Source organism: Hoeflea sp. (genome assembly GCF_039975035.1).
GTDB lineage: Bacteria > Pseudomonadota > Alphaproteobacteria > Rhizobiales > Rhizobiaceae > Hoeflea.
In genome coordinates this window covers 1-56,221 of the sequence record NZ_JBDWHW010000071.1, presented here as the reverse complement: position 1 = coordinate 56,221, position 56,221 = coordinate 1, and the positions used below count along the sequence as shown (strand labels likewise).

General features: G+C 60.4%; 55 protein-coding genes, 1 tRNA gene and 1 pseudogene. 36 read left to right on the top strand and 21 right to left on the bottom strand.

Annotated elements, in window-relative coordinates; genetic code table 11:
• The first annotated feature begins 185 nt into the window (after positions 1-185).
• Both ABJN75_RS06165 and ABJN75_RS06160 read left to right on the top strand, forming a co-directional pair.
• Positions 186-836: a histidine phosphotransferase family protein gene (locus tag ABJN75_RS06165; protein WP_348437817.1), complete on the top strand. Its 651-nt coding sequence runs from the start codon at positions 186-188 to the stop codon at positions 834-836.
• 139 nt (positions 837-975) lie between these two features.
• Positions 976-1,338 carry a response regulator gene (locus tag ABJN75_RS06160; RefSeq protein ID WP_348437815.1) on the top strand — a complete coding sequence of 121 codons (363 nt, stop codon included), beginning with the start codon at positions 976-978 and terminating at the stop codon, positions 1,336-1,338.
• A gap of 104 nt (positions 1,339-1,442) precedes the next feature.
• Here ABJN75_RS06160 and ctrA read toward each other — a convergent pair whose 3' ends face one another.
• Complete coding sequence (gene ctrA / locus ABJN75_RS06155) at positions 1,443-2,144, bottom strand: cell cycle two-component system response regulator CtrA (RefSeq protein WP_290896928.1); 702 nt, start codon at positions 2,142-2,144, stop codon at positions 1,443-1,445.
• A gap of 438 nt (positions 2,145-2,582) precedes the next feature.
• On the opposite strand from ctrA, the gene ABJN75_RS06150 reads away from it, so the two are divergent.
• Positions 2,583-2,939 carry a flagellar export protein FliJ gene (locus ABJN75_RS06150; protein WP_348437813.1) on the top strand — a complete coding sequence of 119 codons (357 nt, stop codon included), beginning with the start codon at positions 2,583-2,585 and terminating at the stop codon, positions 2,937-2,939.
• Positions 2,940-3,073: 134 nt separating this feature from the next.
• Here the strand turns inward: ABJN75_RS06150 and ABJN75_RS06145 are convergent, their stop codons facing one another.
• Positions 3,074-3,352 carry a GNAT family N-acetyltransferase gene (locus tag ABJN75_RS06145; RefSeq protein ID WP_348437811.1) on the bottom strand — a complete coding sequence of 93 codons (279 nt, stop codon included), beginning with the start codon at positions 3,350-3,352 and terminating at the stop codon, positions 3,074-3,076.
• A gap of 152 nt (positions 3,353-3,504) precedes the next feature.
• Here ABJN75_RS06145 and ABJN75_RS06140 point away from each other — a divergent pair, with 152 nt between their 5' ends.
• A complete protein-coding gene (locus ABJN75_RS06140; protein ID WP_348437809.1) occupies positions 3,505-3,963 on the top strand; it encodes a paraquat-inducible protein A in 459 nt (152 codons plus the stop codon).
• A 152-nt stretch (positions 3,964-4,115) separates the two neighbouring features.
• Here the strand turns inward: ABJN75_RS06140 and ABJN75_RS06135 are convergent, their stop codons facing one another.
• Positions 4,116-4,391 carry a DUF1153 domain-containing protein gene (locus ABJN75_RS06135; protein ID WP_007198764.1) on the bottom strand — a complete coding sequence of 92 codons (276 nt, stop codon included), beginning with the start codon at positions 4,389-4,391 and terminating at the stop codon, positions 4,116-4,118.
• A 250-nt stretch (positions 4,392-4,641) separates the two neighbouring features.
• On the opposite strand from ABJN75_RS06135, the gene mnmA reads away from it, so the two are divergent.
• On the top strand, positions 4,642-5,832 hold the full coding sequence (gene mnmA, locus ABJN75_RS06130; RefSeq protein ID WP_348437807.1) for a tRNA 2-thiouridine(34) synthase MnmA: 1,191 nt from the start codon (positions 4,642-4,644) through the stop codon (positions 5,830-5,832).
• Between the two features lie 175 nt (positions 5,833-6,007).
• Here the strand turns inward: mnmA and ABJN75_RS06125 are convergent, their stop codons facing one another.
• Entirely contained in the window at positions 6,008-6,985 is a 978-nt protein-coding gene (locus ABJN75_RS06125) for a Gfo/Idh/MocA family oxidoreductase (protein ID WP_348437805.1), read from the bottom strand.
• A gap of 231 nt (positions 6,986-7,216) precedes the next feature.
• Between ABJN75_RS06125 and ABJN75_RS06120 the strand changes: the two genes are divergently transcribed.
• Positions 7,217-7,293 (top strand) — tRNA-Met (locus ABJN75_RS06120).
• A 416-nt stretch (positions 7,294-7,709) separates the two neighbouring features.
• Here ABJN75_RS06120 and ABJN75_RS06115 read toward each other — a convergent pair.
• From ABJN75_RS06115 to ABJN75_RS06105, 3 genes are all read right to left on the bottom strand, one after another.
• The gene (locus ABJN75_RS06115; RefSeq protein WP_348437803.1) at positions 7,710-8,897 is read right to left on the bottom strand and encodes a Gfo/Idh/MocA family oxidoreductase; all 1,188 of its coding nucleotides are present in this window, start codon (positions 8,895-8,897) and stop codon (positions 7,710-7,712) included.
• A gap of 16 nt (positions 8,898-8,913) precedes the next feature.
• Positions 8,914-9,969, bottom strand: a complete 1,056-nt coding sequence (locus ABJN75_RS06110) for a sugar phosphate isomerase/epimerase (RefSeq protein ID WP_348437801.1) — start codon at positions 9,967-9,969, stop codon at positions 8,914-8,916.
• 172 nt (positions 9,970-10,141) lie between these two features.
• Positions 10,142-10,987, bottom strand: coding sequence for a sugar phosphate isomerase/epimerase (locus tag ABJN75_RS06105; RefSeq protein ID WP_348437799.1), 846 nt, complete (start codon positions 10,985-10,987; stop codon positions 10,142-10,144).
• Between the two features lie 247 nt (positions 10,988-11,234).
• Here ABJN75_RS06105 and ABJN75_RS06100 point away from each other — a divergent pair, with 247 nt between their 5' ends.
• The 4 genes from ABJN75_RS06100 to ABJN75_RS06085 are packed head-to-tail and all read left to right on the top strand — an operon-like array spanning position 11,235 to position 15,092.
• Positions 11,235-12,125 (top strand): sugar phosphate isomerase/epimerase, encoded by an 891-nt coding sequence (locus ABJN75_RS06100; RefSeq protein ID WP_348437797.1) that lies wholly within the window; start codon positions 11,235-11,237, stop codon positions 12,123-12,125.
• Positions 12,126-12,182: 57 nt separating this feature from the next.
• Positions 12,183-13,352: a mandelate racemase/muconate lactonizing enzyme family protein gene (locus tag ABJN75_RS06095; RefSeq protein ID WP_348437795.1), complete on the top strand. Its 1,170-nt coding sequence runs from the start codon at positions 12,183-12,185 to the stop codon at positions 13,350-13,352.
• Positions 13,349-14,080, top strand: coding sequence for a FadR/GntR family transcriptional regulator (locus ABJN75_RS06090; RefSeq protein WP_348437793.1), 732 nt, complete (start codon positions 13,349-13,351; stop codon positions 14,078-14,080). Before ABJN75_RS06095 ends, ABJN75_RS06090 begins: the two co-directional genes overlap by 4 nt.
• Positions 14,081-14,111: 31 nt before the next feature.
• Positions 14,112-15,092, top strand: coding sequence for an NAD(P)-dependent oxidoreductase (locus tag ABJN75_RS06085; protein WP_348437791.1), 981 nt, complete (start codon positions 14,112-14,114; stop codon positions 15,090-15,092).
• Between the two features lie 204 nt (positions 15,093-15,296).
• Here the strand turns inward: ABJN75_RS06085 and ABJN75_RS06080 are convergent, their stop codons facing one another.
• The 7 genes from ABJN75_RS06080 to ABJN75_RS06050 all read right to left on the bottom strand — a co-directional run bounded on the left by ABJN75_RS06080 (position 15,297) and on the right by ABJN75_RS06050 (position 21,945).
• On the bottom strand, positions 15,297-16,367 hold the full coding sequence (locus ABJN75_RS06080) for an ABC transporter ATP-binding protein (protein WP_348437790.1): 1,071 nt from the start codon (positions 16,365-16,367) through the stop codon (positions 15,297-15,299).
• On the bottom strand, positions 16,367-17,455 hold the full coding sequence (locus ABJN75_RS06075) for an ABC transporter ATP-binding protein (RefSeq protein WP_348437788.1): 1,089 nt from the start codon (positions 17,453-17,455) through the stop codon (positions 16,367-16,369). Before ABJN75_RS06075 ends, ABJN75_RS06080 begins: the two co-directional genes overlap by 1 nt.
• A complete protein-coding gene (locus ABJN75_RS06070; protein WP_348437787.1) occupies positions 17,455-17,727 on the bottom strand; it encodes a hypothetical protein in 273 nt (90 codons plus the stop codon). The genes ABJN75_RS06075 and ABJN75_RS06070 overlap by 1 nt, the downstream gene beginning before the upstream one ends.
• Positions 17,724-18,686 (bottom strand): carbohydrate ABC transporter permease, encoded by a 963-nt coding sequence (locus ABJN75_RS06065; RefSeq protein WP_348437785.1) that lies wholly within the window; start codon positions 18,684-18,686, stop codon positions 17,724-17,726. Before ABJN75_RS06065 ends, ABJN75_RS06070 begins: the two co-directional genes overlap by 4 nt.
• Before the next feature lies 1 nt (position 18,687).
• A complete protein-coding gene (locus tag ABJN75_RS06060) occupies positions 18,688-19,593 on the bottom strand; it encodes a sugar ABC transporter permease (protein WP_348437783.1) in 906 nt (301 codons plus the stop codon).
• An 84-nt stretch (positions 19,594-19,677) separates the two neighbouring features.
• Positions 19,678-20,988 carry an extracellular solute-binding protein gene (locus tag ABJN75_RS06055; protein WP_348437781.1) on the bottom strand — a complete coding sequence of 437 codons (1,311 nt, stop codon included), beginning with the start codon at positions 20,986-20,988 and terminating at the stop codon, positions 19,678-19,680.
• Between the two features lie 336 nt (positions 20,989-21,324).
• On the bottom strand, positions 21,325-21,945 hold the full coding sequence (locus ABJN75_RS06050) for a TetR/AcrR family transcriptional regulator (protein WP_348437779.1): 621 nt from the start codon (positions 21,943-21,945) through the stop codon (positions 21,325-21,327).
• A 140-nt stretch (positions 21,946-22,085) separates the two neighbouring features.
• On the opposite strand from ABJN75_RS06050, the gene ABJN75_RS06045 reads away from it, so the two are divergent.
• The 4 genes from ABJN75_RS06045 to ABJN75_RS06030 are packed head-to-tail and all read left to right on the top strand — an operon-like array spanning position 22,086 to position 25,757.
• Positions 22,086-23,276: a Tm-1-like ATP-binding domain-containing protein gene (locus ABJN75_RS06045; protein ID WP_348437777.1), complete on the top strand. Its 1,191-nt coding sequence runs from the start codon at positions 22,086-22,088 to the stop codon at positions 23,274-23,276.
• Between the two features lie 11 nt (positions 23,277-23,287).
• Positions 23,288-24,136 (top strand): phosphoenolpyruvate hydrolase family protein, encoded by an 849-nt coding sequence (locus ABJN75_RS06040; RefSeq protein ID WP_348437775.1) that lies wholly within the window; start codon positions 23,288-23,290, stop codon positions 24,134-24,136.
• Positions 24,133-24,546 carry a cupin domain-containing protein gene (locus tag ABJN75_RS06035; RefSeq protein ID WP_348437773.1) on the top strand — a complete coding sequence of 138 codons (414 nt, stop codon included), beginning with the start codon at positions 24,133-24,135 and terminating at the stop codon, positions 24,544-24,546. The genes ABJN75_RS06040 and ABJN75_RS06035 overlap by 4 nt, the downstream gene beginning before the upstream one ends.
• 17 nt (positions 24,547-24,563) lie before the next feature.
• Positions 24,564-25,757 (top strand): Xaa-Pro peptidase family protein, encoded by a 1,194-nt coding sequence (locus ABJN75_RS06030; RefSeq protein WP_348437771.1) that lies wholly within the window; start codon positions 24,564-24,566, stop codon positions 25,755-25,757.
• A 46-nt stretch (positions 25,758-25,803) separates the two neighbouring features.
• Here the strand turns inward: ABJN75_RS06030 and ABJN75_RS06025 are convergent, their stop codons facing one another.
• From ABJN75_RS06025 to ABJN75_RS06015, 3 genes are read right to left on the bottom strand one after another with little or no spacing between them, the layout of a single operon-like run.
• Positions 25,804-26,724: a U32 family peptidase gene (locus ABJN75_RS06025; protein WP_348437769.1), complete on the bottom strand. Its 921-nt coding sequence runs from the start codon at positions 26,722-26,724 to the stop codon at positions 25,804-25,806.
• A 19-nt stretch (positions 26,725-26,743) separates the two neighbouring features.
• Positions 26,744-27,721, bottom strand: a complete 978-nt coding sequence (locus tag ABJN75_RS06020) for a peptidase U32 family protein (protein ID WP_348437821.1) — start codon at positions 27,719-27,721, stop codon at positions 26,744-26,746.
• Entirely contained in the window at positions 27,721-28,257 is a 537-nt protein-coding gene (locus ABJN75_RS06015) for an SCP2 sterol-binding domain-containing protein (RefSeq protein ID WP_348437767.1), read from the bottom strand. The genes ABJN75_RS06020 and ABJN75_RS06015 overlap by 1 nt, the downstream gene beginning before the upstream one ends.
• Positions 28,258-28,389: 132 nt before the next feature.
• Here ABJN75_RS06015 and ABJN75_RS06010 point away from each other — a divergent pair, with 132 nt between their 5' ends.
• From ABJN75_RS06010 to hypF, 11 genes are all read left to right on the top strand, one after another.
• Entirely contained in the window at positions 28,390-29,898 is a 1,509-nt protein-coding gene (locus ABJN75_RS06010; protein WP_348437765.1) for a UbiD family decarboxylase, read from the top strand.
• A complete protein-coding gene (locus ABJN75_RS06005; RefSeq protein WP_348437763.1) occupies positions 29,895-30,461 on the top strand; it encodes a UbiX family flavin prenyltransferase in 567 nt (188 codons plus the stop codon). The genes ABJN75_RS06010 and ABJN75_RS06005 overlap by 4 nt, the downstream gene beginning before the upstream one ends.
• Before the next feature lie 226 nt (positions 30,462-30,687).
• A complete protein-coding gene (locus ABJN75_RS06000; protein WP_348437761.1) occupies positions 30,688-30,951 on the top strand; it encodes a nickel-dependent hydrogenase large subunit in 264 nt (87 codons plus the stop codon).
• Complete coding sequence (gene hypA, locus ABJN75_RS05995) at positions 30,951-31,292, top strand: hydrogenase maturation nickel metallochaperone HypA (RefSeq protein ID WP_348437759.1); 342 nt, start codon at positions 30,951-30,953, stop codon at positions 31,290-31,292. Before ABJN75_RS06000 ends, hypA begins: the two co-directional genes overlap by 1 nt.
• On the top strand, positions 31,292-32,152 hold the full coding sequence (gene hypB, locus ABJN75_RS05990) for a hydrogenase nickel incorporation protein HypB (RefSeq protein WP_348437757.1): 861 nt from the start codon (positions 31,292-31,294) through the stop codon (positions 32,150-32,152). Before hypA ends, hypB begins: the two co-directional genes overlap by 1 nt.
• Positions 32,153-32,163: 11 nt before the next feature.
• Positions 32,164-32,418, top strand: a complete 255-nt coding sequence (locus tag ABJN75_RS05985) for a HypC/HybG/HupF family hydrogenase formation chaperone (RefSeq protein WP_348437755.1) — start codon at positions 32,164-32,166, stop codon at positions 32,416-32,418.
• Positions 32,415-33,566: a hydrogenase formation protein HypD gene (gene hypD / locus ABJN75_RS05980; RefSeq protein ID WP_348437753.1), complete on the top strand. Its 1,152-nt coding sequence runs from the start codon at positions 32,415-32,417 to the stop codon at positions 33,564-33,566. Before ABJN75_RS05985 ends, hypD begins: the two co-directional genes overlap by 4 nt.
• Positions 33,563-34,600 carry a hydrogenase expression/formation protein HypE gene (hypE, locus tag ABJN75_RS05975; RefSeq protein WP_348437751.1) on the top strand — a complete coding sequence of 346 codons (1,038 nt, stop codon included), beginning with the start codon at positions 33,563-33,565 and terminating at the stop codon, positions 34,598-34,600. Before hypD ends, hypE begins: the two co-directional genes overlap by 4 nt.
• A 3-nt stretch (positions 34,601-34,603) precedes the next feature.
• Entirely contained in the window at positions 34,604-36,298 is a 1,695-nt protein-coding gene (locus ABJN75_RS05970; RefSeq protein WP_348437749.1) for a hydrogenase maturation protein, read from the top strand.
• Positions 36,295-36,738 (top strand): nickel-dependent hydrogenase large subunit, encoded by a 444-nt coding sequence (locus ABJN75_RS05965; protein WP_348437748.1) that lies wholly within the window; start codon positions 36,295-36,297, stop codon positions 36,736-36,738. The genes ABJN75_RS05970 and ABJN75_RS05965 overlap by 4 nt, the downstream gene beginning before the upstream one ends.
• Positions 36,738-39,059: a carbamoyltransferase HypF gene (gene hypF / locus ABJN75_RS05960; protein WP_348437746.1), complete on the top strand. Its 2,322-nt coding sequence runs from the start codon at positions 36,738-36,740 to the stop codon at positions 39,057-39,059. The genes ABJN75_RS05965 and hypF overlap by 1 nt, the downstream gene beginning before the upstream one ends.
• Before the next feature lie 91 nt (positions 39,060-39,150).
• Here hypF and ABJN75_RS05955 read toward each other — a convergent pair whose 3' ends face one another.
• Together ABJN75_RS05955 and ABJN75_RS05950 are read right to left on the bottom strand one after the other, a co-directional pair.
• A complete protein-coding gene (locus ABJN75_RS05955; RefSeq protein WP_348437744.1) occupies positions 39,151-40,044 on the bottom strand; it encodes a sugar kinase in 894 nt (297 codons plus the stop codon).
• Entirely contained in the window at positions 40,041-40,745 is a 705-nt protein-coding gene (locus ABJN75_RS05950; RefSeq protein ID WP_348437742.1) for a GntR family transcriptional regulator, read from the bottom strand. The genes ABJN75_RS05955 and ABJN75_RS05950 overlap by 4 nt, the downstream gene beginning before the upstream one ends.
• A 181-nt stretch (positions 40,746-40,926) precedes the next feature.
• Between ABJN75_RS05950 and ABJN75_RS05945 the strand changes: the two are divergent.
• The 3 genes and pseudogenes from ABJN75_RS05945 to uxuA form a co-directional block, all read left to right on the top strand.
• Positions 40,927-41,146: pseudogene (locus tag ABJN75_RS05945) on the top strand (mannitol dehydrogenase family protein); the annotation flags it as partial.
• On the top strand, positions 41,135-41,320 hold the full coding sequence (locus ABJN75_RS05940; RefSeq protein ID WP_348437823.1) for a hypothetical protein: 186 nt from the start codon (positions 41,135-41,137) through the stop codon (positions 41,318-41,320). The pseudogene ABJN75_RS05945 and the gene ABJN75_RS05940, both read left to right, overlap by 12 nt.
• Positions 41,317-42,504, top strand: a complete 1,188-nt coding sequence (uxuA, locus tag ABJN75_RS05935) for a mannonate dehydratase (RefSeq protein WP_348437740.1) — start codon at positions 41,317-41,319, stop codon at positions 42,502-42,504. Before ABJN75_RS05940 ends, uxuA begins: the two co-directional genes overlap by 4 nt.
• A gap of 64 nt (positions 42,505-42,568) precedes the next feature.
• Here uxuA and ABJN75_RS05930 read toward each other — a convergent pair whose 3' ends face one another.
• Complete coding sequence (locus ABJN75_RS05930; RefSeq protein ID WP_348437738.1) at positions 42,569-43,039, bottom strand: Lrp/AsnC ligand binding domain-containing protein; 471 nt, start codon at positions 43,037-43,039, stop codon at positions 42,569-42,571.
• A gap of 212 nt (positions 43,040-43,251) precedes the next feature.
• Here ABJN75_RS05930 and ABJN75_RS05925 point away from each other — a divergent pair, with 212 nt between their 5' ends.
• From ABJN75_RS05925 to ABJN75_RS05915, 3 genes are all read left to right on the top strand, one after another.
• Positions 43,252-43,695 (top strand): universal stress protein, encoded by a 444-nt coding sequence (locus tag ABJN75_RS05925; RefSeq protein WP_348437736.1) that lies wholly within the window; start codon positions 43,252-43,254, stop codon positions 43,693-43,695.
• 10 nt (positions 43,696-43,705) lie between these two features.
• Positions 43,706-45,259, top strand: a complete 1,554-nt coding sequence (locus ABJN75_RS05920) for an alanine/glycine:cation symporter family protein (protein ID WP_348437734.1) — start codon at positions 43,706-43,708, stop codon at positions 45,257-45,259.
• A 285-nt stretch (positions 45,260-45,544) separates the two neighbouring features.
• Positions 45,545-46,705, top strand: coding sequence for an exo-alpha-sialidase (locus ABJN75_RS05915; protein WP_348437732.1), 1,161 nt, complete (start codon positions 45,545-45,547; stop codon positions 46,703-46,705).
• 44 nt (positions 46,706-46,749) lie between these two features.
• Here ABJN75_RS05915 and ABJN75_RS05910 read toward each other — a convergent pair whose 3' ends face one another.
• The gene (locus ABJN75_RS05910; RefSeq protein WP_348437730.1) at positions 46,750-47,601 is read right to left on the bottom strand and encodes a LysR family transcriptional regulator; all 852 of its coding nucleotides are present in this window, start codon (positions 47,599-47,601) and stop codon (positions 46,750-46,752) included.
• Between the two features lie 131 nt (positions 47,602-47,732).
• Between ABJN75_RS05910 and ABJN75_RS05905 the strand changes: the two genes are divergently transcribed.
• From ABJN75_RS05905 to ABJN75_RS05885, 5 genes are all read left to right on the top strand, one after another.
• A complete protein-coding gene (locus tag ABJN75_RS05905) occupies positions 47,733-50,180 on the top strand; it encodes an FAD-dependent oxidoreductase (protein WP_348437728.1) in 2,448 nt (815 codons plus the stop codon).
• Entirely contained in the window at positions 50,177-52,624 is a 2,448-nt protein-coding gene (locus tag ABJN75_RS05900; protein ID WP_348437726.1) for an FAD-dependent oxidoreductase, read from the top strand. Before ABJN75_RS05905 ends, ABJN75_RS05900 begins: the two co-directional genes overlap by 4 nt.
• A gap of 33 nt (positions 52,625-52,657) precedes the next feature.
• The gene (locus tag ABJN75_RS05895) at positions 52,658-54,238 is read left to right on the top strand and encodes a trimethylamine methyltransferase family protein (protein WP_348437725.1); all 1,581 of its coding nucleotides are present in this window, start codon (positions 52,658-52,660) and stop codon (positions 54,236-54,238) included.
• Positions 54,239-54,248: 10 nt separating this feature from the next.
• On the top strand, positions 54,249-55,685 hold the full coding sequence (locus ABJN75_RS05890) for an aldehyde dehydrogenase family protein (RefSeq protein ID WP_348437723.1): 1,437 nt from the start codon (positions 54,249-54,251) through the stop codon (positions 55,683-55,685).
• 43 nt (positions 55,686-55,728) lie between these two features.
• Positions 55,729-56,221 (top strand): NAD(P)-dependent oxidoreductase (locus ABJN75_RS05885; protein ID WP_348437721.1); only part of this gene is annotated, 493 nt, incomplete at its 3' end.

The following is a 56,221-nucleotide window of genomic DNA, read 5'->3' as shown; positions in this document are numbered from 1 at the left end:
CATTGTGGCGCTTCGATCTTAATAAGCAGTTTACCAAATGTGGTGTCTTTAGAGCGAAACAGTTTGTGCGTTAGTCGGCATTGCGCCATGACGCTGACTTCTGATCGAGAAAGCTTGCGGTCGACGAAACCCGGTGCGATTTTTCTACCGAGTTGATTCGGCCCGCGGGCAAAGAGGAGAATTCGATGTCGAAGAACCATAATTTGACCCTGGCGGGGCCGGATCTTGCTGCGCTTTTGTGCAGCCGGGTGTGCCACGACATTATTTCTCCGGTTGGGGCGATCAACAACGGACTGGAACTGCTCGATGAGGGCGGCGCCGACGCCGATGCGATGGATCTGATTCGCACCAGCGCGCTGAATGCTTCGGTACGGCTGAAATTCGCCCGTCTTGCCTTTGGTGCATCCGGGTCGGTTGGCGCTTCCATTGATACCGGGGAAGCCGAAAAGGCGGTCATTGACTATGTTTCCGCCGACAAGAAGACCGAAGTGCGGTGGAGCGGCCCGCGTGCCATCATTCCGAAAAACCAGGTCAAATTGCTGCTCAACCTGTTTCTTGTCGCCTATGGCGCGATTCCACGCGGGGGCGAGATCGACGTGACGCTGGAAACGCCGGAAACCGATCCGCGGTTTCGGCTGGTTTGCAAGGGGCGGATGGTCCGGGTGCCGCCCAAGTTCCTCGAAATCTATTCAGGTACGATCGATGAGGCCATCGATGCCCATTCCATCCAGCCCTACTACACAGTGCTTCTGGCCGAAGAAGCAGGGCTGACGCTGTCGTGCTCGGCAAATGCGGACGAAGTGGTATTCACGGCTCAACCCAAAACCGCGCAGTAACAGGCGGGAACCTGTTGTCGGAAACGCTCCGTTAAGCCTGTCTGATTACGGTTTGTTCGCTCCCTTGGAGTAGGCTTCTTTCCAACAACGGCGGATCCGCTTCCGGATTCGCCTGGAAGAAGCAAAAGGGAGAGCCGCCATGCGCCGCTTCATGATCGCCGATGATTCAGCCGTGATCTGCAAGGTTGCCAAACGCATCCTGACCGGTCTGGATTACCTTGTCATCGAGGCGTCCAATGCCGGCGAGGCCATGATCATGTGTGATGCGCAATTGCCCGATGTCCTGTGTGTCGATGCCGGCATGACCGGTGCCCTGGACCTGATTTCCTCGGTGCGTCAGATGGACGGCGGCAAGGATGTGCGTATCCACTACTTGATGATCGAGAAGGAATTCAAGCAGATGATGGCGGGCAAACGCGCAGGTGCGGACGAGTTCCTGCTCAAGCCGTTTGACCGGCGGAGCCTGACAGAAGCTTTTGCCCTCTATGCGGCTGCTGCCTGATACACCCTGAGCCTCAAGCTCAAATCTTGAAACGCTGACAGCAAAAACCCGCCGGTTCTGGCGGGTTTTTGCTGTTTAACCTGATTCGCAAAGGCCTGGATGATTCAGGCGCTTTCCAGAATTTCTCTCTCGTCCGGTTCGCGCAACACATATCCGCGGCCCCACACCGTTTCGATGTAGTTCTTGCCGCCGGCGGACGTTGCGAGTTTCTTGCGAAGCTTGCAGATGAAGACGTCGATGATCTTCAATTCCGGTTCATCCATCCCGCCATAGAGATGATTGAGGAACATTTCCTTGGTCAGGGTCGTGCCCTTGCGGAGCGAAAGCAGCTCCAGCATCTGGTATTCCTTGCCGGTCAGATGGACACGCTGTGAGCCAACTTCGACGGTTTTCGCATCGAGATTGACCACCAGGTCGCCGGTGGTGATGACCGATTGGGCGTGACCCTTGGAGCGGCGCACGATGGCGTGAATGCGCGCCACCAGTTCGTCCTTGTGGAACGGTTTGGTCATGTAATCGTCGGCGCCAAACCCAAGGCCGCGAACCTTGTCTTCAATTCCAGCCATGCCGGACAGAATCAGGATCGGGGTTTTGACCTTGGAGAGCCTCAGAGTCCGCAGAACCTCGTATCCGGACATGTCCGGCAAATTGAGATCCAGCAGTATGATGTCATAGTCGTAAAGTTTGCCGAGATCGACGCCCTCTTCACCCAGATCCGTGGTGTACACGTTGAAGCTTTCAGACTTCAGCATCAATTCGATGCTCTGCGCTGTAGCGCTGTCATCCTCGATCAGTAGAACCCGCATATTTATCCCCTTTTCCGCCGCCGCAAGGTTTTAAGATCCACTTACGCGATACGGATCCAGTCGTTGCCTGATTTGGAGGCTGCCATGGAATGGTTAACAAATTCTGATCAGGTTACGCAACCACTATCACAATGTTAATTATCACTGGCATACTCCTGATTTTATTCCCAAAAATTAGCTTGGATTTTTTAATGTACCACATCAAAAAACATGCCCAAGTGATTCAAAGGACTCCGGAATGACGGAAGGAAAAATCATGTTTCCTGTTTACCCCGCCTTAAACCATGACCGGTATTATTAATGATGCCCGTAAACGAAAGGTTACCACGGCGGGCAATAAAGTTAACGTCGTGGTCATTTTTCCTGAATCGGGACTGGCGAATGTGCCGGAGTAACGAGTTTCAGTAGCCGGGATCTCGCATCACGGGAGTATTGCGTATGAAGTCGCGTGAGAGCCATGTTCGCCTGAAGCAATTTCAGGTTAACGAAAAAACGCGTCAGCTTGGTCAGATCCAGCTGATGATGGCGGAAATGGAAAAAATGGCGGCGGAGCTGGAGTACCAGATCGCCGCCGAGGAGAAGAAGGCGGGTAATACCGACCCTTCCCATTACGCCTATCCAACCTTCGCCAAGGCAGCGCGCCAGCGATCCGACAATCTGCAGACTTCAATTCGCGAATTGAAGGTGCAGCTTGATGCGGCTGAACTGGCGCTTGAAGAGGCGCAGGCCGAGTTCGACAAGGCAACCGCGCTCGAAGAGCGCGATGCCGGGCATCGGTCAAACCGCGCGGTCTGAGCCAGGCTCGGACGGCCGTGCAAGCTCCTGGCTACAAGGCCGGGGGCTGCCAAATCATGTGCCGGCAACGGTTGCCATGATTGAAGGTATAACCGTAGCGCGCTCGATTGGAGACAATCGGGCGCGCTGCGCGTTCAATTCACAACATCCCGCCATTCCTGATGCCGTTGTGCCTGGGCCTTGAAAAAGGGGCAAAGCGGGATGATTTTCCATCCTCCCGCCCGCGCCGCCTCGACGGCATGAAGCGCCAATGCCTGACCGACGCCTTTGCCGCGCAGACTGTCGGGAACTCCGGTATGATCGATGATGATGAGCTGCGGCGAGGCGCGCGAATAGGTCATTTCGGCTTCCGCGCCTTCGACCCGGGCGATGAATCGGCCGCCACTTTGTCCAGTTTCCTCGGTGATCTGCATGACTGCCCCTGGTTTGCCAATTGCGGTGAAACTCGGATATGGAGGTCCGAAGTGTTGGATCAAGTAATCCAAGCCTCGTCAATCCTGAACTGGAATCAGTAGATCAGTCAGGCCGTTCTGATGCTTGCGCGATCTGTGCCGGGGAGAAATTAATGCGGTTTGTGCTCGCGGCGGCCCTGGTGCTGGCTCCGCTGTTTTTCGGACTGGGTATCGTGTTGCCGCTGGTGCGGTTCGAGACCATGTATTTTTTCGATCAGTCGCCATCGCTTCTGGGCGTGATCGCCGCGTTGTGGAGAGGTGACGATCCGGTTCTCGCTGTTGTGGTCGGGCTGGTGTCGGTGGCGTTTCCGGTGGTCAAGCTGATTGCCATCTGCGCCGAGGCGACGGGGATCGAGCGCAGGTCCGGTTTGGCGATGCGATTGCTGCCACATCTCAGCCGCTGGTCGCTGATGGATGTGGTTCTGGTGGCGCTGGTGATCGTGGCGGCAAAAACCGGCGGAATCGCACAGGCGTTTTCGCAACCTGGCCTGTGGTTTTATGCCGGCTCGGCGCTTACGGCGGCTCTTGCCCACGACCTTGCCGGCCGGCTCGGGCACTCCGCGCGGTCATGACGGCGCGCGCACTGCCGTCCGCCGAAATCCGCTCGGGACGCCGGACCGAGCAATACCGGGGCATTGCCGGACACGGACGTGCCGATTGATCCGAGCGGATTTTCGGTGACAAAAACGCAGGCGCTGGCTTTGATCTGTCAGATGATGCCGGTTTAATGCCGGTATTGCTGAATGCGCGTGGTGCGCAAGCCTGCTAGCCCGTGATCGCTGATTGACGATTGCCAGGAGAGAAACTCCTCGACCGTCAGGGTGTAGCGTTCACAAGCTTCTTCAAGGCTGAGCAAGCCGCCGCGAACAGCGGCTACCACTTCAGCCTTGCGCCTGATCACCCATCTACGGGTGTTGGCGGGGGGTAAATCTGCGATGGTCAACGGACTTCCGTCGGGGCCGATCACATATTTAACGCGGGGTCGTACCATATCGGTCATTGGACTCTCTTACACACTCAAGACCTATGACCTCACACTACAGACGCGGGTTTAAAAATTGCCTAAGGGCCCGGCAAGGTTTTGGTAAGTTTTGGCACAGGTGGCGGCAGCACCTGCGGCCAGTTGACTGTCTGACAACAGGCACCTTGTTGCGGATCGCCGCACACCCTATAAAGAGGCAGGTCCTGAACGGATTTTTTTGCAACCGCTTGATCAGCGCCTTGAACGCTTTTGAAGGCCGGGGAAGACAGTGAACAGTCTAGATTTTGACAAGGACCCGCGGGACACGCGGGTGGTGGTCGCCATGTCGGGCGGCGTTGACAGCTCCGTCGTTGCGGGAATTCTCGCACGCGAGGGCTATGATGTGCTCGGCGTGACGCTGCAGCTTTACGATCACGGCGCCGCCGTGCACCGGGCCGGCTCGTGTTGCGCCGGCCAGGATATCGATGATGCGCGGCGGGTGTGCGAAACCCTAGGTATCGCGCATTATGTGCTTGATTACGAAAAGCGCTTTCGCGAAGCGGTGATCAATCCGTTCGCCGAAAGCTATGTCGCGGGTGAAACGCCGATCCCCTGCGTGGCCTGCAATCAGACCGTCAAGTTCGCCGATCTTCTAGCGACCGCGCGCGATCTCGGGGCCGATGCGCTGGCGACGGGCCATTACATCCGCTCGCGCGCCAATCCTTCACCGGACAATCCGGGGCGGCGGGCGCTGTTTCGTCCGGTGGACGCGGATCGCGACCAGAGTTACTTCCTGTTTGCCACCACGCAGGACCAGCTGGATTACCTGCGGTTTCCCCTTGGCGAACTGCCCAAGGCGCGCACGCGTGAGTTGGCCGAGGAAATGGGGCTGGGTGTCGCCAAGAAGGCCGACAGCCAGGACATCTGCTTTGTGCCGCAGGGCAAATACGCCAATGTGATCGAAAAGCTCAAGCCGAATTCGGCGATTGCCGGCGAGATCGTTCACATCGACGGACGGGTGCTGGGCGAGCATCCGGGCATCGTGCACTTCACCATCGGGCAGCGCCGCGGCATTGGTGTGGCCACCGGTGATCCGTTGTACGTGGTGCATCTGGATGCCCGGTCGCGGCGTGTCATCGTCGGGCCGCGAGAAGCGCTGGAAACCCGGCGTCTGATCCTGCGCGATGTCAACTGGCTGGGCGATGCGCCGCTCGTCGATATCGGCCCGGAGGGACTTGAGTGTTTCGCCAAGGTGCGTTCGACCCGGCCACCGCGGCCGGCCATCCTGCGCGCTGCGGAAGGGGAGATCTCGGTGGAGCTGGTCGAGGGCGAGGCCGGTGTGGCGCCGGGCCAGGCCTGCGTGCTCTATTCCGCGGCCGGAGATGATGCGCGGGTGTTTGGCGGCGGCTTTATCGATCGCTCGGAGCGCTCGCCCGCGGCCGAGGCGATGCTGTCCACGCTGCTGCAGCCGGCCGCCTGAAGCCGGCCGCCTGAAACCGACCGCCGGCGGCGGCGCCCTGCCGAACCATCGGCTGTTGTATGCACCTCAATGCTTGTCGCGCAAAGCCGGGCAGCGGTTTTGCGATAATGACATGCAGCACCAATGGGCTCGCGCGCGTCACCTGAACCCAATTGAATGCGACGTGCGTTAGCGCTCAATCGTGGCGAACCGTGCCTTCCGACAGGATTTCGATCACCGCCAGGCCATCGGCCACCGGGGTGCGCGGTGCGGCGCGGCTCGAGATACAATCAAGGAAATGGGCGCATTCGCGGGTCAGCGGCATGCCGTCGGGAATGTCGATATAGTCGGGATCGACCATTTCCGATTGCCAGCCATTGTCGTCTTCCCACAGCTTGTGATGGTAGACGGCCAGCTTCTGGTTCCAGGGCGCGACATCGTCGAACACGGCCATGGCTTTCGACCCGATCACCGTCAGCTTGCGCTCGCGGTAGGGGTTGAGCCGCGAGGCGAAGACATGGCTGCGAACGCCGCCGGGGAACTGCAGGTGCAGATGGGCGAAATCCGACAGCCGGTTGAGCATGGCCGAGCCGACGCCACGGACATTGACCGGTTTTTGCCCGGTGATTGCAAGGATCAGCGACAAATCATGCGGGGCTATGTCCCACAGCGCATCGTTCTCGGCGTGAAACTTGCCAAGCCCGACGCGGTGCGAATGGATGTAACGCACATCGCCCAGTTCGCCGGCCGCGATCATCGCTTCCAGCGCCTCGAAGGCGGGGTGAAAGCGCAGCACGTGCCCGGTCATGGCCACCAGGCCGGTGCGCTCGGCCGCATCCACCACGCGCCGCGCGTCGGCGACCGACAGCGCGATCGGCTTTTCGACCAAAAGATGCTTGCCGGCCTCAAGCACTTCGATCGCCAGATCCGCGTGATATTGCGGCGGCAGGGCCAGAACCACGCCGTCAATGGCAGGGTCGGCGAGAACCTGTTCAAATTCCATCGCCGTCACGCCATGGCTGGCGGCAAGCTCGCCGGCCCGCTCCAGATGCCGGTCGGAGACGGCGTGAAGCGCACCGAGCCCGGAGAATGTGCGGGCGTGATTTGATCCCCAGTAGCCGCAGCCGACGACTGCGATTTTCGGGGCGGTTTTGCGGGGGAGGGCGCGTTCCATGACCTGGCCTGTCCTGTTGTTCTTATTGTTATGATCTCTGGATGAGGGGATTAGACCCGATGACGGATCAAGGCAAGGCGGGGTTCCGCACCGATGCCATGCAGGGACCGCGACATGGTGTCGTGCCGCGCCGGGGATTTCCGCATCAGGAAAAGCTCAAAGCACGCTTGACACCGGAGCAACCCGCACCTTATATGCCGCCCGTCCGGCCCGATCAATTCGGCGGCTGGCGGCGGGGTAGCTCAGCTGGTTAGAGCAGCGGAATCATAATCCGCGTGTCGGGGGTTCAAGTCCCTCTCCCGCTACCAAGATTTTCCGGCTAGAACAGGCTGCGACGCGCTAGTTTGTACACCGTGGCTTGCTTGCAGAGATTTCTTTCCGGTACGCCTCTCACGTCGGTTTGGTGGGGAGGCTTGAAGTTGACGAGGTTGGGGTGGCTGACACCAAGCCGGTCTTTTCTGGTCCCTGTCGCATGAGGATTGGGCGTGTGACGCCGGTCTTTCCCTAACCGGATCCGAGCTTTCCTTGCAGGTATCTTGTGCAAATGGATTTATCCGGATCAAAACATACATGCATGGTTTCAGAGCCTTATAACGCCGCGCATATGACGGGATACGCGGCGCTGAGGGCGCGTCGCACGAGCGCGTGCCATGGTTTTGCGGTAAAAATACGCAAGACCATGGCGTTGATACGCGGCACCTGAGGCTTTTCGCAGGCGGCGGGGTCAGGGGCGCAGGTAGTTGGAGAACTTGACCCAGGCCGCGCCGCGGCGCGAGGATTCGACGCATCCGGTGACGAAGGCAACGCCTGCCAGGCCTTCGCTGATGCCAGGGAAGGTCACCTCGGGCGGGATCGGCTGACCGGTGCGGAGCGCGCTGATTGCTTCGGCGGCTTCGGTGTAGATGTTGGCAAAGCCTTCGAGATAGCCCTCGGGATGACCGCCGGGAATGCGGCTGATGCGCTGGCCGCTTGCGGTTGCGCCCGCGCCATTGCGGGTCAGCAATCGCTTGGGCTGGCCCAGTGGCGTGTACCAGAGATAGTTCGGGTCCTCCTGGGCCCATTCCAGCCCGCCCTTTTCGCCGTAGATGCGCAGCTTGAGGGCGTTTTCGTTGCCCGGCGCCACCTGGCTGCACCACAGCATGCCCTTGGCGCCGCCGGTAAAGCGCATCAGCACGTGGCCATTGTCGTCAACCCTGCGGCCTTCGACGAAGGCATCGAGATCGGCGCAAAGCTCTTCGAGCTGAAGCCCGGAGACGAAGCTGGCCAGATTGAAGGCGTGGGTGCCGATATCGCCGGTCGAGCCGCCAAGGCCGGAGCGGGCCGGATCGGTGCGCCATCCGGCCTGCTTCTGGCCGGTGTCTTCCAGATTCTCGGACAGCCAGTCCTGGGCGTATTCAACCTGCACCAGCCGGATCTTGCCAAGTTCACCGCTGGCAACCATGTCGCGGGCCTGACGGATCATCGGATAACCGGTGTAATTGTGGGTCAGCACGAACAGCGCGCCGGATGCCGCGGCGGCCTTGGCCAGCTTGCGTGCATCAGCAAGCGTCGAGGTCAGGGGCTTGTCGCAGATGACATGGATGCCGCGCTTGAGAAACTCGCGGGCCACCGGATAGTGCATGTGATTCGGCGTGACGATCGCCACCGCCTCGATACCGTTTTTCAGCCGTGCTTCGCGCTTGGCCATCTCGACATAATCGCCATAGGCGCGGTCGGCGGCCACACCGAGATCGGCGGCCGGGGCCAGGGATTTTTCCGGTGTCGAGGAGAACGCTCCGGCGACCAGTTCATAGCGGTCGTCGATGCGCGAGGCGATGCGGTGCACGCCGCCGATGAATGCGTCGCGCCCGCCGCCGACCATGCCGAGGCGGATGCGGTGCGAAGCGGCTGATTTGCTGCCTTCGATAGCCATTGTCGTCCCCCCCCGTTCAGGAAATGCCGAGCATGCGGCGGTTGGCGGCCTCATCGGTGCCGCCATCGGCGAAATCGTCAAAGGCGCGCTCTGTCACACGGATAATGTGGTCGGAAACAAATTGCGCGCCTTCGCGGGCCCCGTCCTCCGGATGCTTGATGCAGCACTCCCATTCGACCACGGCCCAGCCATCGAAATCATTGGCCGCCATTTTCGAGAAGATCGCGCCGAAATCGACCTGGCCGTCGCCAAGTGAGCGGAACCGTCCGGCCCGGTCCACCCAGGGCTGGTAGCCCGAATAGACACCCTGCCGTCCGGTCGGGTTGAACTCCGCATCCTTGACGTGGAACATCTTGATCCGGTCCTTGTAGATGTCGATGTTGTCGATGTAATCGAGGCATTGCAGCAGGTAGTGCGACGGATCGTAGAGCATGTTGCAGCGGGCATGGTTGCCGACGCGCTCGAGGAACATCTCGAAGGTGACGCCATCATGCAGGTCTTCGCCCGGATGGATCTCGTAACAGATGTCGACGCCGCACTCCTCGGCATGGTCGAGAATCGGCCGCCAGCGCTTGGCAAGCTCGTCAAAGGCGGTTTCGACCAGGCCGGCGGGCCGCTGCGGCCAGGGGTAGATGTAGGGCCAGGCCAGCGCGCCCGAAAAGCTGGCCATCGCATTGATGCCCATGTGCTGCGAGGCTGACAGCGCCATCCGCACCTGCTTGACCGCCCATTCCTGCCGCGCCTTCGGATTGCCGCGCACTTCGGGCACGGCGAAGCCGTCAAAGGCTTCGTCGTAAGCCGGATGCACGGCGACAAGCTGACCCTGAAGGTGGGTCGACAGCTCGGTCACCTCGATGCCGTTGTCTCGCGCCACGCCCTTGAATTCGTCGCAGTAGTCCTTTGACTTCGAGGCCTTTTCGAGATCGAACAGGCGCCCGTCCCAGCTTGGTACCTGCACGCCCTTGTAGCCGCACTCGGCCGCCCATTTGGTGATCGAGTCCCAGGAATTGAACGGCGCGGCGTCACCCGCGAACTGTGCCAGAAACAGTGCAGGACCCTTGATGGTTTTCATTGATCGTCTCCTCCAGTAGTCATTTTGTTGGGCCGCTTGCGGCTTGTTGATTGGTCATGTCCCGGCCTTGGCGCGAGACGCAGTCTGGTTTGCGCCGGATCAAGCGAGCGCAAAAGCGCCTTGGTCTGTTTCCGGGCTCCGGTTTGATGTCAGGCGCCTGCGCCTCGCTTTCTCAGCGAACGCTCAGCGAATTGCTGATGTGATCATATCCCTCTCGATACACTGCTTCCGGGCTTTCGGCAAAATCCCTCCAGACCTTGGTGGCGGCCGCCAGATCGGGCAGTCCGCGGCCGAAACTCTCGATTGTCAGCCAGTCATCATAGCCGATGGCGCGGATTGCGGCATAGGTTTGCGCCCAGGGAATGTTGCCGCGCCCGGGCACGCCGCGGTCGTTTTCAGAAATATGGATATGGGCAATGCTGGCTGCGTGGCGGGTGAGCGCGCCGATCGGGTCGGTTTCCTCGATATTGGCGTGGAAGGTGTCATACATGGCGCGAATGTTCGGATGGTCAATTTCGGCAAGGTGACCTGCGAGACCATCCATGGTGTTGGCCAGGTAGCATTCGAACCGGTTCAGTGCTTCAAGGGCTACGGTAATGCCCAGGCCCGCGGCGTGGTCGCCGATGAGGCGTTGGGAGGCTGCGGACCGGGCGAATTCTTCCCTGGTTGGGCCTTCGCCGGAAAAATGCCCCAGCGTTGAATGCAGTGGCCCGCAAATCAGGCTGGCGCCCAGCGCGTGGGCCTTGTCGAGCGTGGCGCGCATGTAGTCGACGCCCTTGGCGCGTGCTGATGCGTCGCCGATCAGGTTCATCGCCGGATCGCCCATGGCCGTGACAGCCGTGCGCTCAAGTCCGATATCGTCGAGCATGGATGCAAGCTGCCTGTAATGGCTGAGGTCTCCCTCGAACACCGGTATTTCGACGCCATCGTATCCGCAGGTTTTCAGATCGCGCAGCAGCGCTTTGTGTTCGGGGCCCACATGGGTGGTCCACAGGAACATGTTCATCCCGATCTTCACAGCAACCCCCGTTTTCAGATACTACTGATTAGTTCAAACTGGTAATACCAAAAATCTCCTTTCGCTACGACACCATTTTTACAATCGATGCGCAAGTGGCAAAAATCTGCCGATAATGCAGGTTCTTTGAAGGAAATGACTAGATCAGGCTTGATTAGATCAAAATTTGAGATTAATTGGTCTAACCAGAATGGAAAAATGAAACGGGCGGCGGAGTGGTGGAGCTCTGCCGCAAGGGAGGATTATCATGCACCTGTCGACTCACAACTGGATGCGCGCCGAACCGCTGGATGTCACGCTTCGCCGGATCAAGAAATTCGGTTATGAAAGCATCGAGATTTCCGGCGAACCGACCCAGTACGACACCAAGGAAACCCGGGCGCTGCTCAAGGAGCATGGCATCCGTTGCTGGGGTGGGGTGACGCTGACGCTGGGCGAACGCAACCTGGCGGCCAAGGATGAAGGACAGCGCGCCCGCACGGTTGATTACGTCAAGAGTGTGCTGACCATGGTCAGCGAGCTCGAGGGCGAAGTCATCACGTTGGTGCCCGCAACCGTCGGCAAGGTGCAGCCCGATGCGACCGAGGAAGAGGAATGGGGCTGGCTGGTCGATGCCACCAAGGAATGTTTCGCGCATTCCCAGAAGGTCGGCGTGAAGATCGCCATTGAACCGCTCAACCGGTTTGAAACCTACATTTTCAACCGTGCGGCCCAGGCGCTGGCGCTTGCCGACGCGGTGCATCCCGATTGCGGTGTGTGCCTTGACGCTTACCATCTCAACATGGAAGAATCCAATATCTATGACGCCATCCGGCTGGCGGGCAAAAGGCTGTTCGATTTCCACGTCGCCGACAACAACCGGTTTGCGGCGGGTCTTGGTCACCTCAACTGGCCAAAGATTGTCGAAACGCTGAAGGAGGTTGGCTATGACGGCGCGCTGACCAACGAATTCGTGGCGCCTGTCGACCGCACCCCGGCTGCCATCTATCCCGATATGGTGGAGCGCAATCCGGTGGATATTTCGCCCGAGCAGCTCAAGTTCATTCAGGATCACGGGTCAAGCCTGCTGACGGAACAATTCTATTCGGACCAGATGCGCATAACGGCGGAAACGCTGTTGCCGCTGATCAAGCAATAAGTAGAGGCGTTCCCCCGGGGCGGAGTTTTCCGTCGCCGGGGTGCGAGGGTCCCTATCATGAAAATCAAGTCCGTCCATGCGCAATGGATACAGATACCAATCGAACAGGCGCGTCAGCATACGAGCGATTTCGGAACCTTGCGCACGTTTGACGCCGCGATCCTGCGTATCGAGACTGATGATGGTGTCGTCGGTTGGGGAGAAGGCAAGAACGCTGCGGGGAGTGCGGGAAGTTACGCCACGCTGGTTCGTCTCATAAACGAGGATTTCGGGCCGCGGATCATCGGCCGCGATCCATCGGACATTACCTTCATCTGGGAGGAACTCTACAATGGCGTTCGCGCGCAGAAGGCAGCGCTGGCGGGCCATGCCATGCCTGAAATGGCGCGGCGCGGACTGACCGTCGCCGCGATCAGCGCGATCGACATCGCGCTGTGGGATATTCTCGGCAAGGCCGACGGCAAACCGGTCTGGAAGCTTTTGGGTGGACGCAAGGCCGAGCGCATGCAGGCTTATGCTTCGGGGGGCTGGGCCAATGCCGACCAGATCGGCGAGCAATTGCAGTCCTATATCGACGCCGGCGGGTTTGGCACGGTCAAGATGCGCGTGGGCGCAATGGATTCCAACCCGCATGCCTCCGCCGCACGGGTCAAGGCGGCCCGCAAGGCGCTGGGACCTGACATAGAACTGGCGGTGGATGCGCATGGCAGCTTCACGGTCGCCACAGCGCGACGGTTCGCCCACCTTGTCGAGGATTGCGATCTTGCCTGGTTCGAAGAACCGGTTATTGCCGATGACAAGGCTGGCATCGCCGAAGTGCGCGCAACCATTCCAATCCCTGTTTCCACCGGCGAAAGCGAGGCGACCCGGTTCGCTTTCCGCGATCTTGCGCTCCTGCGCGCGGCCGACATCTTTCAGCCGGACCCGGCTTTTTGCGGCGGAATCACCGAAGCCATGCGCATCGGTACACTTGCCTCGGCGTTCAATCTACGTCTGGCGCCGCATTTATGGGCGGGCGCACCGTGTTTCTTCGCCGGGCTTCATGTGTGTGCTGCTTCGCCGGCGAGCTTCGCAGTCGAGTTTTCCCTTGGCGCGAATCCGATGATACATGATATCATTGAGGAAACCGTGGCTGCACGGGACGGGATGATTGAGTTTCCCGAAAAACCAGGCCTCGGGTTCACCATGAACGAAGCCGTTCTGCACAAATACGCAAGGGTCATATGACGAGTTCCGAAGGCGACTTTCTGTCCAATCTCGTGGCGCATATCGTGGCGGTGGCCAGCTCCAATGGAGGAAAAGCGCCCTCGGAGCGGGAACTTGCCGACCATTTCGAAGTCAGCCGTGGCCAGGTGCGGGAATCTCTCGCGATCCTGGAGGCGCTGCAACTGATCGAACGACGGGCCAAGTCGGGCATCTATCTGACAATGGAATCCGCCGGGCTGAGTTCGATGGCGCTGCTTGCCCGGGCGGGCGTGCAATTGCAGCCGCGTCAGATTTTCGAAGCTGTCGAGTTGCGCAAGATCCATGAAATCAAGGCGGCTGAACTGGCGGCCCAACGCGCCACGGAAGAAAATTTGGATCGGCTCCGCGACATACTGGCGCGGTCGGAACAGCAGATCGCCGACGGTCTCGGCCTGCACCGGCTCGATGGCGAATTCCACCTCGAAATTGTCCGCGCCACGCAGAACGAGATGTTTTACAAGATCTGCTCGAGTTTTTACGCGGCCAGCGAGCAGCGGTTGCCGATCTATTTCGGCAAGACCGAGCGCAACATCAAATCGCACAATGAGCATTTGCAGATTTTCGATGCGTTGTCGCGCCGCGACAGCATTCTGACCCAGGCCCTGATGAACACGCATCTGGGCCGTGCGCAAAGCTACTGGACCGAAATTCTCGATGCCAATGGCGAACAGGCCGCCGAGCGGGCAGAACGACCGCCCGCGCCGGTCTGATACTCTTCACCCCAACCCCCTGTGTGACCCGATGTCCGATCTGATTTTCTCCACTCATCCGCTTCATCCGGATGTCACGGCTGAACTGCGCACACTTGGAACACTGATGGTTGCCAGCCAACCCTCGCCGGCTGCAATCCTCGAGGAAAGCAAGGGAGCGTCGATCATTGTGGTGCGCGCGCCGATCCCGCCGGAAATCTTCCGGCGCGAAAAGGCGCTGAAAGCCACCGTCAGGCATGGAGCGGGGCTTGACATGATCCCGGTTGAGACCGCCACTCAAACCGGCGTGCTGGTCGCCAATGTGCCGGGCGTGAATGCGCTCACCGTGGCCGAGCATTGCATCTGGTCGGCTCTCGCGCTGCTGCGCAAATATCCGTCCGTCAGCGCCGATCTGAGGTCTTCGGGCTGGTCCGTGGCGCGGGCGCATTCCGACCATGGCCGGGAACTGAGTGGCCGGACAATCGGCATTGTCGGTATGGGAAATGTCGGCAACGCCGTGTTCCGGATCGCTCATGGAGGATTCTCCATGAAGGTGCTCGCACTCACCAGCAGGCCCGCGGCCTTGCCCGATGGAGCCGAGGCAGCGGACCTGAAGCAGCTTCTCGCCACCTGCGACGTCGTCGTGCTGTGTTGCCCGCTTACCGACACGACCCGCGGAATGATCGGGGCCGAACAACTGGCGCTGATGCGGCCCGGCGCCATCCTGGTCAATGTCGCGCGCGGCCCCGTGGTCGATGAGGCGGCGTTGATCGAAGCGCTTGGCCGCGGCGCACTGGGCGGCGCAGTGCTCGACGTGTTCGACCGGCAACCCTTGCCATCGGATCATCCGTTGATGTCGATGCGCAACGTCATCCTCACCCCGCACATGGCGGGCATCACCGAGGAAAGCATGCTGCGGATGGGGCAGGGAGTGGTGATGGAAACCAGACGTATCCTGGCCGGAGAAAAGCCTCTCAACTTCTGCAACCCGGAAGTTTGGGAGAGATATCGCGAACGGTTCGCCGGCAATTAGACCACGCTGTTCTAATGTCCCGTTTCAGGAATGAATCGGCCGCAGCCAGTGCTGACAAAGCAATGCAGTTCCGTCACCGCCCGTACCGCGTGACATAATCCACCACCCGGCCCAGCAAGAGCGGCTCACCTGGATCAAGTTCCAGACGAACCGCCCTTGCTCCGGGAGGCTCTGTGGAAGCCCTGGCTTGTCCTTGCGGCAACCTCAGCTCAGGCCAAGGTTGCGTCCGCTGGAGGGATCAAAGCACAGAACCTTTTCAGGCTTCCAACTGAATTGCACGGCATCGTCGATATGAATCTGGGTCTGGGCCGAGACTGTGGCGTGCAGATGCGTGCCGTTGATATCGAGTGTCAGGATCTTGATCACCCCGTGGTTCTCGATGTCGAAGACCCGAGCCGACGCGGGGCCGTTGTCGTCAAGCACCACATCTTCAGGGCGAATGCCAAAGCTGATCCGGACCCCGTCGTTGCCCTGCGGAGAGGCGACGGGGAGGCTGAATTTTCCGGCGTCCAGAACCGCCGTGTTGCCCTTCAGCATGCCTTCAAGAAGGTTCATCGGCGGGGTGCCGACCGAGCGGGCGACGAAGGTGTTGAGCGGCTTGGCATAGATTTCGGAAGGTGTGCCGACCTGCACCAGCTTGCCCTTGTTGAGCACGCCGATCTTGTCACCCATCGACATGGCCTCGACCTGGTCGTGGGTCACGAAAACAAAGGTTGCGCCGAGTTCGCTATGCAGCTTTTTCAGCTCAACGCGCAATACATCGCGCAGATTGGCGTCAAGCGCGGACAGGGGTTCATCCATCAGGAAGACGCGAGGTTGGCGTACAATGGCCCGGCCAATGGAGACACGCTGCATCTCGCCGCCGGAAAGGCGTTCCACCTTGCGGTCGAGCAACCGGGTGATCTGCAGGGTTTCGGCAACCCGGTCGACGCGCTCTTTGATCTCTGCGGCGGTAAAATTTTGCGTCCGGGATTTCAACGGGAATTCGAGGTTGCCACGTACGGTCATGCGCGGGTAGAGCGAGTATTGCTGCAGCACCAGAGCCACGTCACGCTCGGCTGCGTTCCATTTCGTGGCGTCATGCCCGTCGATGATGACCTTGCCGGAATTGGGAACCTCCAGGCCCGCGATCAGGCGGAGCGTGGTGGTCTTGCCCGCGCCGGTCTGGCCGAGAAGCACGAAAAATTCGCCGTCCTTGATGTCGAGATCGAGATCCCGCAATGCGGTGTTGGAGCCGAATTTCTTGGTGATGCCTTGCAAAGCGATATCAGCCATCAGTTTGCTCCCCGCAAATTGAGGCCTGTGGCCGTATCAAAGAAATGCGCCTGTGAGGGATCGAGCCTGACCCAGATCTTCTGGCCCTCGCCCGAGACGAACGCGCTCTCCGTGCGGGCGCGCAGCACCGTGCCGCCGAGGCGGACATCGACGATGTCGTGGCTGCCCAGCGGCTCGATGTTGGTTGTCACCACTTCGACAAAACCCTCGGAGTGCTGATGCGCAAGCATCACGGCTTCCGGCCTGATGCCCAGGGTCAGCTTGCCCGCGTTGCCACGGGCCTTGCTCAATGTCTCGTCGGGGAAATGAAATCCCTGCTGTTGGTCGTTCAGCATCACGCTGTTTCCCTGGATGCGGGCGTCGTTGACATTCATCACCGGTGAACCGACGAATTTCGCAACAAACAGATTGGTCGGGTGGAGATAGACTTCGTCCGGCGCGCCGACCTGCTGGAGAACGCCGTCATGCAGGATGACGATGCGGTCGGCCAGGCTCATCGCCTCGATCTGATCGTGGGTCACGTAAACCGAGGTTGAGCCGCGCGCGATGTGCAGACGCTTGATTTCGGCCCGCATCTGTTCGCGCAGCTTGGCATCGAGCACGCCCAGCGGTTCGTCCATCAGCAGCGCCTGCGGTCGCCGGACCAGAGCCCGGCCGATTGCCACACGCTGCATGTCGCCACCCGAAAGCGCCGATGGTTTCCGGTTCAGGTGTTGCGCAATCTGCAGTGTTTCCGCCACTTCGCTGACCGCCTTGTCGCGCTCGGTCGCGTTCATCCTGACGGCGCGCAGCGGAAAGGCGATGTTCTCGCGCACGGTCATGTGCGGATACAGCGAGAAGGACTGGAACACGAAGGCAATGTCCCGGTCGGCAGCCTTGCGGTCCTGCACCTCGGTTCCGTTGATCAGGATCTTGCCTGATGTCACGGTCTCGAGGCCGGCGATGGCGCGCAGCGCGGTGGTCTTGCCGCCGCCCGACTGCCCCAGCATGACGACGAATTCACCGTCCTCGATGGTCAGGTTCAGGTTCTTCAGCACCTGGTGATGGCCAAAGAACTTCTGCACGTTCTGGATGTCGATCTGGGCCATCAGGTGTTCCCTCCGCTCTTGGAGCCGGCCTGGCTGGCATTCTCGTTGATCTCGAGCGTGTCGAGGGATTCGTCGATGAAACCCTCGTCCTTGTCCGGATCGGGAGCGATCTTGGAGGTGACCATGAAGGCAATCAGTCCAACCAGAGTGAGCGTGACGCCGTACTGGTGCAGGAACAGGCTCCAGGGCTGGCACAGCGAGATAATGCCGAAGATCATCAGGCCTTGTGCAAAGGGGGCAAGAAAGCGCTGGTTTGTGCTGCGAAAACTCATTTGCGGATCGCTCCGAAGGACATGCCGCGCAGCAAATGGTTGCGCAGAAGGAAGGTGAAGATGGCGACCGGGATCAGGAACAGCAGTGTACCTGCGGCGATCACGGTCCAGTCCGGCAGGCCACTGCCGACCTGCGAGGGAATGTAGGGCGGCGCGGTCTGGGCGTTGCGGTTGGTCATGATCAACGCAAAGGCATATTCGTTCCACGCGGTGATGAAACAGAACACGGCCGTGGCCGCCATGCCGGTCAGCGCCTCGGGTAGCACCACCTTGAAAAACGCCTGCATCCGCGTGTAGCCGTCAACAAGTGCCGCCTCCTCGTATTCGCGCGGAATTTCGTCGATGAAGCCCTTCATGATCCACACCGCGAAACTCAGGTTGAAGGCGGTATAGAGGATAATCAGGCCCATATGGGTGTCGTTGAGCCCCACCACCCGGTACATCAGGAACATGGGGATCGCCACCACCACGGGCGGCAGCATTCGGGTCGACAGGATGAAGAACAGCCAGTCATCCTCGCCCTTCACCTTGAAGCGGCTGAACCCGTAGGCGGTCAGTGTGCCCATCGACACCGCGAGCACGGTGGATATGATCGAGATGATCAGCGAGTTCTTGAAACGGTCGCCATAGCCTGACGACTTGACCTCGCCGGTCTTGCCGTTGCGCACCACCTTTTCGCCGCCATCAAACACCATCTGTTCCCACCACGGCGCGGCGGCATACTCTTCGGGAGTTGGCTGGTCGCGCAGTTGCGAGCGCTTGGTGAACAGCTTGACGAATGGCGATACCGTCGGCTCGAAAATCACCGTGGGCGGGATCGTGGTCGCCAGGTTGCGGGGTTTGAACGAGGTTGCCGCGATCCAGTAGATCGGGGTGAGCATGATTGCGAGCGCGACGAATACCGCAACGATCGCCATCCGGTTTGTAAGGATTTCCCGGGGGGTGCGTACGCCAGCCATCTTAGCGCGCCTTCACTTTGTTGAGATATTTCACATAGATATTGGTGATTGCGACCACCATGATCAGCACGATGTAGGCCAGCGCCGAAGACATGCCGGTCTGCCATTCCTGAAACGCCATCTTGTAGAGCCGGATGGCGATCAGCTCGGTCGTTGGTTGTGACGACAGCACATATGCCAGGTCGAAGGTCTTGAACGCTTCCATCGTGCGAAAGATGATGGCGATCATCAGGATCGGTGCGACCAGCGGCAGCGTGATGCGGAAGAAGGTGTAGACACCCGACGCGCGGTCGATCTCGGCCGCCTCATAGAGGTGTTTTGGCACCGCGGAGAGACCGGCCAGCGACAGCAGCATGACAAACGGGGCCCACATCCAGATATCGACAATGGCGATGGCGTAAAGCGCCATATCCGGATCCGCCAGCCATTCGAACTTATCGAGTCCGAGGAAATAGTTGATGATGCCGAAATTCGGATCATAGAGCAGCTTCCAGAACAACCCGACGACCGCCATCGACAGCATCATCGGCAGCAGCAGCAACGTCGTGATCAGACCTTTGGCGGGGATCGAACGGTTGAGCAACATGGCAAGGCCGAAGCCGACGATCACCTGTCCGGTGACCGATATCAGCACGTATTTGGCCGTGATCGAGAAATTCTTCCAGATGAACGGATCACTGAGCAGGTCGCGGTAATTCTGCAGCCCGACAAAATTTGCCGGCGCATTGGTCGAGGCCCTGAAATCCGTGAAGGAATAGGCCAGCGAATAAAGCAGCGGGAAAATGTTGAAAATGATCAGGAACGCAATTGTCGGAATGATGAACAGGTTGCGGATGGTCAGGTCGCTCAGCCCTTTCGCGGCGGCGCGCGAATTCGGGTCCAGATTGGTCATGACTGGGGACGCCACGGGATATCTTCCTTGCGTTTCAGATTGTTCGGGAAGGAAGGGGCGCCGCAGCGCCCCTTGTTGGTTGATTCCGGCGGGAAGCGGTTACTGTGCCCGACCGTACTTCTTGAAGGTGGCTTCCCAATCCGATGCCAGTGCATCGAGAGTGTCCTTGGCCGTGCCTTCGTTGCCCACGATGAAGGGGTACAGACGCTGGTTGGCCGCCGTCAGCAGTTCCGCGAATTCCGGCACTGCCCAGAAGTCCTTGACCTTGAACATGGTCTGGTAGAACGCCTCATTGTAAGGCGTTGCCTTGCGGAATTCCTCGGACTGAAGCACGGCAGCACTTGCGGTATAGCCGCCAAGTTCGGCCCAGCGCTTCTGGGTTTCGTCCTTGATGAACCATTCCAGAAATTTCATCGCTTCTTCCTGGTTCTCGGAATACTTGACGATGGAGATGCCCTGGCCGCCAAGCGCCGCATACTGATCGCCATCAGGTCCTGCCGGGTTGGCGAAGAAGCCGGTGTTGGCGGCATGCGGGTTGGAAGCCTCGTTGAGCAGGGCCGGGAAAAAGGCGAAATAGTTCATCGACATGGCCACCAGGCCTTCGGTGATCGCCTGGTTGTTTTCCACGAAGAAGGTCTTGGCCCAGCCCGGAGGGGTGAAACCGTAAAGCTTCTTGTAGTTTTCCAGCGCGGCAACAGCCTTGTCGCTGTTTACATAACCGTCGACTTCATAGGTTTCGAAGTTGCCCAGATCCGCGCCATAGGAGAAGATCGCGTTTTCCACGCCCATGACCATCGCGTCATAGGAATTGTCGGTGTAAATGGCGATGCCGTAGCGGTTTTCGTCGGGACGATGGAAGAACTCGGCGATGTCGGTGAGCTGTTTCCAGTCCTTGGGCGGCGCCAGATCGTAGCCGTATTTCTCCTTGAAGGCGGTCATTTCAGCCGGATCTTCGAACCAGTCCTTGCGATAGGACCAGCCAACCGCATCGCCTTCGGCCGGAACCGCCCAGTACTTGCCCGAATTGCCCGGATACTCGGCATAATATTTCACGGTCGCGGGAGCCATGACTTCGCTGAGATTGTGCTCGTTGAAGAAGTCGGTCAGATCGACATAGTGGCCGCCTTCGGAGGCGGCACCAAGCCACTGGCTGTCACCAACGATCATGTCGTAGGCAGAGCCGCGGGCGTTGAATTCGGTAAAGGCCTTGGTCTGAAAGTCAGCCCATGGCGTCGTTTCGACAGTCACCGAAACGCCGGTTTCCGCCTCGTACTCATTGACGAGTTCCTGAAGATAGTTAGCTGGGTCCCATTCGGCCCAGAAGATTGTCAATTCCTGTGCATACGCCGAAGTGCCGCTTGCCAAGGCAAGTGCAAGTCCCCCTGCGATGCTGATCATTTTAGTGCGCATTCTGATCTCCTCCCATTGATAGCCATTCGATTTCAACCGGCCGGCAAATTCAGGCTTTTGACCTGCATTCGCTGTGCTGCGAGTGCTGGCCTTCGTTGATATGTTTTGCACCTCTCATGCTTGGGTGACCCTCCACAGTCACTTTCTGCAATATCAATTTGGTATTACCAAATTTGGTTTCGGTCAACCGCTTCAATTGGTCTTACAGAATGTCTTATTGCATAAATATGACATGGAAAATGCTAGAAGGATTGAAAAACAGGCTTTTGTAAAGAAAATTCTCCATTAGACTGATGGGATGAGAAAGTGGAAAATTCCATGATTGGTAAGACCAGATTAGATTCCTGTCGGTGTTCTACCCTCATTCACCGCATCGGCAATGGCGGATCGGACCAGTGCGCAAGCTGCCCATTTGGCAACCTGGGAAGACTGTGTGTCGGACAATTGCCAGATATCCTTGAGTACGGTGTAGAGCTCGACGCCGAAGATCAGCGAGATGGCCTGGGCAAGGCGGTCAAACTCGGCTTCCGTCAAATGGCCGCGCAGCGGCGACAGCGCATCGTTGAGAAGGTCGATGCGGTGACCTCGGGTGAAACGGGGCTGATCGCCTGGCGTGCCGTCCTGCGCCCATTGTTCAAGCGACAATCTCAGCGCCGCCTTGAAGGTCGCCTCAAACTCGGAGATGCGGGGCAGGGCCTTGTCGAACAAGTCAAGGATGCGCTGCTCGGCGTCCTGGGTCTTGCCCTTCCATTTCAGGATTGGGCCAAGCGCCTCGTCGACCACTGCATGGACCAGCGCCGCCTGGTTGGGGAAATACCGGTAGGCGGTGGCGCGCGAAACCTCGGCGGCCTCGGCGACTTCGCTCACCGATGGCGTCAGGCCCGATTGCATCAGGCGGCTGGCGGTCGTCACCATCAATTTGCGTGTGCGGGCGCGGGGGCCGTGTTCGGGTTTCATGACTGTACCGGTTGACTGTTGTGAGACGTTGATACCATTATGATACTCACGTCTCAAAAATGGGCAACCCCGGTTTTCGAGTTTGCTAAAAACAAGCGGCAGCGTCAGGGAGCGGACGCTGGTTGTGGAGGGAGGAAGGTTTGAAACACGTCTATGTGGTCGGCACCGCCGACACCAAGGGGCCTGAACTCGCCTATCTGGCGGAAGTGATCGCAGGGAGCGGCGTACCGGTGGTTCTGGTCGACGTCGGAACGCGCGAGCCTTCGATCAGGGTGGATATCGCGGCCAGCGAAGTCGCATCCTGTCATCCGGACGGCGCCGGCGCGGTCTTGTCTGGCGATGACCGTGGGGTTGCGGTTGCAGCCATGAGCGTCGCCTTTTCAATTTTCATCACCGGCCGCCAGGATATTGCCGGCATCATAGGTATTGGCGGCGGCGGCGGAACATCGATTGTCACCGCCGGGATGCGTGGTCTGCCCTACGGCCTGCCCAAGATCATGGTCTCGACGCTGGCCTCGGGCGATGTCGGTCCCTATGTCGATATTTCCGATATTGTGATGATGCCCTCGGTCACCGACTTTGCCGGTCTCAACCAACTCAGCCGCATGATTGTTCACAACGCGGCCCATGCAATCTCCGGGATGGTTGGCTCGGTCTACCAGGCGCGCGAAGAGCAAAGCTCGGTCGGCCTGACCATGTTCGGCGTGACCACGCAGTGCGTCACCTCGATGGTCGAGCAGCTCAAGTCCAGCCATGATTGCATGGTGTTCCATGCGACCGGTGTCGGCGGGCGAACCATGGAAAAGCTGGTCGATGACGGGGTCCTGTCGGGCGTGCTCGACATCACCACCACCGAAGTCTGCGACTTGCTCGTCGGTGGCGTGCTGCCGGCAACGCCAGCGCGGTTTGATGCAATCGCGCGCACTGGCGTTCCCTATGTCGGCTCCGTTGGGGCGCTCGATATGGTCAATTTCTGGGCGCCGGAAACCGTGCCTGCCGGTTTTGCGGGACGTCAATTCTATCATCACAACAGCAATGTCACACTGATGCGCACGAACCAGGAGGAATGCCGACGGATCGGCAACTGGATCGGACGCAAGCTCAGCGCCTGCAATGGCCCGCTGCGATTTCTCATTCCCGAACGCGGCGTATCGGCGCTGGATATCGAGGGCGGCGCATTTTTCGATCGGGAGGCGGATGAAGTTCTGTTCGCCGCGATCGAAGACGCCTTCGATGCCTCCGCCGACCGGCGGATCGAGCGTCTGCCGCTTCATATCAATGACCCGGCCTTTGCCAAGGCCGCGGTCGAGACTTTCCTGTCACTTACCTGAAAGAGCACCTTATGCCCGCAATACCCCGCAAGGACATTCTCGCCCGGCTCAACTCCATGGTTGCGCAAGGCCTTCCCATCATTGGCGGAGGTGCCGGAACCGGGCTTTCGGCCAAGGCGGAGGAAGCCGGAGGCATCGACCTGATCATCATCTACAATTCAGGGCGATACCGCATGGCCGGACGTGGCTCTGCTGCAGGGCTGCTGGCCTACGGAAACGCCAATGAAATCGTCAAGGAAATGGCAGTGGAGGTGTTGCCGGTGGTGCGCACCACGCCGGTACTTGCCGGCGTAAACGGCACCGACCCGTTTGTGCTGATGCCGCAATTCCTGGCGGAACTGAAATATATGGGTTTTTCCGGCGTGCAGAATTTCCCCACCATCGGCCTGTTTGACGGGGCGATGCGGCAGAGTTTCGAGGAAACCGGCATGGGCTTCGGTCTGGAAGTCGACATGATTGCCGCCGCCCACGAACTCGATCTGTTGACGACGCCTTATGTGTTCAACACCGGCGAAGCCGAAGCAATGGCGCGCGCCGGCGCCGACATCATCGTGGCGCATATGGGCGTGACCACCGGCGGCAGCATAGGTGCGACATCGGCAAAAAGTCTTGATGATTGCGTCGCCGAGATCGATGCCATAGCGGCTGCGGCGCGCGGCATCCGCGCCGACATCATCATTCTGTGTCACGGCGGGCCGATTTCGATGCCCGACGATGCTGCCTATGTGCTGTCGCGCTGCAACGGCTGTCACGGATTTTACGGAGCCAGTTCAGCAGAACGGCTGCCCGCCGAAACCGCCATCCGCGACCAGATCCGCAATTTCAAATCCCTGCCGAACCTGAAAGGAACCCAGTCATGAGCGAGACCTTGTTTGTCTATCCGGAAGCCGTCGACCGTTTTGCCTTCGATTGGGGTCACCTGACGGTGACTTGCGGGCCATCGGTCAACGGTGCCGGCCGGTTTTCCGCCGGTGTCGTGCATGTTCCGCCCGGCCAGGGCCATTCCCGGCACAATCATCCCGGCGCCGAGGAAATCATCTATGTGCTGGAAGGCAATGGCGAACAGATGGTCGAGGATACAAAGGGCAATCCGGTGACCGAACAGGTGCGCGCCGGCTGCACCATCTTCGTGCCGGAAAGCCGCTTTCATTCGACACTGAACACCGGCGACAAACCGATGAAGCTGTTCGTGGTCTACAGCCCGGCCGGCCCGGAGGAGCTCCTTAGGGAACTTCCCGATTTCCGTCTTGTCCCGCCGCCGCACGCTTGAACAGGGAGCTGACAAAGATGCACGATATTTCCCCCTTGCACGCCGCTTCGGCCGATGATCTGCCCTACCGCTTCGCGGATCTGGATGCAGCCATGGAGACAGCCGGGCTCGATGCCCTGGTCGCGACATCGAAACACAATGTCCGCTATCTCCTTGGCGGCTATCAGTTCATCTTCTTCTCGGCGATGGATGCCATCGGACAAAGCCGTTATCTGCCGGCCTTTGTCTATGTTCGCGGAAAGCCGGACTGCACCGGATACTTCGCCAACAAGATGGAGATCCATGAGCACAAGGTGTCGCCGTTCTGGGTTCCCGAGTTCCGTCCCGATCATTGGGGCTCGGTGGACACCATGAAAGCTGCCGCCGCGCACTTGCAGAAATGCGGGGTTGCGAGCGGCAGGATTGGGTTCGAGGCCGGGTTCATGCCCAAGGACGGGTTTGATGCGCTCACGCAAGCCTTGCCGCAGGCGACGCTGGTCGATGCCAGCATGGAACTCACCCGGCTGCGCATGATCAAGTCGAAGCCGGAACTCGATCTGTTGCGCGAGGCCACTGCGCGGATCAGCCAATCCATGCAGGCAACAATCCTTGCATCAGGCGAAGGCAGTTCGAAACACCAGATCATCGAACGTCTGCGTCAGGAAGAGACCAGACGCGAGCTGGCGTTCGAATATTGCCTGCTGACACTTGGCGACAGTCATGTCCGGGCCGGCTCGAACCAGAGCTGGAACAAGGGCGAGGTGATGTCCATCGATTCGGGTGGCAATCTTCATGGCTATATCGGCGACATCTGCCGGATGGGCGTGCTTGGCGAACCCGATGCCGAACTGGTCGATCTGCTGGCCGAGATCGAGGCCGTGCAGCAGGCAGCTTTCGCCTGTATCGCTCCGGGCCGGACCGGTGCGGAGATGATTGCCGCAGGCGAGGCTGAGCTCCGGCGCGGGCCCAATGCAAAGCACAATGATTTCTTCGCGCATGGCATGGGCCTGATCAGCCACGAAGCGCCGTTCCTGATGACAAACCACCCTGTGGCTTATGAAGGTGTCGATGCGGACAAACCGTTCCGTCCCGGCATGGTTCTTTCGGTGGAAACCACGCTGCAGCACCCGAAGCGTGGATACATCAAGCTCGAGGACACCATCATCGTCACCGATGACGGACATGAATTGTTCGGCGACGACAATCGCGGATGGATCGTCAGTTCGACGTAATCGATGTTGCGTTCAAACGGACAATTTGAACGTTAACGTACCTGCATCAGGCGCGGGCGATATGGTGCTGGGCCGTTGCCTGATCGCCGGACCAGTCAACGCCGGCGATTCCGGTCAGGAAACCGTCGGCATAGCGGCCGCCCGGCGCCTGCGGCAGGGCTTTCGCCGATAGGGTTTCGGCATCGATTTTCCCGTCAATCAGCTCGCGAAACAGTCCGCAGAGACTGACGAAACCTTCGGACTGGGGTGACAGGCGCAGCGATGCCACGCCGGCCTCACGCAGGCCGGGCACCTGATAGGCCGCGTTGGCGCAGCTTGCCGAGAGCGTCTGGACTCCGTTGACCGCCAGAAACGGCTGTCCGTCCAGGGTGTCGACCGCGCGGCCATCGGGATCGTCGCCGCAAACGAACTGGCAATTGTCCTTGGCCCGATCATGCAGACGCGCGTGATAGCAGCGCCCCGAGATCGCCAGCGGCAAGCGGCCCCATCCCCACACCTCGATCGGGATTGTCGCGGCCTTGGCCAGGGTGGCAATCGAGCTCAGCGGCAATTCCGGCGGCAGGCAGATCCGTGTTGCGCCGCGCGCGGCGAGCCAGCCCAGCGTGCCTTCATTGTAGACATTGACCAAGGGGCCGACCGAGAAGGCGGTGTCGGGGGCAAGATGTGCCATTGTCGAAAGGTCGTTGACCTCGACCTCAAGCCCCATGTCGGCCAGTTCGGCGGTCAGCTTGCGTTCGCGCTTGAGCGTGATCAATGCGAGGCTGGTCATGGCAACCGTCTTTCCCGCCGCCTGCAGACGCTCGACGACTTCGGGGAAATGAACCTGGTAAAACGGCAGCCGCTTGGAGCAGACCAGTTCGCCCAGCACCACGGTTTCGACCGGTGCCTCGTCGGCGAGCCGCAGATAAAAGTCACGCCAGATGGCAGCGTCCCAGAAAAACTGGTTCGGTCCGACAGTCAGTTCCATGTTCATGTATCCCTCTCGCCTATCTCCATGTCTTGCGATAGGCCCCGGTGGTGGCGGCCTGGCCTTCTGTCAGGCTGGCAAGTGTGCCAGGCGGCACCGGATTTCCCGCCGCCACCGCTTCAACCGCGCTGCGGAAACTGCGCACCACCTGCGCCACATAGGAGCGTGATCGCTGCCTGCCCTCGATCTTGAGGGCCGTCACGCCGGCTTTCGCCAGCGCCGGGATCAGATCCTTGGCGTCCAGGCTGCTGGGGTCTTCGAATACATAGCCGGTCTTGTCGCCTGAATGGAAACAGCCCTTGCACAGCGTCGGGTATGGCGCTGGCGCGTCCTTGGCGTTGCGGTGGATGGTGTAGCCGCCAAGTTTGGCTGCCAGTTCGCCTCTGGTTTCTTCATATTGCACATGCGAGGGCGGTGAGCAGACACCGTTCATGTTGGGTGATTTGCCGGTGATGTAGGACGACAGCGAACAGCGTCCCTCCGCCATCACGCAAAGCCCGCCAAACACGAAGACTTCGGTTTCCACTTCGATCTCGCGATTGATCGCGGCGATTTCGGCGACAGTGAGCACCCGTGGCAGCACAACGCGGCGTACTCCAAAGGCTGATGCGTAGAAGTTGATGGCGTCGGGATTGGCTGCCGCGGCCTGCACCGAAAGATGACGTCGCAGGCCAGGGTGATGCTCGCTGGCGTGGGCCAGAAGGCCCAGATCGGCCAGAATGACCGCATATGCGCCCGCGGTTTCAGCGTCGGCCACCGCGCGGTGCCAGAGCTGTTCTGCCCCGGCACGAGGAAAGGTGTTGATCGCCACCAGCACCTTGGCGTCGCGATGGCGGGCATAGGCAACGCCAGCAGCCAGTTCCTCACGACTGAAGTTCAGGCCGGGGAAATTGCGGGCATTGGTTTCATCGGCAAAGCCGCAATAGATGGTGTGGGCTCCGGCGTCGACTGCGGCGCGCAGGGCTGCCGGGGTGCCGGCAGGGCAGACGAGTTCCATCATTGCGGCATCTCCGCCCGGCGCAACGGCATGCCGGTCCTGCGTGCGACAAGATCGATGAACGGGTACAGAAGCGTGCTGAATGGTCCCGAAAAACCGGCTATTTCCGCGCCCAGATCAAGCTCGGAATCATCAATGGCGTTGCGCAGCGCCAAGGCGGCGGCGGTGTCGCCGTCAATCACCAGATCGCGCGAGAAAAACAGCGCGTCGCCATCCCAGGTGCCGTGCACCAGACCCAGCAGCGCAGCCAGCGGCCCGGCGATACGTGCGTCTGCCGCGGGCGGGTGGCGGTGCAGGGTGATGCGCATGGCTGTCGGGTGAGGGTGCAGCAGCAAGGTGACAGGCAGATCGGTGGGGACAATGGCAAACCGGCAACCAGCATGCGGCCCCAACCGGTCGATCAGTCCCGGGTGACGGATGACAAGCCGCCGCGCCAGCATTGTCAGCACCTGGGCCAAAGGTGTCAGCGGCGCCGCTCGCAGGACGCCGACCAGCAGCGCCGGGATGGTGGGAAATGACGTGTGAATATCGGACACATGAGCCTCGGTCGGAAGACGGCAGTTGTTATGCGAGTCTAATCGCGTGGCGGCGTGGAAGACTTGACATATGTCAAGTCGAAGCGCGAAGCGGGCTGTTAACACATCATGATCCCAGCCAAGGAAATCATCTTGGACGCCATCCACCGCCATCTTCCCGTCTTTGCAAACCTGCGCTCGTTTCTCGACTGGTCGGAGGGACAGGGGGATTTGTTGCGGGTTGCTCAACCCGTGGCAACCAGCCAGCAGATGACCGCGGTCCATATGAAGGTGTTGCGGGCGGGCGGGCAGGTGCTGCGGTTTGACCAGCCGGTGTTACCCGACGGCCGCACCTCTGACGTCCCGGTGGTGGCAAACCTCTTCGGCACACGCCGCCGCGTCGCCGCCGGTCTGGGATTGCTGCCCGAACAAATCGCCGATTTCGGAGGGTTTCTGGCCGAATTGCGCGCACCTGCCCCGGTTGACGGGATGCGCGATGCGCTGTCTCGCTGGCCGATGCTGAAGGCCGCGCTGAGCACCCGGCCCCGCATGTTGCGCAAGGCGCCGGTGCACAATGTGGTGACTGAAACCCCCGATCTGACGAGGCTGCCGGTGCAGACCTGCTGGCCCGGTGATGCCGGACCGCTGATCACCTGGCCGGTGGTGCTGACACGGCCCCGGGGCAGCGACGCGCAAGCTGTCGCAAATTATAATGCGGGCGTCTATCGCGCGCAGGTGCTGGGCCCTGACCGGCTGATCCTGCGCTGGCTGGCGCATCGCGGAGGTGCGGCGCATCATCGCAGCTGGGCGCGCGAGGGTGAACCGATGCCTGTGGCCATTGTGCTGGGGGCCGATCCGGCAACCTTGCTGGCCGCAGCGCTTCCCTTGCCCGAAACCGTGTCCGAACTGGCATTTTCAGGCGTTCTTCGCGGCACGCGCACGGAACTGGTGCCGGCACGAACGGTGCCGCTTCTGGTACCTGCCCATGCCGAAATGGTGCTGGAAGGCTGGGTTTCCGCGACCGAAACCGCGCCGGAGGGGCCGTTCGGGGATCACACTGGTTATTACAATGCGGTCGAGAGATTTCCGGTGATGCAGGTGACCGCGCTGACCCATCGATCCAATCCGCTTTACCTGTCAACCTCGACCGGACGCCCGCCGGATGAACCGTCGGTCATCGGCGAGGTGTTCAATGATCTGGTCCTGCCGGTGATACGCCAGCAAATTCCGGAAATACGCGATCTCTGGTTGCCGCCCGCAGCCTGTTCCTACCGGATAGCGGTGGTGGCAATCGATAAGCGCTATCCGGGGCAGGCGCGCCGCGTCATGATGGCGTTGTGGGGAATGTTGCCGCAGTTCAGCTATACCAAGATGGTGATCGTGGTGGATGCCGACATTGACGTGCGCAACTGGGATGACATCGCCTGGGCCATGGCCACAAGGATGGACCCGGGGCGCGATGTGCTGATGCTGGATCGCACGCCCATGGATTACCTCGATTTTGCCTCGCCGGTTGAGGGGCTTGCGGGCAAGATGGGCATTGACGCGACCACAAAGATCGGTACGGAAACCTCGCGCGAGTGGGGTCAGGTTATCGCGACCTCACCGGAGGCCGAGGCTTTCGCCGACAATCTGCTGGCTGAAATCGGAGGCGCGCGATGAGGGTTATTCTGGGTGTTTCGGGGGCTTCGGGCGCGGCCTTGTCGGTCGCGGCCGCAGGGCATCTGCGCGCGCTGGGCGCCAGCATAGATCTGGTGGTAAGTGCGGCGGCGGAACGGACGCTGGCTACGGAATGCGGCCCCGACGCCCTGGCGCAACTGACCGCCCTTTGCGATCGAAACCATAATCTGCGTGATGTGGGCGCAACCATTGCCTCGGGTTCTTCGCCGGTGGCGGGGATGCTGGTTGCTCCCTGTTCGATGCGCAGCCTGGCCGCGATCTCCATGGGGCTGGACGATAATCTGCTGACCCGCGCGGCGAGTGTGCAGTTGAAGGAGCGCCGGCCGCTGGTTCTGCTGGCGCGGGAAACACCCTTGACGCTCGCCCATCTGCGCAACATGACGGCGGTGACGGAAATGGGAGGCATCGTCATGCCACCGGTGCCGGCATTTTATATGTGTCCCCGGACAACTGACGAGATCGTGCAGCAGATCGCGGCTCGGGCGGTTGACCTGCTGCGTCTTGGTGCTCCGGTCGCGCAAGCCTGGGCGGGCGAGGCCCAATGACGAAATTTTCCGGGCATCCCGTCCTCTCTGAATCCTGAAGCAAGCCGCGAACCGGCCTTCAGATTGCGAGGGAAACATGCCTGTTCTCGCGGTGCTTGAGCGAAGGTCCGGTCGAAGGTCTCAACAGTTCGGGTCTGGCGCGCCGTTCATTGCGAGGAACGCCGAACTTGCGTGCCTTCCGACCGAAATGCGTTTATTGCTGGATGGCGATGGAGAGCCGAGGACAATGACCAAAACCGGGGATCGGACAGACATCGGCATGGTCGAGGCCGCACGCGGGCTGCTTGTCCGTACGGTCGAACTTCATGACGGGCACGTTAAAGCTTACCACATTGTCTCGCCAACAGACTGGAACATCATGGCGCACGGTATTGTGGCACGGTGCCTGGCCACACTCGACGGGCATGACGAGGCCGGCAGGATTTCGCCTGCCCATCCGGTGGGCAACGCCATCGATCCTTGCGTCGCCTGTGAAGCGAGGGCAGCCTGATGCACGAGATGTCGATCTGCGAAAGTATTCTGGGCGTTTTGAAGGATCAGGCGCGCGAGCAGAAATTCGACCGGGTCAAGCGGGTCTGCGTCGAGATCGGGCCGTTTTCAGGGGTCGAAATCGAGGCGCTGAAATTCGGCTTCAATGTCGTCATGCGCGGTTCCATTGCCGAAGACGCCATACTGGATATCATCGAGACACCGGCCAAAGCCTGGTGTTTTTCCTGCGGGAAGGACATCGTCATCGAACAACGGTATGATGCGTGTCCCGACTGCGGATCGCACCAGTTGCAGGTGACAGGTGGCGAGGAATTGCGGATCAAGCAACTGGAGGTCAACTGATGTGTACGGTTTGCGGATGTGGAGACGGTGAAGTCCGGGTCGAGGGCGCCGACAAGGCGCATGCCCATCACCACGGCCACCATCATGATCATCACCCCCACAGCCATGATCACCATGGTTCCCTCGATTATGACACAGGCCCCGCCGGTGCGAGCGTTGCCGGCATGAGCCAAGGTCGGATGATCCAGCTCGAACACGACATTCTCGCCAAGAACAACGGTTACGCGGCGGAAAACCGCAGTTTTTTCTCAAGCCACGGCATTCTGGCGCTCAATCTCGTCTCCAGTCCCGGGTCCGGCAAGACGGCTTTGCTGGTCAAGACCATCGAACTGCTTGGCGACCGGCTCAAGAGCTATGTGGTCGAGGGGGACCAGCAGACCTCCGCCGACGCCGAGCGCATCCGTGCAACCGGCGCGCCCGCGATCCAGATCAACACCGGCAAGGGCTGCCATCTCGATGGCCACATGGTCGGTCACGCTGTCGAGCATCTGGCGCCCGGGGACGGCTCCGTGCTGTTCATTGAAAATGTCGGCAATCTGGTCTGCCCGGCGGCTTTCGATCTGGGCGAGGCGCACAAGGTGGTGATCCTGTCGGTGACCGAAGGCGAGGACAAGCCGCTGAAGTACCCCGACATGTTCGCGGCTTCGGATCTGGTGTTGATCAACAAGACCGATCTGCTGCCCTATCTTGATTTCGATGTGGATGCGGCAATCGCCAACGCCCGCAAGGTCAATCCGGCGATCAAGATACTGCAGGTGTCAGCCCGCAGCGGTGAAGGCATGGAAGCCTGGATCGCCTGGCTGGCGGCGGCGCGGGCGATGGCGCTGGCGGGTCATCGGCTGGGCGCGGCGGCGGAATAGGAGAACGATCAATGTGTCTGGCAATCCCGGCGAAAGTAATTGCGCTCGAAGCAAATGACATGGCGGTGGTGGCGCTGGAAGGCATCAAGAAACGAATTTCGGTGGCGCTGCTCGATGAGGTCGCTGTCGATGACTACGTGCTGATCCATGTCGGCTATGCGTTGCACCGGGTCAGTCCCGAGGAAGCCGCGCGAACGCTGGCATTGATGGCGGAAGCCGGAATTCTGAAGGAAGAACTCGAAGAGATTGCGGGGAGCGAAGCATGAAATATGTCGACGAATTCCGCGATGGCGATCTGGCCGCAAACCTGGCAGCCAAGATCAGCGCCGAGGCGCGTCCTGATCGCAGCTATCATCTCATGGAGTTTTGCGGCGGGCACACACATGCGATCTTCCGTTATGGCGTGCAGGACCTGATGCCGGACAATGTCAAGTTCGTCCACGGCCCGGGATGTCCGGTCTGCGTGCTGCCGGTGCGCCGCCTCGATGACGCGGTGGAACTGGCCGAGCGCTATGACGTGATCCTGTGCTCTTACGGCGACATGATGCGTGTGCCGGGCACCAAACAGCGCTCGCTGATCCGCGCCAAAGCCGATGGCGCCGATATCCGAATGGTCTATTCGACCATCGACGCCTTGAAGATCGCCCGCGACAATCCGGACCGTCAGGTGGTGTTCTTCGGCATCGGTTTCGAGACGACAACGCCGCCAACGGCGGTGGCGATCCATCAGGCCCAAGCCGAAGGGCTCGAAAACTTCACGGTGTTCTGCAACCATGTGCTGACGCCTTCGGCGATTGGCCATATTCTGGAATCGCCGGAAGTGCGGGATCTCGGAACGGTGAAGATCGACGGCTTTCTCGGTCCGTCGCATGTCAGTTCGGTGATCGGTTCGGAGCCTTACGAGTTCTTCGCCGAGGAATTCGCCAAGCCGGTCGTCATTGCAGGCTTTGAACCGCTTGACGTGATGCTGTCGGTGCTGATGCTGATCCGCCAGATCAATGAGGGCAGGGCCGAAGTCGGGAACGAGTACACCCGCGTGGTCACCCGGGAAGGCAATCTGAAGGCCCAGAAACTGGTTTCCGAAATTTTCGAACTGCGCCAGAGTTTCGAGTGGCGCGGGCTTGGCGAAGTGCCCTACAGCGCTTTGCGCATCCGCGACGCCTATGCCGCATTCGATGCGGAGAAGCGCTTCGAGATTTCCGAGAAACAGTCGCGCGAGGTCAAATCCTGCGAATGCCCGGCGATCCTGCGCGGGGTGAAGAAGCCGACCGACTGCAAGCTGTTCGGAACGGTGTGCACACCGGACAATCCGATGGGATCGTGCATGGTGTCATCGGAAGGTGCTTGCGCGGCCTACTGGAGTTACGGCCGTTTCCGCGGTCCTGCCGGTGCCGACAAGGAAGTCGCCGCATGAACATGGCTGACACTCGGGCTTCGAAGAGAACCGGCGCCATCGACATGACCCATGGCGGCGGTGGACGGGCGATGGCCGAGCTGATCCGCGATCTGTTCCACCGGCACCTTGGCAATCCGATCCTCGCTCAGGGCAATGATGCGGCGCTGATTGAGGTGCCCCCGGGGCGTCTGGTGATGGCGACGGACGGCCATGTCATCTCGCCGCTGTTTTTCCCCGGTGGCGACATAGGCTCGCTGTCGGTGCATGGCACGCTCAACGACGTGGCCATGGCGGGCGCCAGGCCGCTTTACCTCACCGCCGGTTTCATACTCGAGGAAGGCTTTCCGCTGGCCGATCTGGAGCGGATCGTCATCTCGATGGCGCATGCGGCGCGCGAGGCTGGCGTGCCGGTGATCACGGGCGACACCAAGGTGGTTGAAAAAGGCAAGGGCGACGGGGTGTTCATCACCACCACCGGCCTTGGCGTGGTGCCGGAGGGTGTGCGGGTTTGCGCCGACCGGGCGAAAGCCGGACAGGCGATCTTGCTGTCGGGCCCGATCGGCGATCATGGCGTGGCGATCATGTCGAAACGCGAAAATCTCGAATTCGAAACGGAAATCCTTTCCGACAGCGCCGCCCTGCACGGATTGGTCGCGGAAATGATCGGGGCTGTTCCGCAGATCGCGGTGCTGCGCGATCCGACACGCGGCGGACTTGCCGCGACGCTGAACGAAATCGCCAGATCGGGCAATGTCGGCATGATGCTCGACGAGGCGGCGATTCCGCTCAGGCCGGATGTCGCCGCGGCCTGCGAGATGCTGGGGCTGGATCCGCTCTACGTTGCCAACGAGGGCAAGCTCGTCTGCCTGTGCGAGGCGGCGGATGCGGACAAGCTGATTGCGCTCATGCGCGCCAATCCGCTGGGCAAGGATGCTGCGCGCATCGGAACTGTCACCGACGACAATGCAAACCTTGTTCAGATGAAAACCGGCTTCGGCGGCACGCGGGTGGTCGACTGGCTTGCCGGTGAGCAATTGCCGAGGATCTGCTGAGCCATGCGCATCCTGTTCCTCTGCCACAGCTTCAATTCTCTCAGCCAGCGGCTGTTTGTGGAGCTGGGCGAGAGGGGACATGAGATTTCGGTCGAGTTCGATATCAATGATGCGGTGGCTGTCGAGGCGGTTGAGCTGTTTTCCCCCGACATCATCGTCGCGCCCTTCCTCAAGCGCGCCATCCCGCAGAGCATCTGGGAAAGCCGGATCTGCCTTGTGGTTCATCCCGGACCGGCAGGGGACGGCGGACCATCAGCGCTCGACTGGGCGATCCTGAATGGCCAGACCGAATGGGGCGTGACAGTGCTGCAGGCCGAGAGCGGTCTGGATGCGGGTCCGGTGTGGGCGCATCGCCGCTTTGTGATGCGCGATGCGCCGAAATCGAGCCTTTACCGGCATGAAGTGACAGAAGCCGCAACCCAGGCGGTACTCGAGGCGATTGACAGGATCACCCAAGGTGCGAAGCCGGTCAGCATGCAGTCGCTGGGGGCGGTGCCGATCTGGCGCGACGGCATGAAGCAGCACTCCCGCGCGATCGACTGGGCGCGTGACGACACCGAAACGGTGCTGCGCAAGATCGCTTCCGCGGATGGAATGCCGGGTGTGCGCGATGAAATGTTTGGCCATGAGGTTTATCTCTTCAATGCCCACTCCGCGAAAGATCTGCCGGAGAGCGAGCCGGGAGCTGCAATCGCACGCTCCGGCGGAGCCATCGCGAGGGCAACGCGTGACGGGGCTGTGTGGATCGGACATGTCCGCAAGGCCGGACCGAAAACCATCAAGCTGCCCGCGACACAGGTGTTTGCGGCTGAGGCGAGGAACCTCCCGGAAATGCCGGGCCTTGACGAGATCCGCTATGAGGAGGCGGATGCGGTCGGTTTTCTCGATTTTCGCTTCTACAATGGCGCGATGGGGACCGAGACCTGTCAACAATTGCTTGCAGCCTGGCACGAGGCCGTTGCCCGGCCGACGCGGCTGATCGTGCTTTCGGGCGGGCCGGATCACTGGTCAAATGGCCTCAACCTCAACATGATCGAGGCGGCAGACAGTCCGGCCGACGAGTCGTGGGCCAACATCAACGCCATGGATGATCTGGCCGAAGCCATCATCCGCACCACCGGCAAGATCGTCGTTTCGGCTGTCGGCGGCAATGCAGGCGCCGGCGGCGTGTTTCTGGCGCGTGCGGCCGATGCGGTCTGGCTGCGACAGGGTGTCATTCTCAATCCGCATTACAAGGATATGGGCAATCTCTACGGATCGGAATTCTGGACCTATCTGCTGCCGCGTCATGCCGGTGCCGACAACGCCATGCGCATAGCCGCTGCGCGCCTGCCGATGGGCGCCAGGGAAGCGCTTTCGCTCGGTCTGGCCGACAGGATTGTCGAAGCCGGATGGGCGGAATTTGACGAAACGGTGCGCGACATGGCGATCAGCCTCGCCAATTGCCCCGATATTCAAAGCCGGCTGGATGAAAAGGCCCGGCGGCGCGCAGCGGACGAGGCGGTCAAACCGCTTGCCGACTACCGCGCCGAGGAACTTGGCCGGTTGCGGCGCAACTTTTATGGTTTCGACCCGAGCTACCACGTCGCACGACATAATTTCGTTTACAAGGTCGCCAAGTCGCGCACGCCGATCACCATTGCTCGCCACCGGGCGACCGCTCAGATGATGCAGGCACGCAGGAAGGCTGCGTCATGACGGGGCTTCCGACAATCCCGGTGGTCGATGACCAGGTCCGTTCGCTGGAATTGCTGGAGCGTATTCTCAACGAGAATTTCGAGGTCAGCACCGCTGCAACCCGGAAGGGGAGATCTCGATCCGGGGTGAAAAGAGCCGCAATGGCAACGTCGTTCGGGTATCCGACAATGGACCGGGACCGGGCATTGCGCCTGACCGAGGCGGCTCGCGGGTCGCTGGGCCATTGGCTGAAAATCGATAACGGGCGGATGGCCAACTACCAGATCATCGGCCGACCACGTGGAATTTATAGCCGCGATCTGGACGGCACTCCGAGGCCGCCGGAGCAGGCGCTTGCGGGCGCATCGGTTCGTCCGGCGAGACCGAGCCGGTGGCGGTTCAGCATATTGTCCGTTCCTTCGATCCGTATCTCGTCTGCACGGTGCACTGAGGCTGTGTGATGGACGCAGCTTCAGACAGAATTGGTCGACGGTTCCGGATACGGGGTCTGGTGCAGGGTGTCGGATTTCGCCCGCATGTCTGGCGGCTGGCGACGGAGGAGGGGCTCGTCGGCCATGTGCTCAACGACGGAGCCGGTGTTGAGATCGAAGTCTGGGGCAGCATAGCGGCACAGAGCCGGTTTAAGGACAGGCTCTCGAACGAAGCCCCGCCGCTTGCCCGCATCGATTCCATCAGCTGGGAAGCGCTGGACCAAAACCCGGCAGCGGGCGGGTTCCGGATCATCAAGAGCGGCGGCGGCGAAATTTCGACGGGCGTGGTGCCGGATGCGGCGAGCTGTCCCGCCTGCCTGGCTGACATCAGCGATCCGTCCAACCGGCGGTTTGGCTACGCTTTCACCAATTGCACCCATTGCGGCCCGCGGCTTTCGATCGTGCATTCGATTCCCTACGACCGGGCGCGGACATCGATGAACGCCTTTCCGATGTGTCAGGAGTGTTCACGCGAGTATGAAGATCCTTCCGACCGGCGATTTCATGCGCAACCCAATGCCTGCGCGGTGTGCGGACCGCGGCTCTGGCTGGAAGACGGCAATGGCGAAATCGATTGCGACGATCTTCTCCTGAAGGTGGCGGGCCGGATCCGCGATGGCGAAATCGTTGCGATCAAGGGCATCGGCGGGTTTCATCTGGCCTGCGACGCAACCAGCCAGACGGCTGTCACAAAACTGAGGGAGCGCAAGCGCCGTGCCGCCAAGCCGCTGGCCGTCATGGCGCGAGACACCTCCCAGATCGGCCGGTTCTGTGCGGTCTCGGCGCAAGAGCAGGAACTGCTCCACTCCAGTGCCGCGCCTGTGGTGGTGCTGCGCAATGACGGCGAAGCTCTCGCTCCTGGCGTTGCTCCGGGGCAGATCCGGACCGGGTTCATGCTGCCCTACTCACCGTTGCACCACCTGCTCATGCAGGCGCTTGACCGGCCTATTGTTCTTACCTCCGGCAATCTCTGCGATGAACCGCAGGCGATCGACAACGAGGACGCGCGCCTGCGGCTCACCGGCGTTGCAGACCTGTGGCTGATGTATGATCGCGACATCATCAACCGTCTCGACGATTCGGTTGTCCGGCTTGACGCGCCCGGCCCGCACATCCTGAGACGGGCGAGAGGACTTGCGCCAGCGCCGCTTCCGCTCGCAGCCGGGTTTGCAGGCCACTCGCCGGTCCTTGCCATGGGAGGCGAACTCAAATCGACCTTCACGCTGCTTCAGGGCGGGCAGGCGATAGTCTCGCAGCATCTGGGGGATCTGGAGGAGGCGGCGAGCCATGCCGATTATCGCAAGGCGATTACGCTCTACCGGAATATCTTTCGCTTCGATGCGGAGGTGATCGCGATTGATCTGCATCCGGATTATCTCTCATCCCAATGGGGCGCGGCGCTGGCGGAAGAAACCGGGGCAAGGCTGGTGCGCGTCCAGCACCACCATGCTCATCTGGCCAGTTGCCTTGCCGAGCATGGGGTCGAGCCCGGAGATGACCTGACAGTTGGCGTGGTCATGGACGGTCTCGGGTTTGGGGCTGACGGCAGCATCTGGGGCGGTGAATTCCTCCTGGGCGGCTATGACGGCTTTGAACGAGCCGGACACTTTGCGCCGGTTCCGCTGCCGGGCGGTGCGCAGGCGATGCGCGAACCGTGGCGCAACACGGTCGCTCATCTCCATGCGGCTTTCGGCCCGGACTGGTTCGCGCAGGTATCCGGCACACAGCTTGATGCGGCGCTCGCGGTCCGGCCGCTCGGTGTCATCGGACAGATGATCACCCAAAAGCTCAACTCGCCGCTGTCGTCTTCGGCCGGTCGTCTGTTCGATGCGGTCGCAGGCACCCTTGGCCTGTGCGCGGATCGTCAGCAGTATGAAGGCCAGGCGGCGATGGAGATGGAAGCACTGGCCACCCCTTGTCTTGCGGGCACATCGGGATATCCGGTCGCCATCACGCGGGATAAAGGCGCCTATGTGCTGTCATGGACGCCGCTGTGGGAGGCGTTGATTGAAGACCTCTCCAGTGGAGCCAGCCCCGGGACGATTGCCGCGCGTTTCCACCTCGGGCTTGCGGACGCGCTGACTGACACTGCGATGCGCATCGCCGCGGATGCCGGTGTGCAACGGATCGTACTTTCAGGCGGGGTGATGCAGAACCGGATTCTGCTGGAAGCATTGCATGGCCGGCTTCAACGTGAAGGGTACACCGTTCTGGCCCATGTCCGTGTGCCTGCAAATGATGGCGGACTGTCGCTCGGCCAGGCCGTGATTGCTGCTGTGCAGACCAGATGATCCCGCTCACAGTGAATCCGACCGGCGTGTTACGACCGCGAACCGACACAGGATGATCGTCGTGCGTTATCAAACTCCGGGCAAGATCAAATCAGTCAACCAGGGCGCCGTGTTTTGAAATGACCTTGGCGGCAAGGTCGGCTCCGGCCTTGATCGCCGGTGCGAGGTCTTCTTTGTCCAGATAACCGGCAAGAAAGCCGGCATTGAAACTGTCGCCCGCGGCGGTGGTGTCGACGACGCTGTCGACCCGGACCGGGTCATGCCGGCCGATCCCGCCGCCGCTGAGGCTGACAATTTCGCCAGGGCCGTTCTTGACCACCACAAGCGATGCGCCAGCTTCGGCATAACGCGAGGCGGTGGCCTGCGGCATCGCGTCACCGAAGAAATGCGCCTCGTCTTCATGGGAGGGCAGAATGATGTCGCTGACAGCGGCGGCGGACATCACCGCCTGCCGCATCATTTCGGGCGTGTCCCAGAGGCGAGGCCGCAGATTCGGATCGAACGCCACCGTGACACCCTTCCGCCGTGCCGCCGAAATGGCGTTCAACAATTCTGTGCGTCCTTCTGGCTGCAGGATGGCCAGGGTAATCCCGGAAAAATAGGCCAGGCTGGCCGAGGTCAGCGCTGTCTCAAGCAGGCTCGGGTCATTTGCCAGTTTGCGTGCTGCCGAATTTGACCGCCAGTAGGAGAAACTGCGCTCGCCCTGATCAAGCTGGATCATGTACAGGCCGACGGTGCAACCGGGCAGGGGGCGGACAAAAACGGTGCGGATTCCGGAATTGCGGATGAAATCCGTCATCTGGGTGGAGATCGCGTCATCTCCGACCGCAGTGAAATAGGCGACATCCCAGGCCCCGCCGAGCAAGCGACGCATGTACCAGGCCGTGTTGAATGTGTCGCCGGCAAAGCCGAGCCGGTAGTTGCGGTCTGCGATCGATGCCATTTCGACCATGCATTCGCCGATCGACAGAAATGAACGTTTCATGTGTCGGCCTCATCGGCGAAATAGTGAATATGGGCGGCCCTGATCCGGACGATCTGTTGCTGGATCCGTGACAGGTGCAGCCGCATCTGCTGCATCGCCCGTTCTTCGTCGCGCGCCCGGATTGCTTCCATGATGTTCACGTGATCACCAAAGGCGTCTTGGGATGCGAAGGACAGGGAAAGAAAACGCACCCGGTCCATATGCGCCTTTTTCTCCCGGATGATGTCCCAGACGAATCCAAGTCCGGAGCGGTCACAGATTTCCTTGTGAAACTGGTCGTCCAGGGCATGGAAGCTGACCGGGTCGTTTGCGTCAACCGCCTGCTTCTGCTGGTCGATGATCTCGTCAAGAGCGCTGTGATCTTCCTTGGCCAGCACTCGGCAGGCCGTGCGCACGGTTTCCGCCTCGATGGCGTTTCTGATGAAGCGCGCCTGAAGCACTCCGGCTTCGGAAATCTGCGAAACCAGGGTCGCCCGCTGCGGCCGGATCGACAGGAAGCCGAGCTTGGACAGACGATAAAATGCATCCCTGACCGGCTGGCGGGAAACGCCCAATGCCTTGGCCACCTCGACCTCCGACATCTTTGTGCCGGGAGGCAATTCCAGCGACAGGATTTGACGGTTCAATTGGTCAAACACCGTGTCCGCCACTGATGGGCGGTTGAGCGGTTCAAGGGTCCTCAAACTGGACGTTGCGGACATGCAGTCACTCCGTTGACTAGGTATGCATACTAGCATATTACTATATCACATTGATTGGAAGGCCTAATGAAATCAGCCTTCGCGGGAGGGGTAAGTCAAACGGCTCTGGCGCGCCGAGACCATGCCATCCTTTTTTGCTCCGGACGGAGTCCATCTGGACGATCATGCCGAGGCGCGGTTCGAATGATTTTTCAACCCGGCGATCCGGCACCAAACCTGGCAGATTGCCATGGACGGCAGCCAAAAACTGCCACAGCGGTTGCTTGGAACAATCTCGGACAATCTGAAAGCAGGACGGGCGAGCGCCGGCTGATGCTCGCAGTCGCGGCCTGGATGCGTTACCTTGGCGGAACCGATGAACGGGTCTTCCCATCGAGGTCAAGGATCCGTTGTCGGAACGGTTCAGGAGCCTGCGAGGTGCCGGCGAGACGCCAGCGGAGAAGATCGCAGCCCGGTTGGGTGTTCGGGTGATTTTCAGTGCTGACCTGACTGCTCAACTGGCAGGTCAGGTGAGGCGTTCCTATGAGGTGGTGAGCCGTGGTGGCGCGCGGCAGGTGGTGGAGGAGATGCTGTGAAGGAAAGCTGGCGCTGGTACGGGCCGCTCGACAAGATTACGCTCAGTGAGATTATGCAGACCGGTGCATCCGGGATCGTGACCGCGTTGCATGAGATCCCCTATGGCGAAGTCTGGCCATGCGAAACAATTGCCAAACGGAAGGCCGATATTCTGGCCGCTGGGCTGGACTGGGTGGTTGTGGAAAGCCTGCCGATCCACGAGCGGATCAAGCGCGGCGACGGGGATCTCTCGGCCCTGTTCGCCAACTACCGGCAGTCGATGGCCAACCTGGCCGCCGAAGGTATCCGGACGATTTGCTACAATTTCATGCCGCTGCTGGACTGGACCAGGACCGACCTTGCCGCGCCTGTCGCAACAGGCGGCTCGTGCCTGCGGTTCTCGACACCCAAAATGGCGGCACTGGAAATCCATATGCTGGGCCGTGAGCAAGCGCGCTATGCGTATCCGGCAGAGGTCGTCACGGCTGCCGAAAGCTGGTTCCAGGCTTCATCGGACGAAGGTCGTGCACAATTGATGCATTCGGTGATGGCTGGTCTTCCCGGTGCTTTTGATCGCTACGACGCTGACGGCCTGAAGGCGGCGCTGAAGCTTTATGACGGGCTCGACCGGTCCGCGCTGCGCCGACATTACAAACGCTTTCTGGATGAAATTATCCCGGCAGCCGAGGATCTCGGAATGCGTTTGTGTGTTCATCCCGACGACCCGCCGCGTGACATTCTGGGCTTGCCGCGGATCGTTTCCGATGCCGGAGATATCGACTGGATTCTTGACGCTGTCGACAGTCCGGCAAACGGGTTGACACTGTGCGCAGGCTCACTGGGCGCCAATCCCGACAATGACGTGTCTGAACTCGCCCGAAGGTTTGCCTCAAGGACCTGGTTCGCCCATCTGCGCAATGTGCGCAAGGATGCCGACGGTTCCTTCGAGGAGGCGGCGCATCTTGCCGGCGATACCGATATGGTCGCGCTTACGGCCGTGCTGCTTGAGGAAGAGGCGCGCCGGCGCCGGATCGGTGAGGATGACTGGGAAATTCCGTTCCGCCCGGATCACGGCCATGAACTCCTCGATGACGCCGCACGCAATACCCATCCGGGCTATCCGTTGATCGGCCGCCTGCGCGGCCTCGCCGAGTTGCGCGGTGTCATTGCCGGGCTGTCGCATGACTGGAAAGAACGCAGGTGATGTCGCCAGATTACCGGCAATGCAAATTGCGATGCCGGTTTGCAGCCGGACGATGCTGCTGCCGTCAGCCGCGCAATTCGATCATCGCGGTTTCCTTGACGGTTTCCATGACCGCGTAGGAGTGGGTCTGCATGACCGCTGGTAACTGGCTGATCCTTTCTCCGAGGAGTTCCCTGAAATGGGAGATGTCGCGGGTGCGTACCTTCAGCATGTAGTCGAACGGACCGGCGATCATCAGGCAGGTTTGGACTTCGGGGATCTGCTTTATCGCCTGATTGAAGTCTTCGAGTGCGCTTTCGCTGGTCTTGGCGAGGTTCACATGGACAATCATGACATGGTCCATTTCGACCTCTGCGGGATTGAGCGTGGCGCTGTATCCCATGATCACGCCCTCACGTTCCAACCGCTTGACCCGCTCCGAACAGGGGGTTTTGGTAAGGTGTACGCGTTCGGCGAGATCAACTATAGATAGTCTCCCGAAGGATTGCAGTGCATTCAAGATGCGTCGGTCTGTCGGATCTAATTTCCTTCTCATTTGGTCTTTTTTCCTAATACTTCCTGAAATTTGGCCAATAAACCCGAATATAAACTAAATAAAGTTCCTTATACTAGTCTTTTCGACTAAAATCATTGAGCGGGGTGACCCGGAGTGCATTCGTGTTTCGGTGTGGGTTTCTGATTTTCAGCAGGACGTATTGAGATCTGTTTCCGTCAGCGGGCATGATTCTGAAAACAATAAGAGAGGGAATGACAATGACAACAAAACTGGTTGTTGGCCTTGATGGCCACGGGTCGGGCGAGCGCGCCCTGACCTATGCGGAGCGATTGGCCAAGCTTATTGGGGATTGCGAACTGATGATCGTCTACGTGGTGGAGTGGTCGCCCTATTCGTTTCAGACGGCTGAAGAGAACGCGCAGCGTCACAAGCGCCGCGAAGAGGAGATCTCAACTGCGACGCAGCGGATTATCGATCCGGCAGTTGCCAAGGTGCATGCGGCCGGACTCAAGGCCACGGGCAAGGTGCGGCATGGGGATGTTGCTTCAATTCTGATGGCAGTGGCGGAAGAAGAGAAGGCTGAACAGATTGTTGTCAGCCGGTCTTCGGAAGGCGGATTTGCCAAGCGCTTCTTCGGCAGCGCGACATCCAACCTGGTCATGCACGCATCCGTGCCCGTAACCGTTGTCAGCTGAGGGGACAATCATGAATTCGATCAAAACAATGCTGCTGTTGGCGCTTGCAACAGCAGGGTCGGCGGGCGCTGTTCAGGCGCAGGAAGCCATGACCCTTGACCAGAAGGTCAATGAGATTTTCGCAACGGTGACGGGACCATTCGTCAGTCTCATATTCGCGCCGCTCCCGGGGACGAGCTTTCCCTGGATCGTGATGTGGCTGGTGATAGCTGCTTCGATTTTTACAATCTATTTCGGCTTTGTGCAGTTCCGGTTCTTTGGCCATGCCATAGGGCTGGTGAAGGGTGATTACTCTGACCCGAACGATGCGGGCGAGGTCAGCCACTTCCAGGCTTTGGCGACCGCGCTATCAGGCACTGTCGGACTCGGCAACATCGCCGGTGTGGCCGTTGCCGTCGGCATCGGCGGACCCGGAGCGACATTCTGGATGATCCTGGCCGGATTGCTCGGCATGGCGTCCAAATTCACCGAGTGTACGCTCGGGGTGAAATATCGAAACGAGTATGAGGACGGCACGGTTTCCGGCGGCCCGATGTACTATATCTCCAAGGGCTTCAAGGAGCTGGGCCTGCCCGGCGGCAAGTTTCTCGCCGTCATGTTCTCGATCTTCTGTATCCTCGGCGCCCTTGGCGGCGGCAATATGTTCCAGGCCAATCAGGCCCATGCCCAGATCTCCGGAATCGTCGGTGACTATCCCGGCTGGATTACCGGCATCATCTTCGCTGCCGTGGTCTTCGCGGTCATCGTCGGCGGCATCAAGTCGATTGCCAATGTCACCGAAAAAGTCGTGCCTTTCATGGGCATTCTCTATGTCGGCGCTGCCTTGATCATTCTTCTGGTCAATTACGACAAGATCGGTTGGGCCTTCGGTCAGATCTTCGGCGGGGCCTTTACTGGTCTCGGCGTCGCCGGTGGTTTCGTCGGCGCCCTGATCCAGGGTTTCAAGCGGGCCGCGTTTTCCAACGAAGCCGGTGTCGGTTCGGCGGCGATTGCCCACTCGGCGGTCAGAACCAAGGAGCCGATCACCGAGGGTTTCGTGTCGCTGCTCGAGCCGCTCATCGACACCGTTGTGATCTGCACGATGACCGCTCTGGTCATTACCATTTCGCAGCAACTGATTGTCGATCCGGCAACCGGTCTCTATCAGCTCAATGAAGCAGGCTCCTCGATCGCCACTGTCGGTGATGTGAGCGGTGTTGCTCTGACCTCCGCGGCCTTCGGCTCGGCGATCGGCTGGTTCCCTTATGTGCTGGCTATCGCGGTGGTGCTGTTTGCCTTCTCGACCATGATCTCCTGGTCCTATTACGGGCTCAAGAGCTGGACCTACCTGTTTGGCGAGGGCAAGAACTCGGAACTGACCTTCAAGGTTATCTTCTGCATCTTCATTGTGATCGGTGCGGCGGCCAGCCTTGGTCCGGTCATCGACTTCTCGGATGCGGCGATCTTCGCAATGGCTGTGGTCAACATCTTCTGCCTCTACTTCCTGATGGGACTGGTGAAGAAGGAACTGATCTCCTACGGCTCGCGGCTGAGCGCGGGTGAAATCAGAAAGTTCAAGCACTAACGCGCGTCGCATTCAAATGGATTCAGGTGACGCGTTAGCTCTTTGTTTCTGCCGGTCGTTATCGCAAAACCGCAGGACATTCTTTCGCGACATGCATTAGGCAACTTGATCCGCACCAAGGCCGAGCGGCATGGTCATGCCGTTCAAATCTTCAGCGCCGGCGCGAAAGCTCCGGCGCTGTCATTGTCAGAGGCTCAATCGGGATGTTCATGCATCCGCGCGGTCGAGCTTTTCCGTCTTCGAGCTTCGTGCTAACATTACCGTGTTCTACTGAACGGTGATCTTATGAGTTCGACCGGATTGGCCCTGCTTGTCGGCACCACAAAAGGTGCATTCCTGATCTCCGGCGGTAGCGACCGCAGCGGATGGACAGTCAAAGGTCCGTTTTGCGACGGATGGCCGATCAACCATATGGTCGGTGATCCGCAGACCGGCCAGCTCTGGGCCGGCGGGGGTGGGGACTGGAGTGGCGCCGCGATCTGGAATTCGGACGATCACGGCGAAACCTGGAACCGGGTTCGGCTGACCAAAGGCAGCATGGATGATTGGGCCGCCAATGATGCCGAATTTGCGGCGATGATTGACTGGAGCGATGAGCCGCTGCCGTTTGCGGATCAGTTCTCGCAGATATGGTCGCTTTGCCATGCTCATGGCAAACTCTATGCAGGGGTCAAACCGGCGGGTTTGCTTGTCAGCGAAGATGGCGGCAATAACTGGAAACGCAACGACGGACTTGATAATCATCCTTCGGCGGGAAGCTGGACTCCCGGCGCCGCCGGACTTGTGCTGCACACGATCGTGCCCCACCCGGAAAATCCCGACAAACTCTGGATCGGGATCTCTGCGGCCGGTGTCTTCGCCACAGAGGACGGCGGCGTCACCTGGGAGCGGCGCAACCGTCTCTCCAATGCCGGGGAATGCGCCGACCATGATCATCCGGCAGCACCCCGTGACGGAGAGATCGGCCATTGCATTCACAACATGATGCGGGCGCCCGGTGGCGGGGATCTGCTCTATCAGCAAAATCACCATGGCGTCTGGCGTTCGGCGGATGGTGGCCGCAGCTGGGACAACAAGACCGAGGGCCTGCCATCGACCTTCGGATTTCCGATCAGGGTGCATCCGCGCGATCCTGAAACGATCTGGACGCTGCCGCTCAACGGCGACAGCGCCGGGCGGTTTCCACCCGAAGCATCGGCAGCGGTCTGGCGTTCGCGCGACGGCGGTCAGAGCTGGCAGGCGTTGCGCAACGGTTTGCCGCAGGAAAGTTGCTTCTTCACCGTGCTGCGCCAGGCCATGGCTGGGGACGGGCGAGATCCCGCCGGTATCTATTTCGGCACCAACAGCGGGTCGGTGTTCGCGAGCCTTGATGAAGGCGATAACTGGCAGGAGATTGCACGTCATCTGCCAACGGTGCTGTGCGTTGAAGTCTTGGATCGCGGCTGAAACGCGGTCGATCCGGTCACCTCGCAGCGGATTTGATATCCTGCCTATGCTCCTGACAATTGCTTGCGGACACTTTCGAGCAGGCGACGGTGGATGTGCGAATGGCGGTTGCGCAGATGCACGGCGAAATAGACCGACTGCGGGATGCGCGGCGCACCTCTTACAAAATCGAAATCGCCGGTCGCAACCATTTCCTCGGCGGAGGCCTCGAGCACATAGGCAGTGCCGCCAAGACTCGAGAGCAGGCCGCAAACCGTGATGTTCTGGCCGCTCGACAGCGGCGCTTCGGCCAGATTGGCCACGACCTGACGGTGGACCTTGTCAAAGGCAGCCGAGTAGTTGGTGAAGATGTAGCTTTGCGGCTCGATGTCGTTGAGGTGGACCGCGGTGGAGCTGATCATCCGGTAGGCGAGTTCGCCGATATGTTCGTGATGCAGGTCGGGAAGGTTCTTGGGAGTAAACATGATCGACAGATCGATTTCGCCAGCCAGCAGATCGATGCTCATCTGGTTGGAGAAATCCAGCTCGACGTAAAACGCGGCGTCGGGAAGTACCTTGCGGAAACCGGTTACCCAGTCGCCGATGTGGCTGGACGCGAGATCGTGCTGCATGCCTATGCGCATGGATTGGGTGAAGTTTCCGGTGCTTTGGACCGAACGCCTGGCTTCGTTCCATTGGTGGCGCAAGGTGCGGGCATGATCGAGCAACCTGTAGCCGGCCGGTGTCGGCTGGGTTCCGGCGCGGCTCCGGGTGAACAGTTTGCGGCCCAACGTGGTTTCGAGCGTGTGGATCCGGCCCGATACGGTCGATTGGGTCAGGCTCAACCGTTCAGCCGTCCGGTTGAAACTCTTGGTTTCCATAAGGTCGAGGAAAGTCTCAAGCAGCTCGATTTGCACGGGCCAATCCTTAAAAATTGCTGCTTTGCACCCTAATCGGATTTTCCGATTAATAAAGCGCTTTCGGCGGAATTGCGGATTGTTTGAACCGGTCGGATACTCTCCAAAACAAGCTGTTGCAGGAGAAGCATGTGAGCGGGATTGCAGGGCACGCGCGGGTTGTCATCATCGGGGGAGGTGTGGTCGGGGTTTCGGCGCTTTACCACTTGGCAAAAGCTGGCTGGACCGACTGCGTGCTGCTGGAAAAGAACGAGTTGACGGCCGGTTCCACCTGGCATGCAGCCGGCAATGTGCCGACATTTTCGTCGTCCTGGTCGATCATGAACATGCAGCGCTATTCGGCCGAACTCTACCGCGGACTGGCCGAGGCTGTCGATTATCCGATGAACTACCATGTCACCGGGTCGATCCGGCTCGGGCATTCGAAAGAGCGCCTGCGCGAGTTCCAGCGGGTGGCCGGCATGGGCCGCTATCAGGGCATGGACCTGGACATCCTGTCGCCGGATGAAATCAAGTCGCGCTATCCGTTCACCGAAACCCACGATCTCACCGGTGCGCTGTACGATCCCTATGACGGGGACATCGATCCGGCGCAGCTGACCCAGGCGCTGGCCAAGGGCGCGCGCGATCTCGGCGCAAAGATCTACCGGTTCTGCCCGGCCACCGGCGTTCGCCGCGAAAACGACGAATGGGTGATCTCGACCGAGAAGGGCGAAATCCGCTGCGAATACGTGGTCAATGCCGCAGGCTATTATGCCCGCGAAGTCGGCAAGATGTTTGGCCGCGACATGCCAATGATGGTGATGAGCCATCAATATATGCTGTTTGACGAAGTGCCGGAAGTGGCGGCCTGGAGCCGGGAGAACGGCAAGAAGCTTCCGCTGATGCGCGATGTCGACAGCTCTTACTATCTCAGGCAGGAAAAGAACGGTTTCAATCTCGGTCCTTACGAGCGCAAGTGCCGGGCGCATTGGGCAACGATGGACGACCCGATGCCGGCTGACTTCTCGTTCCAGCTGTTTCCTGACGATCTGGAGCGGCTGGAATGGTACATCAACGATGCGGTCGAGCGGGTGCCGCTGCTCGGAACTGCCGGACTGACCAAGACCATCAATGGCCCGATCCCCTACACTCCGGACGGCAATCCGCTGATCGGGCCGATGCCCGGCGTGCCCAACGCTTTTGAGGCCTGCGTCTTCACCTTCGGCATCTGCCAGGGCGGTGGCGCCGGCAAGGTGCTGGCCGAGTGGGTAATGGAAGGTGAGACCGAGTGGGACATGTGGTCGTGTGATCCCCGCCGTTTCACCGGTTTCTGCGATCAGGACTACGCGGTCGCCAAGGGCATGGAAGTCTATGGCCATGAATACGCGATGCATTTTCCGCATCACGCCTGGCCTGCGGGGCGCAACAAGAAGCTGTCGCCAGTGCATGATCGGGTCGCGAGCCTTGGCGGCCAGTTCGGTGCCTACAATGGCTGGGAGCGGGCCAACTGGTATGCGCGGCCCGGTGACGACACAAGCGAAGAGGCCACCCAGACCTGGGCGCGCGAGGGCGAGTGGTTCGAGGCGGTGCGCCGGGAATGCCTGGCGGTGCGGGATGCCGCCGGGATTCTCGATCTGCCGGGCTTCTCGCGATTCCGCGTTGAAGGTGCCGGCGCGCGCGACTGGCTGTTGTCGATGACCACAGGTCTGGTGCCCAAGCCCGGGCGGATCGGCCTTGGCTATTTTGCCGATGAGAAGGGACGGATCGTCACCGAAATGTCGATCATGGCGCTCGGTGAGGATTTCTTCTTCCTGATCACGGCGGCCACGGCGCAATGGCATGATTTCGAATGGCTGACCAAGCATCTGCCGGCAGGCTCGGAGATCAAGATCCAGGATGTGACCGAGGCATTTTCCTGCCAGATCCTGACCGGTCCGAAGTCGCGCGACATTCTGTCGACCGTGACTGATGCCGATCTCAGCAAGCCCTGGCTGACGCATCAATCCGCGCAAATTGCGGGGAACTGGTGCCAACTGGTGCGGGTGTCCTTCGCCGGTGAACTGGGCTGGGAGATCCACACCAAGGTTGAAGACACCGTGGCGGTGTTTGACGCGGTGATGCAGGCGGGAGAACCGCATGGGCTCAAGCCGTTCGGCATGTTCGCGCTCAATTCGCTGCGGCTCGAGAAGGGGTACCGGGCCTGGAAGGGTGATCTTTCCACCGATTACACGGTCCTGCAGGGCGGCCTCGAGCGTTTCGTCAAATTTGAGAAGCCGGATTTCATCGGCAAGCAGGCGCTGTTGGCCGAACGTCAGCGCGGTGTTTCCAAGCGCTTTGTCACACTGGTGATCGAGGCGGGGGATTGCGACGCGCCCTACATGTCGACGCTGTGGCATGACGGCAAGGTCGTCGGTGAAACCACCTCCGGCGGCTGGGGGCACCGCATCGGCAAGTCCATTGCGCTCGGGATGCTGCGCGCCGATCTGACCGAGCCCGGCACAGAGCTCGAAGTTGAAATATTCGGGGACCGTTTTGCGGCCACGGTGCAACCCGACCAGCCCTTGTGGGATTCCAGCAACGAAAGACTTCGCGCATGACAACTGCCGTTCCCGCGAATGCCCGTGCCGTGATCGTTGGCGGCGGGGTTTCAGGCTGTTCCGTCGCCTATCACCTGGCCAAACTCGGCTGGCGCGACATCGTGCTTCTTGAACGCAAGCAACTCACCTGCGGAACCACCTGGCATGCAGCCGGCCTGATCGGGCAATTGCGCGCCTCGCTGAACATGACCCGGCTCGCCAAATATTCAGCAGATCTCTACGTCAAGCTGGAGGGGGAGACCGGTGTCGCCACCGGCATGCGGCAATGCGGGTCGATCACCGTGGCGCTGAAGGAAGCGCGCAAGGAAGAGATTTACCGGCAGGCTTCGCTGGCCCGCGCTTTCGACATCGATGTTCAGGAAATCGGGCCTGAAGAGGTGCTGAAAATGTACCCTCATCTCAACATCTCCGACGTCAAGGCGGCGGTGCATCTGCCGCTCGACGGCCAGTGTGATCCCGCCAACATCGCCATGGCGCTGGCCAAGGGCGCGCGACAGAACGGGGCCAGGATCATCGAAGGCGTCAAGGTGACGGCGATCACCAGCGCCGACGGGCAGGTGACCGGGGTCGACTGGCAGCGGGGCGACGAGACGGGATCGATTGCGGCCGACATTGTGGTCAATTGCGGCGGCATGTGGGGGCGCGATCTCGCCGCCCAATCCGGCGTGACGCTGCCGCTGCATGCCTGCGAACATTTCTACATCGTCACCGAGGCGATCGAAGGCCTGCCGCGGCTGCCGGTGCTCAGGGTGCCGGACGAGTGCGCCTACTACAAGGAAGATGCCGGCAAGATGCTGCTCGGCGCATTCGAACCTGTCGCCAAACCCTGGGGCATGGGCGGAATTTCCGAGGATTTCTGTTTCGACCAGTTGCCCGAGGATTTCGATCATTTCGAACCGATTCTGGAGCAAGCCGTCAACCGGCTGCCGCTGCTGGCAACGGCGGGCATTCACACCTTCTTCAACGGGCCGGAAAGTTTCACACCGGATGACCGGTATTACCTTGGCGAAGCTCCCGAGATCAAAGGCTACTGGGTCGCAGCCGGCTACAATTCCATTGGGATCGTTTCGTCGGGCGGCGCTGGTTTTGCGCTGGCGCAGTGGATCAACGATGGCGAACCGCCGTTCGATCTGTGGGAAGTTGATATCCGCCGGGCACAGCCGTTCCAGAAGAACCGCCATTATCTGCAGAGCCGGGTCACTGAAACACTTGGCCTGCTTTATGCCGATCATTTCCCCTACCGGCAGATGGCGACCGCGCGCGGTATCCGGCGCTCACCCATTCATGAGCAACTGAAGGCGCATGGCGCGGTGTTCGGTGAAGTGGCCGGCTGGGAGCGGGCCAATTGGTTCGCCGACGAGGGGCAAGCGCGCGAATACCAGTATTCCTGGAAGCGGCAGAACTGGTTTGACAATCACAAGCGCGAACACATGGCGGTGCGCGAGGACGTCGGCCTGTTCGACATGACCTCGTTCGGCAAGATCCGGGTCGAGGGGCGGGATGCGGCTTCCTTCATGCAACGGCTCTGCGCCAATGAGATGAATGTCGAGCCGGGGCGGATTGTCTATACGCAGATGCTCAACCGCCGCGGCGGCATCGAGTGCGACCTGACCGTGACGCGTCTGTCGGACACGGCGTTCGTGCTGATAGTTCCCGGCTTTACCCTGCAACGCGACCTGGCCTGGCTCAGGCGGCATCTCGGCGACGAATTTGTTGTTATCACCGATGTGACGGCGGCTGAATCGGTGCTGTGCGTGATGGGCCCCAATGCCCGTGCGCTGCTGCAGGCGGTCAGCCCGAATGGTTTTTCCAACGAGGCGCATCCGTTCGGCATGGCGCGCGAAATCGAGATCGGCATGGGTCTCGCCCGCGCTCATCGCGTCACCTATGTCGGTGAACTGGGATGGGAGCTTTATGTGTCGTGCGATCAGACCGCGCATGTGTTCGAGGCGCTGGCGGAAGCGGGGGCGGATCACAGGCTCAAGCTCTGCGGTCTGCATGCGCTCGATTCCTGCCGGATCGAGAAGGGGTTTCGGCATTTCGGCCATGACATCACCGACGAGGATCATGTGCTTGAAGCCGGGCTTGGCTTCGCTGTGAAAACCAAAAAGGGCGAGTTCATTGGTCGTGACGCGGTGCTGCGCAAGCGCGAGGAGGGGCTGTCGCGTCGGCTGGTGCAGTTCCAGCTCAAGGATCCCGAGCCGCTGCTGTTCCATAACGAGGTGATCGTCCGCGACGGCGAGATCGTCTCGATCATCACCTCGGGCAATTACGGCCATCATCTCGGTGGCGCGATCGGGCTCGGCTACGTGCCTTGCGCCGGTGAAAGCGTCGACGAGGTTCTCGCCTCAAGATACGAAATCGAAATCGCCGGGGAACGCCATTCTGCGACCGCGTCCCTCAAGCCGCTCTACGACCCCGGCGCGCTTCGCGTCCGGATGTGAATTGAATTTTGCTTCGGGCCCATGGAGATCATGATGGAAATCGGAATTGAAACAGCACTCGAACCGGCAGCCGAAATTCCGGTGGTTGAAAAACAAAGCCGCCGTTCCGGCGGACGCGCCCACAGGGTAGCGGTCAGGACCGCGCCGCTGGCCGACAATCTCCGGCCAATTCGTGCAGGCATGAGTGGCGGGCAATACGCGCCGCTGTCACATGCCAATGTGCATCGAATTCACGAAGCGGCGTTGGATGCGCTGGAAACCATCGGCCTGTCACAGGCGCCGCAGTCGGGGGTCGAGATCATGACTCGTGCGGGCGCCATTCTGGGCGATGACGGGCGGCTTCGCTTTCCGCGGGCGCTGGTCGAGGACATGCTGGCGCTGGCCAACAAGGATCTGGTGCTGTTTGGACGCGATTCGAAACATGATCTCGATCTGTCAGGGACACGGGTGCACTACGGCACGGCGGGTGCTGCGGTGCATGTGGTCGATGTTGAAAACCGGACCTACCGTGAATCCACCGCGCAGGATCTCTATGACGCAGCGCGGATCACCCATGCGCTCGACAATGTGCATTTCTTCCAGCGCGCCATGGTTTGCCGCGACGTGGTCGACAATTTCGAGATGGATATCAATACCATTTATGCCTGTTGCGCCGGCACCACCAAACATGTGGGCACGAGTTTCTCCGACCCGTCGCATTTTGAGGGCTGCATGGATCTCATTCACATGATCGCAGGCGGTGAAGCGGCATGGCGCGCCCGGCCATTCGTGTCCAATTCCAACTGCTTCGTTGTTCCGCCGATGAGGTTTGCGGAAGAAAGCTGCGTCACCATGGAAAAATGTATTCGCGCGGGCATGCCGGTGCTCTTGCTTTCCGCTGGGCAGGCGGGCGCCACGGCGCCGGCGATGCTGGCGACTGCCATCGTTCAGGCTGTGGCGGAATGCCTGGCGGGCGTCGTCTATGTCAACGCCATGGCGCCGGGCCATCCGGCGGTGTTCGGCACCTGGCCGTTTGTCTCCGACCTACGCTCCGGCGCGATGTCAGGCGGTTCGGGCGAGCAGGCTCTGCTGACGGCGGGTTGCGCCCAGATGCACAGGTTCTACGGCCTGCCCGGTGGTGCTGCCGCCGGCATCGCCGACGCCAAGCTGCCCGACATGCAGGCCGGCTGGGAACAGGCGATTTCCAACACCATGGCGGGCCTGAGTGGTCTCAACATGGTCTATGAGGCGGTCGGCATGCATGCCTCGCTGCTCGGCTTCTGCATGGAGTCGCTGGTGCTTGGCGACGATCTTCTCGGCCAGGTTCTGCGGTGTGTGCGTGGGATCGATGTGACCGAGGACAGTGTCAGCCTTGAGGCCATGCGGGAGGTCTGTCTGGAAGGTCCCGGGCATTACCTGGGGCATCCGCAAACATTGAGCGTGATGCAGACCGAATATGTCTATCCCGCGGTCGCTGACCGGATGAGCCCCAAGGAATGGGCTGAAATCGGCAAGCCGGACCTTGTGCAAAGGGCAATTGCGCGCAAGAACCGTATTCTTGCAGAATCGACGGCACCACAGCTTCCTCCGGACGTTGACGCGGCAATCCGGGCGGCGTTCAACATCTACGTATGAGGTAAGATCAATGGCCATCTATGGCAATCTCGCGCGGTTCTACATCAATGGCGAATGGGTGGCTCCCTCGGATGGCGGATCGCAGCTCGATGTGATCAATCCGGCCACGGAAGAAAGCGTGGCCAGGGTGGCGCTGGGAACCCGGCAGGATGCCGAAAAGGCCATCGCCGCCGCGCGCGCGGCGTTTCCGGGTTTCAGTGCATGGACCGCCGCCGAAAGACTCGCGCTTCTCACGCGTATTCGCGATGTCTACAAAGCCCGGATGGGTGACATTGCCGAGGCGATTACCATGGAAATGGGAGCGCCGGATGCGTTTTCGCTGTCGGATCAGGTAGGCTCCGGGCTCGGCCATCTCGATGCGACGATGGCGGCGCTCGAGGCTTTCGTTTTTGAAGAGATGCGCCGCACGACGCTGATCGTGCACGAGGCTATCGGCGTGGCCGGACTGATCACGCCGTGGAACTGGCCGATGAACCAGATTGCCTCCAAGGTGGCGCCGGCGCTGGCCGCGGGTTGTACCATGGTGCTCAAGCCGAGCGAAATCGCGCCCCTGAGTGGCATCGTGTTTGCCGAGATCATGCACGAGGCCGGTGTGCCCGCCGGCGTGTTCAATCTGGTCAATGGCGACGGTCCCGGTATCGGCCAGGTGCTCAGCAGCCATCCCGATATTGACATCGTGTCCTTCACCGGCTCGACCCGTGCAGGGGTTATGGTTGCCAAGTCGGCCGCCGAAACCGTCAAGCGCGTCACCCAGGAACTTGGCGGAAAGTCGCCCAACATCATCCTCGCCGACGCTGATTTCGAAGCTGCCGTCGCCAGCGGTGTCGAGGCCTGTTTCGGCAATAGCGGGCAATCCTGCGATGCGCCGACGCGCATGCTGATTCCGCGTGATCGCCACGATGACGCGCTGCAAATTGCGAAGCGGACGGCCGAGAACCTTGTGACCGGTGATCCGCACGACCCCGATACCAATCTCGGACCGGTGATCAGCCAGGTTCAATACGAGAAAATCCAGGGACTGATTGCGTCGGGAATTCAGGATGGAGCAACACTGGTGACCGGCGGTCGCGACCGGCCCGAGGGGCTGGAGCGCGGCTACTATATCAAACCAACCGTGTTTGGCGCGGTGACGCCTGACATGCGGATTGCGCGTGAGGAAATCTTTGGGCCGGTGCTGGCCATCATGCCATACGAGACCGAAGAGCGGGCGGTCGAGATTGCCAATGCCACGGTCTACGGGCTTGCCGCGTATGTGCAGTCCGGCGATCTGGAGCATGCGCGGAGGATCGCCCGGCAGATGCGGGCAGGGCAAGTGCATATCAATTATCCCGACGCGGACATGTTCGCTCCGTTCGGCGGCTACAGGCAATCCGGCAACGGCCGTGAATATGCCGACTGGGGCATGCATGATTATCTCGAAACCAAGGCGCTGATCGGCCACGGCTAGGTCTGCGCATTCAACCCATCATTTGCACAATTAGGAATTCACCATGCGCTATGGTTTCATCGGTCTGGGCAATCTCGGCGGGCATATGGCCGCAAGCCTGTTGCGCGAAGGCTTTGACGTCACTGTGACGGATATCGATCCGGCACTTGGCAAGCGACATCTCGACATGGGCAAGGCTTGCGTCTGGGCCGACACGCCGGCGGAGCTGGCGCGCGACTGCGACGCAATCATCACCTGTCTTCCGTCGCCCGCCGTATCCGAAAAAGTTTTGGCCGAAATGCTGACAACCGCAAAAGCCGGAAACACATGGATCGAAATGTCGACGCTGGGCCGCGATGACATTCTAAGGCTGGCCACCGTCGCATCGGCCAAGGGCGTTGAAACCATGGAGGCGCCGGTGACCGGCGGTGTGCATCTGGCGGCGCAGGGCAAGATCACCGTGCTGGCCGGCGGTGAGGCGCATCTGTTCGACAAGCACAAGCCTGCGTTTGAGGCGATGGGTGACAAGATCTTCCACATGGGACCGCTCGGCTCGG

Bases quoted from the DNA above. Each gene is read 5' to 3' on its own strand.
- ABJN75_RS06165 (WP_348437817.1), top strand. From the start codon at position 186: ATGTCGAAGAACCATAATTTGACCCTGGCGGGGCCGGATCTTGCTGCG.
- ABJN75_RS06160 (WP_348437815.1), top strand. From the start codon at position 976: ATGCGCCGCTTCATGATCGCCGATGATTCAGCCGTGATCTGCAAGGTT.
- ctrA (WP_290896928.1), bottom strand. From the start codon at position 2,144: ATGCGGGTTCTACTGATCGAGGATGACAGCGCTACAGCGCAGAGCATC.
- ABJN75_RS06150 (WP_348437813.1), top strand. From the start codon at position 2,583: ATGAAGTCGCGTGAGAGCCATGTTCGCCTGAAGCAATTTCAGGTTAAC.
- ABJN75_RS06145 (WP_348437811.1), bottom strand. From the start codon at position 3,352: ATGCAGATCACCGAGGAAACTGGACAAAGTGGCGGCCGATTCATCGCC.
- ABJN75_RS06140 (WP_348437809.1), top strand. From the start codon at position 3,505: ATGCGGTTTGTGCTCGCGGCGGCCCTGGTGCTGGCTCCGCTGTTTTTC.
- ABJN75_RS06135 (WP_007198764.1), bottom strand. From the start codon at position 4,391: ATGACCGATATGGTACGACCCCGCGTTAAATATGTGATCGGCCCCGAC.
- ABJN75_RS06125 (WP_348437805.1), bottom strand. From the start codon at position 6,985: ATGGAACGCGCCCTCCCCCGCAAAACCGCCCCGAAAATCGCAGTCGTC.
- ABJN75_RS06115 (WP_348437803.1), bottom strand. From the start codon at position 8,897: ATGGCTATCGAAGGCAGCAAATCAGCCGCTTCGCACCGCATCCGCCTC.
- ABJN75_RS06110 (WP_348437801.1), bottom strand. From the start codon at position 9,969: ATGAAAACCATCAAGGGTCCTGCACTGTTTCTGGCACAGTTCGCGGGT.
- ABJN75_RS06100 (WP_348437797.1), top strand. From the start codon at position 11,235: ATGCACCTGTCGACTCACAACTGGATGCGCGCCGAACCGCTGGATGTC.
- ABJN75_RS06095 (WP_348437795.1), top strand. From the start codon at position 12,183: ATGAAAATCAAGTCCGTCCATGCGCAATGGATACAGATACCAATCGAA.
- ABJN75_RS06090 (WP_348437793.1), top strand. From the start codon at position 13,349: ATGACGAGTTCCGAAGGCGACTTTCTGTCCAATCTCGTGGCGCATATC.
- ABJN75_RS06085 (WP_348437791.1), top strand. From the start codon at position 14,112: ATGTCCGATCTGATTTTCTCCACTCATCCGCTTCATCCGGATGTCACG.
- ABJN75_RS06080 (WP_348437790.1), bottom strand. From the start codon at position 16,367: ATGGCTGATATCGCTTTGCAAGGCATCACCAAGAAATTCGGCTCCAAC.
- ABJN75_RS06075 (WP_348437788.1), bottom strand. From the start codon at position 17,455: ATGGCCCAGATCGACATCCAGAACGTGCAGAAGTTCTTTGGCCATCAC.
- ABJN75_RS06070 (WP_348437787.1), bottom strand. From the start codon at position 17,727: ATGAGTTTTCGCAGCACAAACCAGCGCTTTCTTGCCCCCTTTGCACAA.
- ABJN75_RS06065 (WP_348437785.1), bottom strand. From the start codon at position 18,686: ATGGCTGGCGTACGCACCCCCCGGGAAATCCTTACAAACCGGATGGCG.
- ABJN75_RS06055 (WP_348437781.1), bottom strand. From the start codon at position 20,988: ATGCGCACTAAAATGATCAGCATCGCAGGGGGACTTGCACTTGCCTTG.
- ABJN75_RS06050 (WP_348437779.1), bottom strand. From the start codon at position 21,945: ATGAAACCCGAACACGGCCCCCGCGCCCGCACACGCAAATTGATGGTG.
- ABJN75_RS06040 (WP_348437775.1), top strand. From the start codon at position 23,288: ATGCCCGCAATACCCCGCAAGGACATTCTCGCCCGGCTCAACTCCATG.
- ABJN75_RS06035 (WP_348437773.1), top strand. From the start codon at position 24,133: ATGAGCGAGACCTTGTTTGTCTATCCGGAAGCCGTCGACCGTTTTGCC.
- ABJN75_RS06030 (WP_348437771.1), top strand. From the start codon at position 24,564: ATGCACGATATTTCCCCCTTGCACGCCGCTTCGGCCGATGATCTGCCC.
- ABJN75_RS06025 (WP_348437769.1), bottom strand. From the start codon at position 26,724: ATGGAACTGACTGTCGGACCGAACCAGTTTTTCTGGGACGCTGCCATC.
- ABJN75_RS06020 (WP_348437821.1), bottom strand. From the start codon at position 27,721: ATGGAACTCGTCTGCCCTGCCGGCACCCCGGCAGCCCTGCGCGCCGCA.
- ABJN75_RS06005 (WP_348437763.1), top strand. From the start codon at position 29,895: ATGAGGGTTATTCTGGGTGTTTCGGGGGCTTCGGGCGCGGCCTTGTCG.
- ABJN75_RS06000 (WP_348437761.1), top strand. From the start codon at position 30,688: ATGACCAAAACCGGGGATCGGACAGACATCGGCATGGTCGAGGCCGCA.
- hypA (WP_348437759.1), top strand. From the start codon at position 30,951: ATGCACGAGATGTCGATCTGCGAAAGTATTCTGGGCGTTTTGAAGGAT.
- hypB (WP_348437757.1), top strand. From the start codon at position 31,292: ATGTGTACGGTTTGCGGATGTGGAGACGGTGAAGTCCGGGTCGAGGGC.
- ABJN75_RS05985 (WP_348437755.1), top strand. From the start codon at position 32,164: ATGTGTCTGGCAATCCCGGCGAAAGTAATTGCGCTCGAAGCAAATGAC.
- hypD (WP_348437753.1), top strand. From the start codon at position 32,415: ATGAAATATGTCGACGAATTCCGCGATGGCGATCTGGCCGCAAACCTG.
- hypE (WP_348437751.1), top strand. From the start codon at position 33,563: ATGAACATGGCTGACACTCGGGCTTCGAAGAGAACCGGCGCCATCGAC.
- ABJN75_RS05970 (WP_348437749.1), top strand. From the start codon at position 34,604: ATGCGCATCCTGTTCCTCTGCCACAGCTTCAATTCTCTCAGCCAGCGG.
- ABJN75_RS05965 (WP_348437748.1), top strand. From the start codon at position 36,295: ATGACGGGGCTTCCGACAATCCCGGTGGTCGATGACCAGGTCCGTTCG.
- hypF (WP_348437746.1), top strand. From the start codon at position 36,738: ATGGACGCAGCTTCAGACAGAATTGGTCGACGGTTCCGGATACGGGGT.
- ABJN75_RS05955 (WP_348437744.1), bottom strand. From the start codon at position 40,044: ATGAAACGTTCATTTCTGTCGATCGGCGAATGCATGGTCGAAATGGCA.
- ABJN75_RS05950 (WP_348437742.1), bottom strand. From the start codon at position 40,745: ATGTCCGCAACGTCCAGTTTGAGGACCCTTGAACCGCTCAACCGCCCA.
- ABJN75_RS05930 (WP_348437738.1), bottom strand. From the start codon at position 43,039: ATGAGAAGGAAATTAGATCCGACAGACCGACGCATCTTGAATGCACTG.
- ABJN75_RS05925 (WP_348437736.1), top strand. From the start codon at position 43,252: ATGACAATGACAACAAAACTGGTTGTTGGCCTTGATGGCCACGGGTCG.
- ABJN75_RS05920 (WP_348437734.1), top strand. From the start codon at position 43,706: ATGAATTCGATCAAAACAATGCTGCTGTTGGCGCTTGCAACAGCAGGG.
- ABJN75_RS05915 (WP_348437732.1), top strand. From the start codon at position 45,545: ATGAGTTCGACCGGATTGGCCCTGCTTGTCGGCACCACAAAAGGTGCA.
- ABJN75_RS05900 (WP_348437726.1), top strand. From the start codon at position 50,177: ATGACAACTGCCGTTCCCGCGAATGCCCGTGCCGTGATCGTTGGCGGC.
- ABJN75_RS05895 (WP_348437725.1), top strand. From the start codon at position 52,658: ATGGAAATCGGAATTGAAACAGCACTCGAACCGGCAGCCGAAATTCCG.
- ABJN75_RS05890 (WP_348437723.1), top strand. From the start codon at position 54,249: ATGGCCATCTATGGCAATCTCGCGCGGTTCTACATCAATGGCGAATGG.